The following is a 41662-nucleotide window of genomic DNA, read 5'->3' as shown; positions in this document are numbered from 1 at the left end:
TTCTACCAAAAGAAGTTTGACAGCGTCCAATCTTTTAAGGTTGAACTTAAGGAATACATCCACTACTACAACCACGATCGAATCAAAGAAAAGCTAAAGGGATTAAGTCCGGTGCAATACCGAACTCCATCCCTCGTGCTAACCTAATCAAACTGTCCAACTTTTGTGGGTCAGTTCATTTGGCGGTTTAGCTTACTAACAAAAGGCAAACGCCAGGATAGCTGGATCATCCAAGAACGCATTCGAGGTGTAGATACTTGCCCGATATAGCCAGGCATGCCCTACTTCGATGATCTCTATTACACGCATCAGCCGAGATAATCCGCTTTGCCGAGCTCAACACCGTTGTGACGCAAGATGTTGTAAGTAGTCGTGACATGGAAATAGAAGTTTGGGATGATCCAAGTCAGTACATATTGCTCACCTACAAACTCAAAACTCCACTCTTTAATCGAGAACTTGATCTCTTTTGCTTCTGTACCGTCAATCTGCTCAGGCTTAACACTGTCCATAAAGGCAATTGTTTTGGCGATGCGCTCTTTTAATTGAGCCAGCGTGCTTTCGGTATCGTCAAATTTAGGCGCCTCAACACTAGCCAAACGTGCCAATCCAAGCTTCACTTGATCGCAAGCAATTTGTACTTGCTTGGCTAAAGGAAGCATATCCGGAAATAAGCGCGCCTCTACCAAGACCTTGCCATCGATTCCTTTTGCGATTGCATGCTCTTCAGCCTTCGTCAAAATAGTAGTCAGGTTGACCAGCATTTTCTTTAACTGGGGAACCGATGCTTGGTACATGGAAATTGCCATAAATACTTTCTTATATGAATTGCTAAATTAAGAGCGAATTAAACGTCACTCATGAAATCGCCACCACCACTGTCATCCCATGAACTTACGCTGCCATCATCCCAAGAGCTGGCATCACGCACACCAAAGTTTGGATCTAAGGATGCTGGGCCACCTACTTGGTTCATGTTGGAGTTGGCATTGTGATCTGCATTGGAGTGACCGCCATCGCGCCCACCCATGAGGTTACTTGCTAATGCTTGGCCAGCGTACATGCCGGCACCCAATGCGGCACCAGTAGCTAAGCTACCCATCAAGCCACTTCCCATGCCACCGGCTGGGGCGCCAGGATATCCAGGACCACCAGGGTAACCAGCAGGGCCGCCTGGAGTTCCAGGAAAACCAGCGCTTGGCGCGTTGTAGACCTGTACTGCTTCTGCCTTACGACGCTTCATCACAATCACAACGCCGACTACCAAGATCGCGATCAAACCCCAGAAGAGTGGATTGCTGAAAATAGATGTCTGACTGGCAGCAGGTGCAATTTGAGTGCTAGCCAATTGCACTTGGAGTTTTTGCACGGACTCAGGTTGAGCAAAAGGCAAACCAGGAGCTAAGTTTTGCGCTTTGATGAAATGATTGCGCGCTGCCTCTAACTTACCTTCTTTAAGGTATAGCTCAGCAGCTACATAATGTGCCTTGGCACTATTGGGATGATTCTGAAGAACCTCTTTCATCATGGCATCGGCTTTGGCCATCTGCCCAGATTGCGCGGCTTGATATACCTCAGGCAAAGTTGCCTCAGCAAATGCTGCGTTGCTAGTTAGCAGTACCGCTGCCGCGAATACGCCAACGAATAAATTAATTAATTTACGAATTGTCATCATGACTCCTTGTAGGATGTTTCGTGCGAATTTCATTATCCCCAGTTTGGGGATTTTTGCTATTCCCTACTTATATAGGGTCTTTAGGGTGTATTTCAAGGGGGTAAAGCTTGGAATTGGCCATCCTAATCGCATGAAACGAATCATTAGACCCACTGCGGAAGAAGATGCCGCGATCACAAAAGCAGCGATGGCAGATCCAGACTGCATTCCATTCACCGATGAAGAGTGGGAAGCAGTTAAACATACTGTAGTTCGCGGTCGAAACAAGCTCTCAGATCAAAAAGTCAGCAAATTAAGCAATTTCCCGAATCTCACCCTTGGCGGAGATTAAAAAAGCCTTTGCAGACTTGTCCGGACGTATTCTGGCCAGCTCTTGTTTGTAGTTATTCAGTTGCGCACGGTATTTGTTGTGTGCTTCGCTACCCCCTTCGGGGATAGTGAGTTTGTAATCAAGAATAGCCAAGTGATCGTCAAACTCTACTAAGCGATCCAAGCGGAAGCTCTTGCCATCCAGGCTCACAATGTCAACCTCGTTCCAGGCTTGCACCCACTGATTTGTAGTGAGGTATGACTGGAGCTCCTGCGTGTTGAGAACAGTAGTTGCCTGGTCTAGCGCTTTACTTGCTGATTCATTGCTAATGCCAAGCCAGCGAGCTATTTGCTCTGCACTCATCGCCTCTGGTTTTGCTGCCCCAGTCTGTAGAGTGAGATGCTCTAGCAGTTGATGAAAGTGCACACCCTCTTCCAATATTTTGGAGTTATCTGGCGCGCCGCCATCGTCCTGGAAGGCTTCAAGAGTCACGCCACTTTCAATATCTTTAAGTTGCTGCTCGTGACTCACTTTAGCTGCACCCCAGGAAACCTCAAAGTCATCCATCATGAAATCATTTGGGTTTACCGCCTTCTGAGTTGCAGTCGATGGGCTTGTGATTTTTTGTTCTATAGCTTGATCTTCCAGAATGGCCAACTGGCCTAGCATCGCCCTGCCATACCAAGACTTCTCATCCAAGCCGATAGGATTCTTCGCGGTGGGTGCTTTTGCTACACCACTAATCCAAAGACCCTGCTTTGCTCTGGTCATTGCCACGTAGAGCAGATTCCAGTTCTCATTCTTACCAATCAGCAATTCGCGTTCACGCACTTCGCTACGAGGATTGGTTAAGGTGCCCAAGGTGTACATCGACAAATGGCTAGGACTCTCGCTCTCGGGCGGCCAATCCAATAAGACACCGCGATGATCCACATTGCCTTCGGTGTGATTAGCATCAAGCATGATTACAAATGGCGACTCCAAGCCCTTTGCTCCATGAATTGTCATCATGCGCACGCGCTTGTTTTTATCCTCCTCGGATAACTCATTCCCTTCATCCAGCTCTACGAGATCTGCTTCTACCTCAACATCGCCCTCATCTGGCGTCTCATTATCATCGCCACGTCGAATGGTGTTGATCTCCTCAATAAAGCGACCCAAACTTGGGTAACGGCCGCCATCTTGGTTGAGCGCTAACTCGAGGAAGGCATCGAGATTTGCCAAGACCTGTGCGCGGGCAATCTCTTGAGCGGCACTCGCATATTTGATACGCAAATCGCTCTCTTGATAAATGCGATCTAGCAAGTCATGTACTGGCAGGCGCTCACCCAGCATGCGCCAATGCTCTAAATAACGCGCTGCCTGCATCAAGCCTGTATCTGGACTATCTTGCAAAGCATCCCACCAAGACCGATATTGATCTAATGCCATTGCCTTGCTAAGACCCTGCATTTGGCTTTCGGTAAATGTAAAGATCGGACTTCTCAATACCTGTGCGAGCGGTAAATCGTGACGCGGCGTCACCAAGACAGTTAAGAGCGCTATCAGATCGTCAATCTCTAAAGTATTGAGTAAACCACCAAGTCTTGAGCTCTCAAATGCTAAGCCCGCCTCACGAAGTGCGCGCTCAAACTGTGGAAGATGCTTGCGGCGTTTAACCAACAATAAGAAATCGCTCTCCCTAGCCTTGCGCCAGACCTCTTTACCATTCACGCGATCAACTACAGCGCGCGTCTGAATGAGGTGCTGTATCAATGCGCTGACCTGCTGACCCTCAACGTAGCGCTGAGTGATGTCAGCAGTTTGTCGCGCATCCACAATCGCTTCCTCAAAAGCATTGCCCGCTCTTTGCTCCAACTCTTCGGCTTCGTATGTCACCAAAGGCAATAAATAGGCTTCGCCCTCGCTTGAGTGTGGTGGGTTGTCAGAATCTCCTGCTGGCGCTTGCCATAAGGTGTTTTGCTTAGTGAATGGATATGACTCAGGCAATTGCTCAATAGCAAAGATCTGATTGACTGCTTCATTGATTTTCGGTGCATTACGGCGGGTGGTGTTTTGATTTAATGAGGCCGCCCGCATCTCTTGTATTAAGAAAGCCTCTGCATCATTAAATAATCTCGGGTCAGCTCGGCGGAATCGGTAAATCGATTGCTTAGGATCCCCTACGATAAAGACGGTAGGCTTAGATTCATCCTGACCATAACCTTCTAGCCATGCCCGCAGAATTTGCCACTGCAAGGGATTGGTGTCCTGGAATTCATCCACCAAAATATGCCTGTACTTTGCATCTAGTCTTGACTGTAAGTAGGCTGCATTAGCAGAGTCCGCCATTAATTGGCTGACGCCGATCTCCAGATCATCAAAGTCACGGACACGCATGGACTCTTTAGTTGCGTTCACGCGATCCATCATTGCAGCACTCATTGCAAACCAAGCTTCATTTAGTACGAAGGCTTCTTGCTCTTTATTCCAAGCAACAAATTCTAAGAAAGCAGTTGCCCAAGCTTGCTTATAAGTCACATGCTCTTGTTCACGATCTAGCTCACCCTCTTTTTTAAGATATTTCTTGAGATCACCTGCGGCTTTGTCATTCGAGGTGCGATTGGTATCGTCTTGAGTCAAAAATACGGACTGCAATGCTGCAACGATCTCCATTACATCGCCCCCGCTAGCCTTGAGGTCGATTGCCATCTGAATGGCGGGTGCGTAGGCTATTTCAGTAGCACTACTATTACTAAAGCAGCGATGTAAAAACTCTAAATCTGCTTTGGCATTGATGGCATTCCAAACTCCATTGAGCGGATTGCCAATCTTCAGCCTCGATAAATCCGTTTTCAGTTTCTCAATAGGGGTAGTGCCATGAGCTTTACATGTTTGCGAGAAGAATGTCCAAGCCCCTCTTTGTTTAAAGAGACTGTAATTGCTCATTAAGAATTTTTGAGTCTCACTTGCGCCAAGTGTCTGTAGCAAAGTGTCGTAATGCGCCTGAATGCCTTCGGGTAAATTACTCCACCAGTCATCCAGGCACTCGTCTTGTAAACGCTTTGCGTCTTCTCGCAAGCTAAAGCCTGGCTGTATACCGGCTGAGATTGGCGCTGCACCTAAGAGTCTGCCAAACCAGCCATGGAAGGTATCAATCACAATACCTTGTGGACTTGCCAGCACTTTGGCGTAAAGAGACTTGGCAGTAGGCAGCAATGCCTTCGCCTCATCAGCACTCAGGCCACGTTCAGTTAAATGCCCAATGAGCTGCTCATCATTCGATTGAGAAAACTCCTCTAGTAAACGATAGAGGCGATCACGCATCTCTTGCGCTGCTTTGCGTGTAAATGTGAGCGCGAGGATCTCTTGCGGCTTAGCACCAGCCAAAAGCAGGCGGGCCATACGGGCGACTAATAACCAAGTTTTTCCGCTACCTGCGCATGCGGATACGATCACCGAGCGATTGGGATCACAAGCAATATTGACCGGGAAAGTAGAGATACTCACCACATCCCCTTTCTGCAAATACCCCTAGCTTCGCAATACTGGCAAACGCTATCGGGTGCAAATGCCTTGAGAGGCCTGCCAGACCAGAGTGATTGCACATCCTCAGTGATTTGCTCAGAAAATTCTTGCATGAGCTCTGGCATCTCTGCGATAACTACTGAACGCTCAGCCTCATCACTATCATTTTTCACTTCAGCCTTCAAAGCAACCCACTCAGCTGCATTGACTGCGTACCCAGGGATCTTCTTGCTCTCATTAGAGGCTCTGGCATAGATTAATAGCTGTGGGTCATCCAATACCACTTCGGAGCGCCGCTTTACCTTGGTCAAGCTCTGATTCTTATAGTCAATGACTGATGCAGTTTTGTGATCATGGATGCTGACATCAAACCGGTCTGCATAACCTTCAATACGAATATGACGCTCGCTGCCATCCACATCCGTAAACGGCAGATCAAACCCGACCTTCACTTCGGCATCGTAAAACTGCCAACCCTGGGACTCACGATCTAACTGCCACTGAATAAAACTTGGGATTTGTTTTTGCCAATCCCTTAAGACACCTAAGACTCTGGCGTCACCTTCAATTAAACGCTTAAAGACCTGCTCGGAGATCAGTGTGAGCTGATCTTGCATCCAAGCGCGGCGTAATTCTGGATCGACGGTGATTGATGCGGTGGTTTTTTGCGCCTCGCTTTTCATGGCGTGATAGAAATTACGCAAGATCTTGTGCAAAGTTTGACCGGCTAGTGAAGCATCAAAGCCCTCCTCAAAACCTTTGAGCTTACGTAGGCCCAGCAAACTACGGACGTAGTAGCGATAAGGACAGTCACGCAATGCTTTGTAAGCACTCGGACTCATCGATACCGGCATTGGTAGATCTGCGTCTAGTGTTGCGATCGCCATTTGCGATGGGGCTGCCGTGCCACTGCGAGGTGCGAACAAGGCGCTGGCATTTTCTGCCTGCCAATTGGGTAAATCAATTTGAAGGCGCTGAATCCAGGCAGATGGTCGTAGTGGCTCCCCGCTCTTGCTCTTGCTTTGCCAAAGGAGATCGACACTGGGGAATGAAATCAACAATTGAGATAAATCACGCGCCTGCTGAATAAACTGGGCCTCAATACTGGATCCACCCAAGAGTCGATTCAGGGTATCCGAGAAAAATAATGGGGGCTCAGAAAATGCAGGTAGTTGCTGTTCATCACAACCCACCATCACTATGGATTCAAATTCTCTAAAGCGGGTGGAGCTCAATGGCAAGATGCTCAGGGTAGCTGCCGCACTAATGCCCTTCTCTTGGTAAGAAGATTCTTCAATTACCGTCTTTAATAAACTCAACCATTCATTGAGGCGCATGGAGATCTTCTGATGCTCTTCATTAAAATCAAATGTTTCCAGCAGCTCAAGCAACTGCGTACCAGCGGAGTCTGTTTCTAATCCCTGAATCATTCCCATGAAAGCAAGATCATCCATGAGGTACTCATGTGCAAGAGCGCAATTAATCTTGACTCCACGCCAACGATTCAGCCGACCACGAATGGATTGCAGCAGCTCTAGCAAAAGCGGATTAGGCGCAGCGGAGCCATGCGCGACCGATCCCTCGATCGCCATATGAAACGTTTCCCAGCCGGATTTAGCTTGACTGGCAATCAACATATCTTCGAGCTGCGCCACCAATCCATTTAAGGACTCTGCATCACGAGAGCTATTGGAGTTCAGACACTTTCCAAGATCTAAGAATGGGTTTTGCAAAAACTCCAATAGGTCGGCCGCACTCGGCCCCTCTGTCGGCGCACGCAATAACTCGAGCCAGCTATTGAGCGCTGCTGCTGCTCTGGTAGTGGACAGCTTCCAACCAGTTTCATCCTGAATTTTGAGAGATGGTCCAAGACGCGCCAGTAATGCACGCGCCCTTCTGGCAACAAGACGATCTTGGGCTACCAAAGCGATATTGGTTTTTCCATCGATCAGTTGCTGCTCAATGGTTTTAGCGGTTGCCCAAGCCAACTCTTCAAATCGATTGGCGGCAATGAGATCCCAACGCTCTGGGTGCGCATTGCTGATATTAGTTTGAATGGTTTTTTGCCTTTGCTCCTCAGGCATCTGGGGGCTTAATGCTTCTGCCCAGAGTGCAACGGATTCCCAGTTCATCGTCACCTCAACTGCTGAGGCGTACTGCGCATAGTCCGCTAAATATCCTTGAATAAGCTGCTTATCAATTGGCGTTGGATCTGCCGTCTCCACCCAAATTAAAGGTCTTGCATTTAAAGACCCTCCATTTGCTTGTGCAACGTTCTTGGCAGCCTCAAGATGGGCAGCCATAGCAAATTGCTTTCTGAATGCGGGATCGCTTGGGCTGGTGATGTATCTCCAGAATGTCAGCAGCACTTGCGCTTCTTGATCCACCACTTTTCTAGCAAGTGCTGGGTATGCCTGCCCAATAGTGCGATCCAATAATGGTTCAAGTGTCTCAATCCAAGATTGCGCATTTTGATTAATAAGCTCTTCTTGATTTGATATCAGCTGATGCAGCTCTTGCTGAAGACTGGGCGCTATGGAATTAGATAAGGTGTCGCAAGCTGCAATGATGGCCTGGGCCAATCCCCACGACCCCGCCTCAGTTTCTGCTTTAAACCAGGTTTGTAATTGCTGATGTTTGCGCAGAGTCGCATAAACCGATAACCAACGCTCTAGATCGGTTTGCTTCTGGGGGAATTTCCATGCGCCTGGTGCTGCCTCTAGCCAATCGTTAAAGCTCATGACTTGGGGCAGGAAGGCAATATGGCTTGGCAGGTCTTTGGGTCGGCACTTTTCTAGGGCGGCTCTCACCCCCATTAATGGGCCTGCAGTACTCAGCACCACTAGGGGACGCTCGTTTGTTTGCTTCGCACAATTCCAAACACCCTCGGCGAGCGACTTCAGGGCGCTGGCATCAGGGGCTATTGCCCAAGCATGTGGCTGCTTTTGCTCGCTTAGGATTGGGAATGGGTGCGGCATGGACAGTTGTTCTGGGGCTGGCTTTGGGGCTAGTTTGTGAGCGATTTTTAGAATTTAGGCAGAAAGTGTGGCTTATTGCTAATATAAGCGTTGTAGCGCAATCACTATATAAAACTAAATAAGACTAATTAAGGAATTTTCATGAGTGCCGGCATCAAATATGTAACTGACGCTTCTTTCGAGCAAGACGTTCTCAAGTCCGATAAACCTGTTCTCCTGGACTTCTGGGCTGAGTGGTGCGGTCCTTGCAAGATGATTGGTCCTATTTTGGAAGAGCTTGCTGGCGAATACGGTGACAAGATCCAAATCGCTAAGATGAACGTGGATGAGAACCAAGGCGTTCCTGCCCAGTTCAATATTCGCGGCATCCCGACATTGATCCTCTTTAAGAACGGTACTGTTGCTGCTCAAAAAGTAGGCGCTTTGGCCAAATCCCAGTTGACTGCATTTATTGATAGTCATCTGTAAATAATCGTCGATCACAGGCTCACTGGGTGAGCCTGTGGTTTTCAGCTGTTTTTTAGTGTAGTATCTACTTCAACGCACTTTCAGTGCCCCGATTTCTAGTATTTTTCCCCTCCCCTTCTTTTTTAGCAAATCCCCCCAAATTCTGTTTTCCCAATCTGTCTGATGCCCATCTAGACAGCGATACCCCAAAACAAATCTATATCCTTATCTACACCCGAGAACCACATGCAATTATCTGAACTCAAAGTACTCCACGTATCCGCCCTGCTTGAAATGGCAGCCAGCCTGGAGATTGAAAATACCCAACGTATGCGCAAACAAGAGTTGATGTTTGCCATTCTCAAGAAGCGCGCCAAGGAAGGTGAATCTGTTTTCGGTGACGGTACTTTGGAAGTGCTGCCCGATGGCTTTGGTTTCTTGCGCTCCCCGGATGCCTCTTACATGGCTTCTCCGGACGATATCTATATCTCCCCTGCACAGATCCGCCGCTTTAACCTGCACACCGGTGACAGCGTTGAAGGTGAGGTTCGCACTCCTAAAGATGGTGAGCGTTACTTTGCATTGGTTAAGGTAGACAAGATCAACGGTTTGGCCCCTGAGGCCCTGAAGAACCGCATCATGTTCGAGAACTTAACGCCTTTGCATCCGAATCGCGTCATTCAGTTAGAGCGTGACATCAAAGCTGAAGAGAATTTAACTGGCCGCATCATCGACATGATCTCCCCGATTGGCTATGGCCAGCGTGGCTTGATCGTGTCTTCACCTAAATCCGGTAAGACCGTGATGATGCAGCACATCGCCCATGCGATTTCCGCAAACAATCCAGATGCAATCTTGATCGTATTGTTAGTTGATGAGCGCCCTGAAGAAGTTACTGAAATGCAGCGCTCTGTACGCGGTGAAGTAGTTGCCTCTACATTTGATGAGCCAGCTGTGCGTCACGTTCAGGTTGCCGAGATGGTGATTGAAAAGGCTAAGCGTTTAGTTGAGATGAAAAAAGACGTCATCATCTTGCTTGACTCCATTACCCGTCTTGCGCGCGCTTACAACACCGTTATCCCCTCATCCGGAAAAGTACTCTCTGGTGGTGTGGATGCCAACGCATTACAACGTCCAAAACGTTTCTTCGGTGCTGCACGTAACGTCGAAGAAGGTGGCTCACTCACCATCATCGCCACTGCCTTGATTGAGACTGGTAGCCGCATGGATGACCTCATCTACGAAGAGTTCAAAGGTACCGGCAATATGGAAGTGCACCTTGAGCGTCGTTTGGCTGAGCGTCGTGTTTACCCTTCAATTAACCTTAACAAGTCCGGCACCCGCCGTGAAGAGTTGCTGGTTAAAGCTGAAAACCTCCAGAAAATCTGGGTATTGCGTAAATTATTGGCCGATATGGACGATATTGAGGCGATGAACTTTATCGTTGATAAGCTCAAATCCACCAAAAATAACGGTGAATTCTTCGATTTAATGCGTAAGGGTGGCTAATTTAGGCTCTCAGAGTAGGTAAAAGTGCGCTTTGTTGTTGATTTCATGGCATAATTTCGCCTTTACCGCTTTAATAATTTGCATTTAACTTGGGTAAGTATTTAGGTCTTAGGACCCGAACGGCTGCCTGCTAATAGGACTTAATAATGAAACCTGGCATTCACCCCGAATATCGTGAAATCGTCTTTGTAGACGTTTCTAATAACTTCAGCTTCAAGACTCGCTCCACTATGTCTACTAAAGAGACAATCAAGTGGGAAGATGGCAATGAATATCCATTGGCCAAGATCGAGACTTCATCTGAGTCACACCCTTTCTACACTGGTACCCAGAAGATTATGGATACTGCCGGTCGTGTTGAGAAATTCCGTCAGAAGTTCGGCACCAAAGCTGTTGCTAAGGCAACTGGTGATGGCGCTGCAAAAACAGCTGAGAAAAAAGCTGCTGCTGCAGAAGCTAAAGCTGCTGAAAAGCCAGCTAAGAAGAAGTAATAGGCTTACTCTACAAAGGGGCTGGGGTTTGGATATTCACTATTCACCCCCCCTGCGAGATAATCAAGGCAGCGTTTGCTGCCTTTTTTATTGCTAGTTTTTTATGGTTAAACTCACCGCCGCCGCCACCACCTCCATCCCACGCATCATTATTTTTGCATTGACCTTGGTCTATGGTTTTGCTGGCCTCTTTGCGCGTGATCCCTGGAAGAATGAAGATGCCATCGGTTTTGGTGGCATGTGGACTTTGCAACATGGCAAAGCACTTGATTGGATTGTTCCGCATCTAGCTGGGCGCGACATCTCACTTGGCTCACCCTTTCCTTACTGGCTAGGTGCCACCCTAATGGATCTATTTGGTCCATTGATTGGAGCGGCTAATGCTGCACGCCTTTATGCAGCAGTTTGCTTCTTCGCTTCTGCATTGGCCATTTGGTATGCGACCTACCTATTAGGACGTCGTCAAGAAGTTCAACCCATGGTCTTAGCAGTTGGTGGTCAGCCAGGTCGTAAAAACTATGGCATGACTTTAGCCGATGGTGCGCTATTGATTTTCTTGGCCTGCGTCGGCCTTGCACAACGCGCGCATGAGACTACGCCCATGATGGCGCAACTCATGGGCATCAGCATTGTCTTGTACGGCACAGTGCGTGGCCTGGATAAACCATGGCAAGGTGGTTTATGGACTGGCCTGGGCATTGCGATCGCTGCGCTTTCGAGCAATCTCACACTCAGCCTCATCATCGTCAGCTCCACCATCATTGCAGTCATTGCTAGTAATGCGAAGTTACGTTTTCGCTGGACTTTGACTAGTACGGTTTTAGGCCTCATTGGTTTTGCGATTTGGCCTGCGCTTTGGTATTTGGGCAACCTCACTCCAGAGTGGCGTCATATCGCCGAAGAAGGCTGGAGCAATATGCCAGAGATGCGCGCAACGCCTTCTATTGAATCCCTCGGGTTTTTGAGCGTTAACTTCTGGGCTTATGCCTGGCCAGTTTGGCCATTGGCCATCATCTCCCTCGCCCATTGGGGTCGAGTCAAAGAAGCAGGTCAATGGCGCGCTCCTCATCTCTGCATTCCGCTTAGCTTGTTTATTGGTTGCTTAATTTATGCCCTGTTCAGACTAGAAGCCAATGAACATGACCTGATCATTTTGATTCCAAGCCTATCGATCATTGCCGCATTTAGTTTACCGATTCTCAAACGTAGTCTCATTAGCTTCATCGATTGGTTTGCGATGTTTAGCTTCACCATGATCGCTTTGGCTATTTGGATTATTTGGTTAGCTAAAGTAACCGGCTTCCCAGAATCCACTGCTGCCAATTTGGCGAGACTCTTACCAGGCTTTCAGGCGCAGTTTGACTACTTTGGTTTTGTTGTTGCCCTCATTATTACCGGCATCTGGTTAGCGATTGTGCGCTGGAGAACTTCACGCGCTCCAAAAGAAATCTGGCGTTGTCTCATCATCTCTGCTTCTGGCACTACCTTGATGTGGGTGCTGTTAATGACACTGTGGTTGCCAACCATTAATTATGCAAAGACCTATCGCTATGTTTCTGATCGTCTGGTGCAAATTATTGCCAACACACCAGGGTGTATTGATACCAGCAATCTGGGTTCTGCACAGCTAGCTTCATTTAGCTACTTCACCAAACTGCCTTTGCGTGATGATCCTAGCTGCAATCTCATGCTGACCCATAGCTCTTTAGAAGCCAAGGCATACGCTAGCCTTAATAAAAAGCAAATTGAATTGCTTTGGGAAGATCGCCGGGCATCTGACCGTGATGAGCGTCTGCGCCTCTATCAAATTACCCCCGCTGGTAAAGAATAAAACGTGTTGCACTTTAAGTTATCGCGTCTGCGCAAGGATATTCCCTCTCTATTAAAACTTGCTGGACCATTGTTGATTGGTCAGCTGGCAGTGATTACTTTTGGCGTTTTGGATACCGCCATGACAGCGCGCTACTCCGCTGATGACTTGGCTGCTCTTGCAATGGCCTCCGCCATTTTTATCAGTATCTATGTTGGTCTGACTGGCGTAATCTCTGCCCTAGCCCCAATTGCTGGACAACTCTTTGGTGCCAAGCGTTTTGGTGAGATCGGTGAAGAAGTGCGTCAGGCCACTTGGCTAGCGGTAGGCCTGACCTTATTGGGTGGCGCCATTTTGCTCAATGCTGATCAGCTACTCCAAATATCTCAAGTCACGCCTGATATTGAAGGCAAGGCTAAGTTGTATCTCAACATCTTGGCTATTGGTTTACCTGCCAGCATGGCAATGCGTGTACTGATGGCGCTGCACAATGCTGTTTCAAGGCCAGCAGTAATTACCGTAGTGCAGCTGATTGGCCTGGGTTTAAAGCTACCACTCAATCTTCTATTCATTTATGGCGGTCTTGGTATTGAAGGTATGGGTGGTCCAGGCTGTGCTGTGGCTACCGTCATCATCAATTGGTTTTGGCTCATCATCACGCTGAGCTTTGTGCTCTTTGATAGCTTCTATAGGCCATTTAAGATCTTCGCGCGTTTTAGCTGGCCAGACTGGCATCGCATCTGGACTCTACTGAAATTAGGCGCACCTATTGGTTTTAGCTACTTAATTGAAGTAACGTCCTTCACCTTTATGTCGCTCTTCATTGCACGCCTTGGCACTACTGCTTTGGCTGGCCACCAAATTGTGGCGAATATGGGAACGGTAATTTACATGGTCCCCTTATCCCTCTCCATTGCAACCATGACATTAGTCTCTCAATCGATTGGAGCTAATAAGCAAGAACGGGCCGAAGAGATTGGTTGGTCATCAGTCTTCTTCACCACCACCTTGTGCATCACTATTGGTATTGCAGTGTGGATCTTCCGAGTTCAACTTTTAGACCTCTATGACCCCCCCGCAGAAGTCAAAGTATTTTCGATTCCGCTATTTTTGTTTATCGCTTTTTATCAAGTGTTTGATGCCCTGCAGATTACTGCGGCATTTATTCTGCGCGCGTATCGCATCGCCTTCTGGCCGATGTTGATTTACGCAGGTTCACTGTGGGGTGTAGGCTTGGGTGGCGGCTACTTGATGGGGTTCAATGTCTTTGGCAATACGCCAGACTTTTTACAAGGCGCTAATGGCTTTTGGGCTGGCAACAGCATGAGCTTAGGATTAGCTGCACTGCTTTTGCTCTACCTCTTTAGAAAAACAGCGGCGCGTTTTGAGAAAACGCATCCGCCGGTTGAGGTCTAGTCGAGATTTAATTCCAGCAATCAGATTTACTGAATAGGTTTAAATCCATTGGGAGGCATTGATGGCTTGCCTTGTGGAATGTTGTATCCATTGTTTTTACTGCCACCAAAGTTTTGAGTTGGATAGCTAGGCACCTGATTGCCTTTGGAATACATGCACTGCTGATAGGCGATGTTGTATTGAACCTGCCCCTGATTTTGCTTGCCAGAGGAGTTCATGGCACCTAAAGCGGCGCCGCCAAGCAAACCAATACCTGCGCCAGTGCCAATGTTCTGGCTACTACCGCCCTGAATCACTGCACCAGCAGCCGCACCTAAAGCAGCGCCAATGGCTGCACTGGTCGCACCCTCTTTGAGGGCTGCATTACTAGCATCCTTAATCGCATTTGCAGCGAACTCACGACACTGTTGATCTTCTTGCTGGAAGACTTCAAAAGGCTTGCCCTCACGCGGCATGATCGCAACAGTTGGGCCCGTTGGCGCAGAGACGCACGCAGCTAAAGAGCTGATGAGCGCCAATGTCAGTACAGTACGTTTCATATTGATTCCTTAAATCGGATAACTATTTAATTGTGGCTACGTTGCCGTGTCGATACATTGCCAGATGGCGGCATTGCTGGCTGAGTCTGCCATCCAGATGCGCAACTTTGCACATATGGGAAATACTGCCCACTCGCTTCACAGTAATACCAAACTGGAGGCTGAGGCTGGGAAGCCAAAACCATTGGTTTCTGTGGTGCTGCATAAGTAACTACCGGTGGACTTGAGTAAACCACGGGTGGAGCATAGTAGCCAGCCCCAAAGGGATAGCCATAGCCAGCGCCGTAATATCCGCCACGCCAACCTGGACCCCAGCCACCACCCCAACCAGGACCGTAAGCTGCTGGGCGCCAACCGCCACCATAGCCGCCGCCGTAACCGCCCCCAACAGAAACAGCCCAACCCACATTACCCGCTTGAGCTGCTACCGGAGCAAGGGTAAATAGGCCTGCTGCTGCAAAGAGCGTCAGAACCGCTTTAGACACAACTGAGTTGTATTGCTTTTGGCTTGTTTTCATAATGGACCCCATTAATTGGTCGCCTCCTACTACCTTTAACGCTTCACCCAAATCCAGGCTGACAAGAATTGGGCTTTTATTGGAATATTTATTACTTTAGCTTTTAGACTGATTACTCTAATTTTGCGCCTGATTTGTAAATCACTCTACCCCATTTACTGGTCTCAGCTTGAATCAACTTGGAAAGCTCTTGTGGGCTCCCTGGAGCCGGATCTAAGCCGCTAGCCAGTAACTTTTTTCTGACATCAGACCGGTTGAGGGTTTGGCGAGTCAAATTATTTAAACGTTTTTGTAGAGCCGGAGGAAGATTTGCTGGCGCCATGAGCGAGAACCATGAGGTTGCCTCAAATCCAGGCAAACCTTGCTCTGCCATGGTCGGAATCTCCGGATCTGCTGGAGAGCGTTTTAAGGTAGTGACTGCCAAAGCCTGCACCTCTCCCGCCTTGATCAGAGGGAGTGATGATGACAGGTTATCGAAGAGCATGGAAATCCGGCCACCAATAAGATCAGGTAAAGATTGGGCTCTGCCTTTGTAGGGAATATGCCGAATCTGTACACCAGTCATTTCCTTAAACAGTTCACCAGACATGTGCAAGGAAGTGCCGACACCAGAAGATCCGAAAGTAAGTTCATTGGGTTTGGCTTTAGCCAGTTCAATCAGCTCATGCAAATTACTCACGCCTAACTTCTCATTGACTACCAATACATTAGGAGTGCTCGCCAAGAAACTAATGGGCGTGAAATCATTAATCGGATGAAAGGACATCTTGTCATAAAGTGCACCGTTGATGGCATGGATACCTACTGTGCCAATGAGGAGTGTGTAGCCATCTGGCTCGCTCTTCGCCACAAGGTCAGCCCCGATATTGCCGCCATAGCCTGGACGGTTTTCTACGAGAACCGGTACACCTAAACTTTGTTGCCAACTCTCAGCTAATACGCGCGCCAAAATATCGGGGGCTCCACCAGGAGTGAATGTCACCACAATCCGAATCGCTTGTTTAGGCCAAACGGTATTGGGTTTGCCAGTTTGAGATTGAGCAGTATTGGCGAGGCCTAAGCAAACCAGTAAAACTGCCAGGCCCTTAACCACCCTAGAGTTGACCGGCTTGAGATCACTCATGCTGACTTAAAAACCAAAACGAGTGCGCAACAAGATCCATCCGTCATATTTAATGGGATCATCAGCGCAGGGGCCAATGCCGCATTCCAAAAGCGTGGAAGCCAGGTTAGCAAAGACGAGAACAATAAATAGAATGATTAATGTATTTGCAAACACTGAGTGTGAACGCACGTCACGATTAGGCAGCATCAAAAGAATAGCAAGACCAGCCAACAAGCCAACGTAACCTAGATAGACCCAAGTATAAAAATGCAACTCGAGAAACGTTTTTCCAAATCCCTTGTCGCCCGGAAGAATATGCAAGAAAACTTGGCGTAAGGAAACCATCATCCCCGTTAAGCCGCCAATAATGCCCCAACCGTAGTGAGAAGAATGCGCACCAAAACGAATATTGAGAACTAGTGCAAAACCGATGATCACAAAACCCATGCGTTGGATTAAGCACAACGGGCAAGGTAACTCACCAAAATAGAGTTGATCAACAAAGGCATAAGACAACATGCCAATAATCGCAACTAGAGCCAGTTGATTGCCAAGGGCAGCTAATGAAGGAAAGGAATGTTTACTCACGTTCGTTACAGACTGATCTTGAGGTGGTCAGTCGCATGAATGCGAAACCAGAACATGAGGATGCCAAGGGTAATAGCAAGCATCACTAAACCAGCCAGACGCTTCTCAAACCAAACAAGGACGAGACCGATAAAGGCTGTCAGGAAAGGTAGGAACATGTACATAAATGAATTCTAGCGCAGGTCGTTCTAGAAGCGAAAAACAAGTGGTTTAAAGGGTCTTTTGTATAGAATGGAATCATGAACTCCGCCCCACCCTGCATCGACTTCCAACTCGATGGACCCATTGCCCGCATTGCCTTTAATAATCCCGCCGCACGTAATGCCTTGACCTGGCCGATGTATGAAGAACTCAAACGCATTTGCGATGGCTTGGCGAGTAAGTCAGAAATCAGGGTGGCGATATTTAGGGGTGCTGGAGATAAGGTCTTTGTATCGGGTAGCGACATCCAGCAATTTGTAGATCTTCAAGAGAATGAAGCATATGAAGTTGCGGTAGATGCGATTTTTCACTCTTTACAACACTTGCCTATTCCAACCATTGCACTAATCGAAGGCTTGGCCGTTGGCAGTGGGTTACTCATCGCCACCGCATGTGACTTCAGAATATCGACTGAAGATGCGCGCTTTGGTATTCCAGTAGCAAAGACTTTAGGCAACTGCTTATCGCCGAGCAACCTATCTTGGATTGCTAATCATTTAGGTGTGCCGATGGTGAAACGGATGTTGCTTACTGCTGAACTGATCAAGGCACCCGAATTACTGAATTCAGGCTATCTGTATCAAACTGCCACTCCTGAGGCTATTGCGGAAGCAACGGAATCCTTGGCAATCAAATTAGCATCGCTTGCCCCGATTACTCAGAAGGCAAGTAAAGTGACTTTAGCTCGCCTAATGGAAAGTAATTTACCGGATTGCACTGAACTCATGAGAGAGGCCTACAACAGCCTCGACTTCAAAGAAGGGGTTAACGCCTTCCTTGAAGGACGCTCGCCAAAATGGATTGGCAAGTAGCCATCTAAGAATATTTGTGCGCATTAAACAATCTTAATTTTGAGCGGCGTCAGACCTTCGACGCTTCCCTCAAGCACATCACCCTTTTTCACAGGACCAACACCTGCAGGTGTACCAGACATAATCAAATCACCCGGCTCGAGGGTGAATAAAGTCGATAGGCAAGCAATGGTGTCAGGAACATTCCAAATCAATTGGTTTAAGTCACCCTCTTGGCGCACTTCACCATTGACCAATAGTTTGACCGTACCTTTATTAGGATGTCCACATTTCGCTGCTGGGGTGATTGCTGCACAAGGAGCGGATTGATCAAACGCTTTACCGGTATCCCAAGGGCGCCCCATTTTCTTGGCCTCGCCCTGCAGATCACGACGAGTCATATCTAGACCCACACCATAACCATAAACATGCTCTAGGGCTTTATCCGCTGGAATATTAGCGCCACCTTTACCGATAGCAACGACCATCTCGATTTCATGATGAACATCATTCGATAGGTTTGGATATTGCATATCTTTACCATCAGCTACGATTGAGTTAGCTGGCTTCATGAAAAAGAATGGCGGCTCACGACCAGGATCATGGCCCATCTCACGCGCGTGATCAGCATAATTGCGACCAACGCAATAAATACGGTTCACAGCGAAACGATGGGTGTCACCCACTACAGGAAGTGATGGAACGATTGGCGGATCAATAACGTATGCAGTGCTCATAAATAGCCTTTCTGATGAATGTCTGATTTTTAATAATTATTGTGTGAATTAATTATGACATTACTTGAGTCAATGTCATTTATGACTGCTACTTCGGAGTTTGAGCAGCAAAATGCTGAGAGCTAAGGCGAAGGTCAAGGCATTGGCCAAGATCAAAGGCCACTTTTCAATAATGAGGCCATAGATAAGCCATAAGCCAACGCCTACAGTAAATAAGCTATACATGCCCAGCGAGATTCCAGAGAGATCTCGGGTGCGCCAGGATTGAATGGCCTGGGGCAGAAAAGAAATCGTCGTCAAAAATGCAGCGCAGTAGCCAATGATCTCAATCTGATGTGGCAGTAAATTCATGCATCTACTGTTTTGTATTTAAGCCGGCCTTACGGGATTCGATTTCTTTATTAATTGCTGCAAGGGTTTTTGCGTCAGGCGTCTTCCAGTTACCACCTGCTTTATTAGCCATGTAGGCTACGGCATCAGAAAACGTTTCAATTGTCATATTCGGATTACCCCCTTTAGCAGGCATCTGCCTTACGCCGACATAAGCATGCGCTGTGAGAGTCACTTGACCCTCGGCAATCAATGGAGCCCACTTGGTCTTGTCACCAAACTTGGGGGCATTTAAAACGCCAGAGCCATGGCATGCAGCGCAAACCTGTTTATAGGTATTTTCACCTGGCTCAGCGAATGCATTCAAGCTCAGAGCAAAAGCAGAGGAAAATAATAAGGGGCGAAGAGATAAATTCATACGGGCACCAACGGGGAGTTAATTGTTATATATGACAATTTATCTCAATTTTGTATTGAATGCCCAATTAAGTACTAGGCTAAGCCAAAGTAGCTCGCAACCCGATAAGTAATAAAGGCTGCCAAATAGGCCAAGCCAAAAAGATAGCTCAGCATGATGATTGGGATCTTCCATCCGCCCGCTTCTCTTTTGACGGCAGCTATCGTTGAGAGGCACTGGGGAGCAAAGACAAACCAAGCCAAAAGTGATAAGGCTGTAGCTAGACTCCAGCCTGAAGAGATCAGGGGTACCAAAGCATCGGCAGCATCAACACCAGAGCTAGATAACGCATACACGGTTGCCAAAGAGCTCACCACCACTTCTCGCGCTGCCATACCAGGAACTAAAGCAATGCTGATTTGCCAATTAAATCCAATCGGCGCGAAAACTACCGCTAAGGCCTGACCCATCATTCCCGCAATACTGTACTGAATAGGTGAGCCAGTCGCATTTTCCGCGGGAAGCGGGAAACTCGAGAGCGCCCATAGACAGACCGTCATGATCAGAATAATTCCACCAACGCGGCGCAAGAAAATTTCAGCACGTTGCCAAAGACCAATTGCCAAATTACCTAAGCGTGGCAAGTGATAACTCGGCAACTCCATCATCAAGGCATTGAGCTGAAACTTTTCACTGGTAAAGCGTTTGAGTATCCAGGCTACCGCCATAGCACCAGCAATACCGGCAACATAGAGCAAGAATAAAACCAGGCCTTGCAAATCCAAGCCCGCCCACAATTTGCGCTCAGGAATAAAAGCAGAAATTAATAAAGCATATACAGGCAGGCGTGCTGAGCAAGTCATCATCGGCGCAATCAAGATCGTCACCAAACGATCGCGTGCATTGGAGATGCTGCGCGTAGCCATAATTCCAGGGATGGCACAGGCAAAGCTAGATAAGAGCGGGATAAGTGATCTACCTGATAGCCCAACCCGCCCCATCAATCGATCTAATAAGTAAGCGGCCCGAGGCAGGTAGCCAGACTCTTCCAAAATCAGAATAAAGAAATACAGAATCAAAATCTGCGGCAAGAAAATCAATACTCCGCCAGCACCAGCCAAAATACCATCCAACAGTAAGCTACGCAGCCAATTATTTGGCAGCAATTGAATTAATAAAGCACCTAACCAATCTACCCCAGCTTTAATCAGCTCCATTGGCAAGGTGGCCCAACTAAATACTGCCTGGAAAATGAAGAAGGGCACTATAGCTAGGATGATCGGGCCAAAAACCGGATGCAGCAATACAGAATCCAGACGATCACTCAAGCGATCGGGAATAATTTGATCTAGACCTAGATTTTGTAAAACACGTTGAACCTGTATGTTGTCAGACTCAGTATGCGCCGTATGATCGATAGCAGTTTCAATACCCTCATCTATATTGCTCGCACTTAAAGCGGATAAGTTTTTCCAATCCAGCTCACTCAAATAGTGTTTGAGCTCATCAGCACCATTAGCATGAACGCCCACCGTTGCAACAACGGGCAAACCTAACTCTTGAGACAAGGCTGCTGCATCGACATTCAAGCCTTGACGCTGAGCAAGATCTACCATGTTGAGTACTACAACACAGGGCAAGCCTAAGCGCTTTGCAGATAAGACCAAGCGTAAATTGCGCCTGAGGTTCATGGCATTGAGAACACAAAGCACGAGGTCTGGGCGCTTTTCGCCTTGGGCCTTGCCATGAAGCACGTTACAAGTGACTCGCTCATCTAAAGAGCGCGGATAGAAACTATAGGCACCTGGAAGATCCAGAATGCGAATGACTTTTTCGGATTCAAGGGTTAAGCGCCCTTCTTTTCTCTCAACAGTAACACCAGAATAATTGGCGACCTTTTGACGACTACCAGTCAGCAAATTAAAGAGCGCAGTTTTTCCGCAATTGGGATTGCCCAACAATGCGACCAGCGGCTCGCTTGGATAGAAATGGATCTGCGTTTCAGACATGCTTAAAGAATTTCTACCTCAACCAATCGTGCTTCAGATTCTCTTAAGGCAAATGTCGATGATCCAACTCGAATCAATATAGGGCCCTGACCCAACAATCCCTTGCGCAACACTTCCACCTGCTCACCAGGAAGAAAGCCAATATCCTCTAATTGACCGCGAATATCCTCACGTTGATCGCCAGTAGTGGCGATCCTGCTAACACGGGCTCTGACGCCCGGGAGGATTTCTTCAAGGTTCACGTCTAAATTGATGGGATTGATAAATCAATTATATGCCCACATGAGAATGAATATCATTCTCTAGGAGCGTGTAGAGGCTCAATCATCGCCTAATTACTAGGCCGCCATCTTGATTTAAAACAAAAAAATTGACTTAGTCTCGTCAGGGAACGGAATATCCGTTATTACGCAGGATCTGCCTAGCAACGGATCCTTGCAGGTAGTCATAAAGCGCAATAGCAATGGGCGCTGGATCTCGCTTTAAAACCATGCGCTGTTTAATCGGAGCATATAAATTATCAGGCAAGGCAATATATTGAATTTGTTGAGACAGCTCCGAAGACTTTGCTAGAGATAAAGCGGTAATACCAACCTTGGCGGCTCCGGTGCTCACGTAGACGGCAGCAATGGAAATGTTTTCTGCAAATATCACTCCACTCTGCAGCTCATCCCATAAACCGATTACCTGAAGATATTGAACAGAAGCTCTGCCATAGGGAGCCAAATCTGGATTGGCGATCGCAATCTTCTTAGCGCTTCTCAGCAAAGATTGAATGCTATCCGGATCAGAACTTAAACGAAGACCAGTTGCTGCATTGTTTATCAAGGCCAAGTGCCCGGATGCATAAACTACTCCACGATCTCGAGTTAAGCCCGCTTCAACCAATTTCAGTGGATAGGCCTCGTCTGCAGAAATGAATAACTCATATGGGGCACCATGTCTCATCTGACTTGATAGATTGCCCGATGATCCATAAACAACGCGAATATTTTTACTTTGGGGGTTACTCTGCTGAAAGCCTTTAAAGATCTCTTCAAATGCAGGCTTAAGATTGCTTGCCACTGCGACCGTGACGGATTGCCCATAGGCAATAGAGCTCAGAAAACTCCAAGCGATAAAACCCAATACGCAAATGCTTTTGATCATGGGGTTAGTTTATAACCAACCGGCAATCCGCTTATTAAGTCCAATCGATTTATAACCAGGTGTTTCCCCGGAGAGCGTACGAATCTTCCGAATGAGTTTGGCAAGCTCTCTATTAGCGCTCAGCTCTTCACCCATGGCTAGGAAAAAGATTTCGTCTTTCAGTTGAATAAAGTCGAGGCCGTTCTCAATCGCCACACTTTTGACGCCCATGCCCGCGTCCACCTTCTTAGCCAATATCGCCATCGCAATTGCAGAGTGAGTGAACTCCTCATTCTCATAACCCTTAATACGATGCGGATCAATGCCTTCCTTAGTCAAGATGGTATCGAGTAGCAGACGCGTACCAGAACCTTTCTGACGATTAATAAAGTGAATCTTGGGGCGTAATAAGTCCTTAGGTCCATTAATATTTTGGGGGTTACCCTTAGCGACCATCAAGCCTTGAACGCGCTTCATCACCGGAAAGATTTGCATCCCCTCTTTTTTCAGGCGCTTTGCAATAATTTGTGAACTTTGCTTGTCTGATACATGGAGGCCCGCAATATCCACTTCATAGTTAAATAGGCGCTCTAGCGCCTCGCCCGATCCCGCCGTAATTAATTCAAAACCACCGATATCTAAAACCGATTTTTGAATAATGGGGTCGCTACTGCTGGCAAGCCGCCACTGTTTTTTTGCCTTCACTCTAAATTGAGCAAAGCCCTCTTCTAGATGAGACAGGCTAGTCTGACCCAGGCGCATTGTTTTTTGATCAAAATCATCGGTAAATTGAATTAGGTATCTGGCGTATTCAGAAAGCTCGGATCCATGCCCCCTCACCCGATCTATCAATTTAAAGCCTAAGGCCTCCTCAACATCGTTGAGCTTTTGCCAAACGTTTCTATAGGAGAGGCCCACCTTCTTACAGGCGGACATCAAAGTTTTGCCATGCTCAATGTCTTTTAAAAGACTGGTTAGCCAGACTAAGTCCACAACAGCCGGATCTTTGGCGTTCTTGTTACCAAAAATAAGGGTGGGTCGGATCTGAATTCTCATATGTAATTTTTTGCATATTGATGTTTTGTAATATGACAGATCTTAACTGAACCCTATTAAGGAAGCGAATTCAGATGAAATTCTCATTAACCCGAATACTGGCATCTGCCATTACTGCCCTAGCACTTTTAAGCAATACTGCTTATGCCCAAGAGAAAAGCATTGTTGTGTCATCCACAACTTCTACTGAGCAATCTGGTCTCTTTGGATTTATCTTGCCAATCTTCAAAATGAAAACCGGTATCGATGTCAAAGTGGTTGCCGTTGGAACTGGCCAAGCTTTGGATATTGGTCGTCGTGGCGACGCTGATGTGGTGTTTGTTCATGACAAACCTGCTGAAGAAAAATTTGTAGCCGAGGGCTACGCTACAAAACGCTACGAAGTGATGTACAACGACTTTGTATTAATTGGACCTAAATCAGATCCAGCGAAAATTGGTGGTGGCAAAGATATCAAAGATGCGATTCAGAAAATTGCAGCTGCACAAGCACCATTCGTATCACGTGGTGATAAGAGCGGTACGCATGCTGCCGAATTACGTTACTGGAAAGATGCGGCCATTACGGTTGCACCTAGCGCCTGGTACAAGGAAACTGGATCTGGCATGGGCCCTGCTCTCAATACCGCATCTGCAATGAATGGCTACATCTTGGCTGATCGCGCTACTTGGCTTTCTTTTAAGAACCGCGGTGATTTAGTAATCTTGGTTCAAGGCGATCCAAAGCTATTTAATCAGTATGGCGTGATGTTAGTAAACCCAGCTAAATTCCCGCATGTGAAAAAAGCTGAGGGGCAAGCATTTATTGACTGGATTACTTCCAAGAATGGGCAAGACGTCATTGCAAGCTATCAAATTGGTGGTGAGCAGCTGTTTTTCCCGAATGCAAAAAAGCAATAGGGTTGCATGAATTTCATCAATTAGGACAAAAGGCCCGCATTGCGGGCCTTTTTATTTACCGCTCCAGCATTTTTCAATGCTGAATTAGTTTTTACTTATTTCTTTGGTGTTACGAAACCAATTGCTGTGTCGTCAACGAACTCAACCATCACGTCGTCACCAGCCTTGAATTTCTCAAGACCTAAAACGCTTTGGTCTACTTTAACTTTTTGCTTCTCGCCTGATGGCAATGTAAATGTCACGATACGAGTTTTTGCATCGATTGTGCTGATCTTCACTGTTGCATAAATAGTATCAGTAGTCTCTTCAAATGGCTTAGCAGAACCCTTGCCAGCGATCACTACTGAACGAACACCTGAAGCACCTGGTTTTGCGCCCTTAGGAGCAGTAACCAAACCAACTGCAATCGCTTGAGCATGCTCAACAACAAACACATCGCCCTTTTTCACTTTATCCAAATCATTTACTTGCTTGGATACATTCATTTGAGCCAAGTTACCGTTAGCGTCCTTAAGAACAACGATGCGATTCTTTACGTCTACCGAATCAACAGTAGCTGTCAATACAACCGCTTCAGCTGCCAAAGGCAACATTTTGCTGGTGCTTGAGCAAATACTGAACCTGCAACAACTAAACCGAGTGAGGCAACTAATGTAGCCAATAAAGATTTCTTCAAGATAACTCCTAAATAAAGGTTTGTGAGGGGCGCCAACCCTCTGGCACCACCAATTCATTTTTACCATGAAGTGGCTTACTTATAAGCTTTAGGGCTAATATTTGAAGCCAAAAAAGGTGCAATTTGCTACATTTGAGGCTGAATGGCCAATGTGCCCCCACATATAGATAGCAGAGAGATAAACGCGTGATCTTGATTAAATCCTGGCTAGATGGCAAGGAAGAGGCCTACTCCGTTCGAAAACGCGTCTTTATTGATGAGCAAGGCGTTCCGGAAGAGATGGAGCTCGACGAGTACGACCTGCTCGCACAGCATGCTCTAGCCTATCTGGACTCAGAGTGCATTGGGACGGCCCGCCTTGTTACCTTACCTGGGAGCGTTGGCAGAATTGGACGCATGGCGGTATTGCCGATGCATCGAAGACGGGGAATTGGGAGAAGATTACTCAGCGCCTTGCTAAAGCTCAGCAAATCCCAGGGTATTACCCAACTGGAATTACATGCCCAACTGTCGGCCATCCCGTTTTACGAGCAATTTGGGTTTATTGCACAAGGTGATATCTACGATGAAGCCGGCATTGCACATCGCGATATGATTCTATATATCTAAAAGTAACTCATTCCTATGACCCAATTAAGCAATCCCCCTTTCCTCTTTCGTGTTTGCTACTCGGATACCGATGCAGCAGGATTTGTATATCACGCGCGGTATTTGGAGATCTTTGAAAGAAGTCGCTCTGAGTGGTTACAGAAAAGAGGCTTAAGCCCAACAAAATTGGTCAATGAATTTGGGATCGTTCTTCCCGTCCGAGAAATCACGATGAACTTTCATAGGCCGGGGCGATTAGATGACCTTTTAAGTATTGATCAAGTCATCGAGCATCGGGGTCGCACCCAAATTGCGGTGAAGCAAACTGCGAAACGTATTGTTGAAGGATTGGAGCCGGAGCTTCTTGCTACCGCATTACTGCATATTGTCTGTGTTGACACTACCACCCTAAAGCCGAAGGGTCTGCCTGAATGGCTCTTTGCATCAGATCAATAACATCACTATTTAAGAGAACTCAATGCAAGAAGGCAAGCTACTGACTTTTGTTAAGGAACTCGCAACGCTTCTCGAGAGCAAACCCAGTGAGGAAATTGTTTTCTCTAAAGGCAAAAAGCTCTTAGAAAACTTAATTCAGGTTGACGATTGGTTGCCAGAGGAGTTTTGCAAACCGCATCCTCAGCACTACCAGCAGTACTTGCTATATGCAGATCCGCTGGATCGCTTTTCAGTAGTCAGCTTTGTTTGGGGTCCCGGTCAAAAGACCCCACTACATAACCATACCGTCTGGGGCATGATTGGCCAGTTGCGAGGACAAGAACGCAGTGCTGACTATTACCAACAGGCTGATGGCAGCTATAAAGCCGATGAGTCATCCCTTTGCCAGCCAGGTCGAGTTGCCACCGTATCCCCTGATACGCATGACATCCACGTAGTTGAGAACGCTTTAAAAAACCAAACTTCAATCAGCATTCATGTTTATGGCGGAAATATTGGCCGCATCCAGCGAGCGGTGTTTGACCCTATTACAGGCGCAGAAAAATTATTTATTTCGGGATATGCCAATTCGGTAACGCCAAATCTTTGGAATACGGCCCAATAGCTTAAAATAGAGGCTCTTCCTGCAAACACTGCAAGTGTGGCAGCTCACCCCATTGGCCGGGATAGTCGTTTAATTGAATACGGGCCAATATTTATTTGGTCCCTATGTTATTTACAGATCTTGGTTTATCAGAATCCATTCTTCGCGCCATTAACGAAGAAGGCTACACCAGCCCTACCCCCATTCAAGAAAAATCTATCCCTGCCGTATTAAAGGGTGGAGATTTACTTGCCGCAGCTCAAACTGGTACCGGTAAAACTGCTGGCTTTACTTTACCGATTCTTCAGCGCCTTAGTACCACAGCTAAAGTTGGTGGCAAGCGTCAATTACGCGTATTGATTTTGACTCCTACCCGCGAGTTAGCCGCTCAAGTTCAAGAGTCCGTTGTGACCTACGGCAAATACACAGGCCTTAAATCTACTGTGATCTTTGGTGGTGTTGGCGCGAACCCCCAAATCAAAGCAATTGCTGCAGGTTTAGATATTTTGGTGGCAACACCAGGACGCCTCCTTGATTTAATGTCACAGAATTGCGTCTCACTCGCCAATATTGAAATCCTCGTCCTTGACGAAGCAGATCGCATGTTGGATATGGGCTTCTTGCGTGATATCAAAAAGATTTTGGCTGCATTGCCAAAGCAACGTCAGAACTTACTGTTTTCAGCGACCTTCTCGACCGAGATCAAAGCATTGGCTGATGGCTTACTGAATTCACCAGCATTAATTGAAGTGGCACGCAGCAACAGCACCAATGAAGCAATTGCTCAGCTGATTCATCCAGTAGACAGAACTCAAAAGCACCCTTTGTTGGCACATCTGATTAAAACCAATCAGTGGCAGCAGGTTCTCGTATTTACTCGCACTAAGCATGGTGCTAATAAATTAGTTACCCAGCTGGAAAAAGACGGCATTACTGCGATGGCGATTCATGGCAATAAAAGTCAGAGCGCGCGCACCAAGGCTTTAGCAGAATTTAAAGATGGAAAGATCACCGTACTAGTTGCGACCGATATTGCAGCGCGTGGTATCGATATCGATCAACTCCCCCATGTCGTGAACTATGACTTACCAAACGTATCCGAAGATTATGTTCACCGTATCGGCAGAACTGGTAGAGCTGGCTCAAATGGTGTTGCAGTTTCTTTGGTCTGCGTTGATGAACATCAAATGCTCCGTGACATTGAAAAGCTCATCAAGCAAAAACTGCCACAAGAAATGATTGCTGGATTTGAGCCGGATCCAAATGCCGTAGCGCAACCAATCCAATTGCGCAGCCAACAACACCAACAATCACGTAAGCCTAGGCCAGGCAATGCTGGTGGCAATGGTGGAGGCAAGCCGGCTGCTAAGCGCGGAAGCCCGCCTAAGCGCAGTTTCAATCGCTAATATTAGTAAAATTACTTCTAATACTTAGATACATTTTGCAATACTTAAGCACTTTAAAAACATGACTATTACTCGTCGCTCTGCTATTAAAACTATCGCCGGTGTATTTGCACTACCGACACTGAACCCAATTGCAGCCGCCTTTGCTCAAAGCGCACCTAATTGGACTACCTATGAAATTACTACCGAGGTAACGTTAGAGTCGCCTAATGGTGCTGCAGAGGCGTGGATCCCACTACCCCTGGTAATGGATACAGACCACTTTAGAACCATCGCTATCAAAACAGATAGCCCGGATCCTAAGGCGGTAAGCAAGATTTATGAGACTCCAGATAAACAAGCGCGCATGATGTGGACTCAGTGGGATAAGTCAGCCACAAGCCATACCGTTCAAGCCTCTATGTTGGTTAGCACGCGTAATCGTCATTTAGAGTTAGCCACCCCAAGTCCAGCTTTAAAGCTATCCAAGGAAGAACAGAAGTTCTGGACACGTGGTACGAAATACTTACCAACAGACGGTATTGTGAAAGCTACGGCACAGAAATGCATCGCCAACCTACCCGCAAATGCTACGGATGTTGAAAAAGCGAAGGCTATCTACAACTGGGTGGTAGACAACACGCATCGCAATCCTAAAACGCGTGGTTGCGGCCAGGGCGATGTGAAGCTCATGCTGGAAACAAATAATCTTGGAGGCAAGTGTGCCGATATTAATGCTGTCTTTGTTGCGCTAGCTCGTTCAGTCGGTATTGCTTCGCGCGATGTGTATGGTATTCGTATTGCAGACTCTGCACGTGGCTATAAGAGCTTAGGTAAGGCTGGCGATATCACTAAGGCGCAGCATTGCCGTGCTGAGTTCTACGCCGCAGGCTTTGGCTGGGTTCCAGTTGACCCTGCAGACGTTCGCAAAGTAATCCTTGAAGAAACTGGTGGTCTAGCTGTAAATGATCCCAAAGTATTGGCAATTCGTGACTACCTATTTGGAAACTGGGAAATGAACTGGATGGCCTACAACTATGAACATGACATCACCCTTCCCGGCTCCAAGCTTGGCAAAAATGGTGAGATTCCATTCTTGATGTATCCCCAAGCGGAAAATAAAGAAGGTCGCTTTGATTCTCTGGATCCAGATAACTTCAAATACAAAATTACTAGCCGTCGCATTAGCTAATTTGTATTGAATACATCCAAAGTGAAAAATGGCTCACTGCAAAAGACAACGAGAGGCATCGCCCTCTCGTTTCTAATTGCGTTCATCGGTCTGATTCAATCCAATTTGGCGTTCGCTGAATGGCGAGCACCCAGCTATGCAGGACTTACTCAAACACCCCCAATTGAACTCAACAATCTTTCAGGGCAAGCAGTAGATTTAAGCAAGCTCAAAGGTAAGGTTGTATTGGTTAATTTTTGGGCAAGCTGGTGTGAGCCTTGTCGAGAAGAATTTGGGGAATTGATACATCTTCAAGAAAAATATGGGCCCAAGGGTTTTAAAGTATTAGCCATTAATCTTGCCGAAATGAAGCCTCGAATCATCCAGTTTCTCAAAGGTAATAACATCCCAGATAGTTCCATTGAAATCCTATTGGATCGCAATAGCGTAAGCTACAAGAATTGGCATGCACGAGGTCTTCCTACAAGCTTTTTGATTGGCAGGACTGGTAAGGTTGAAGGTGTTTGGGTTGGATCAATTGATAATGCCGATAGCGATGAAGTCAAGGGTAAGATTGAGTCCCTGCTTCGCCAGCAATAAACTCCCGCAATAACTCGTAAATCATCATCACGACCGACACCATGACCATCCCATCACAAGAACCCCGCTTAACCTCCTTATCTCATGGCGGCGGTTGCGGTTGCAAGATTGCTCCCGGCGTTCTTTCAGAAATCCTGAAAAGTGTTCCGCAGCTACCTTTTCCAAAAGAACTTTTGATTGGTATTGAAACTTCTGATGATGCTGCCGTATATCAAATTAACGAGTCTCAGGCGATTGTTGCCACAACCGATTTCTTTATGCCTATCGTTGATGATCCTTTTGACTTTGGCAAGATTGCCGCCACCAATGCCATCAGTGATATTTATGCGATGGGCGGTACTCCGCTATTTGCCTTAGCCCTTGTCGGCATGCCGATTAAAGTACTTTCGAATGCAACGATTGCACGCATTCTTGAAGGTGGAGCAGAAGCTTGTAGATCAGCAGGTATTCCCATTGCCGGTGGACATACGATTGATTCTGTTGAGCCTATCTATGGTTTAGTTGCAATTGGTATTGTTGATCCTAAGCGCGTTAAGAGCAATGCGGCCGCTCAGGCTGGAGATGTATTAATTTTAGGTAAGCCACTGGGCGTCGGCATCTTATCGGCAGCCCTTAAAAAAGATCTTCTGGATGACGCTGGCTACCAAGAGATGATTGCTAACACGACCAAGTTAAATTCTGCAGGTCCTGATCTTGCAAACCTACCTGGCGTCCATGCACTAACTGACGTTACTGGTTTTGGCCTTGCTGGCCACACCTTGGAATTAGCACGAGGCTCTAAGCTCACCGCTCAAATTCTCTGGAATCAGGTTCCCCTGCTTTCTAATGTTCATAGCCTAGCTGATCAAGGCGTCATTACTGGCGCATCAGAGCGTAACTGGGAAAGCTATGGAGCTGAAGTTCGTTTACCGGAGGAATTTAGCCCTGCACAGCAAGCGCTTCTAACGGATCCTCAAACCAGCGGCGGCCTACTCGTCTCCTGTAGTGCAGATGCAGTGAATACTGTTTTAGAAATCTTTAAACAGCATCACTTCGCTAGCGCCTGCGTCATTGGGCAAATGACGAATAAACAAAATCAGCATCTAGAAGTTTTGCCTTAATCCGCCTTTAGATTAAAGACGCTCGAGAAATCAAGCTGGCCGTTGCCTGCCTTGCTGTGTGCTTCGTACAGCTTGCGGGATAACTCCCCCAATGGAACACTTGCCTCTAGATCACCAGCATTTTCAGTGGCCAAGCCCAAGTCTTTCAGCATCAGGTCCACACCAAAGCCCCCTGCATAGCCTTTTGAGGATGGCACGTTTTCCATCACCCCAGGACACGGGTTGTAGAGTTCTAAGGCCCAATTGCGACCAGAGCTCTTGGACATGATGTCAGAGAGTACTTTGGGATCCATGCCATTAGCAATTCCTAAGCGCAATGCCTCGCTTGTTCCCAGCATCTGAATACCGAGCAGCATGTTGTTGCAGACCTTGACGGTTTGCCCACTTCCACTTGCGCCCGCATGAAAGATATTCTTGCCCATCTTTTCTAATAATGGTCGAGCGCACTCAAGAGCGGAAGCATCGCCGCCCACCATAAAGGTTAAGGTTCCCGCCTGAGCCCCCGCAGTTCCACCAGATACCGGAGCATCGATCATGGCAAAGCCCTTGGCTTTTGCGGCAGCAGCCACAGCCTGCGATACCTTCGGGGAAATCGTAGAGCAGTCAATGAATAAAGCTTTCGGATTAGCAGTAGCAAGTAAGCCGGTATCGCCCAGATACAAAGCCTCAACATGGCGTGAGGCTGGGAGCATGCTAATGATGACATCTGCATCCTTGGCGGCCTCTGATGCACTTTGCTCAGGAATGCCACCGTCAGCCTTGAAGGCATCAAGCTGGGACTGCACCAAATCAAAGCCATGGACTTGATGCCCTGCTTTCATTAAATTCAGAGCCATTGGCAGACCCATATTACCCAAACCTAAAAATGCAACTTTCATATGCGCCTCGTATGAGATGGTGAAGTTCTAAGATCTCACTATAGCTTGCTTATAAACTTGCTGGATAAATTACCAGGAGCTGGCATGACTACTAAAGTGATTGGCCTGATTCAGTTAAATGAGCAGGAAGCATTTGAGGGGTACCGATCTCAAGTTGGAGATACCGTGGCCCTCTATCAAGGAAAAATTAGCTCTCGAGGAACATTCAATGCATTCTTCTGGAATGAATTGCATTGCGATTCGTTTAGTGCATTTGTCGAGCTGGAGTTTCCTGATTTGGAGCACTCACAGTCATGGGCTAATAGCCCTGAGTATCACAGCTTGCTAGCCATTCGGAGCAAGGCTATGAAACTCACTTTATTTTCGGTCAGCGTATAAAAATAAAGCCCGGCTCCTTTTGGGGGCCAGGCTGAATTCAATTCAGAGTAAGAAGAATTACTTCTTAGCTTCCATCGCTTCTTTAGCGGCTGTAATTTCTTTACGACGCTCTTTGCATGCACCAGCAATTTCTTGCAAAGCTTTACGAGCACGTGCAGCAGATGCCTTAACGCCTTTTTCAATAAACTTTTCGTTTTCCGCTTTGTAAGTTTCGAAAGCGGCCAACAATGTATCGTGTTGTGACATCTTGTCTCCTATATGTCTGATCAAAGTGTGAGTTTTGAGCTCGGAATCAGTATATCCCCAGAAAAACCAGAGAAATTCAAGGTAGCTATAAGGGATAACTCTTATATTTACCAAATCCTCTAAATTATGGAAAACTACTAAAAACTTGCGGAGACAAACGTGAAAATCAGAAATATCCTTGTTTTATTGGCTGGGGCATTACTTAGCCTCCAATCCTTTGCCCAAGCTAGCAATTGGCCAATCCCCAATAAGCCTATTACCTTTATTAATCCATTTCCCCCTGGTGGTGCTGTGGATGCTTTTGGGCGTCCCCTAGCAAAGCAGCTATCCACGCAAATGGGCACCTCAATCATTGTCGATAACAAAGGTGGCGCTGGTGGTACCGTTCGCTGCAAAAATGGCTCCAGATGGCTATACCTGGCTTCTTGGCGCAGTGCACCACTCGATTGCCCCAAGCATGCACACCAACCTGTCTTATGACATCACTAAAGATTTTGAGCCGGTTGCCATTATTGGCAGCGTGCCCCATGTCATCGTGGTCAACCCAACTAAGTTTCCGAAGATTGATCTGAAGTCGAATATTGAAGAAATTCGTAAGCATCCAGGTAAATACAATTACGCATCAACCGGTAATGGCACATCACAGCATTTGACTGGTGAATTATTTAAGATGCAAAACAAGCTGTACATCACGCACATCCCTTATCGCGGTACTGGCCCAGCTCTGCAGGATTTGGTAGCAGGTCAAGTGGATATGATGTTTGACACTCTGGCTGGTGCAGCCCCCTTCATCAAAAATGGTCAGTTTATTGCTGTTGCCGTAGCAACACGAAAACGTGTGGATGCCTTCCCTAATGTACCAACCGCGCAAGAACTTGGCATCAAAGACTTTGTGGTGTACATCTGGTATGCAAGGTGGGCGATCAAGGGAACACCAAAAGAGATCATCGACAAGATGAGTGCGGAAGTACAGACTGCCCTCGCCTCACCTGATATCAAAGAGCGTTGGGCAGCTATGGGTGCTACAGCCCCGAAAATGAGCAGCCCTGAATTAGCCCACTACATCAACCAAGAGATTGTTCGCTGGGCTGAAGTGGTAAAAAAATCCAACGCTAAATTAGATTAATACATAGATCAATAAGAAAAATAAAGAAGAGAATTTATGTCGATCAAAAAACGAGATTACGCATTTGTTAGAAACAAGCTCCTCAAAAAAGAAGAGATTGCATTATTGGATGTTCGCGAGGAAGACCCGCATGCACAGGAGCATCCTTTATTTGCAGCCAATTTTCCACTCTCTCGTATTGAAGTCGATGCACTGAGCAAGCTTCCCAGAAAAGATGTACCGATTGTCACCTTAGATGATGGTCAAGGAGATGCACAGCTCGCAGCCGAAAGACTTTCTGAGCTCGGCTATGTTGACGTTTCTGTATTTGAGGGTGGCATTAAAGCCTGGATAGCCTCTGGTGGCGAGGTATTTAAAGATGTCAACGTTCCCAGTAAATCTTTTGGTGAGTTTGTGGAATCCAAAAGACATACACCGTCCCTATCTGCGCAAGAAGTAAAGAAGTTAATTGATGAAAAGGAAGATGTGGTGGTAGTGGATGTCCGTCGCTTTGATGAATATCAAACCATGAGCATCCCTACCGGTATTAGCGTCCCCGGTGCTGAGTTGGTCTTACGCGTTCCTGAACTGGCACCAAACCCAAAAACCAAAATTATTGTGAACTGCGCAGGACGGACACGAAGCATCATCGGAACCCAATCTCTAATTAATGCAGGTATTCCAAATGAAGTGAATGCCTTGCGCAACGGCACCATTGGCTGGACCCTAGCTGGTCAAGAGTTGGATAAGGGGCAAAGTCGTAAATTCAAAGAAGTTAGCGAAGACACTGCCGAAGTTGCAGCTGACCGTGCGCGTAGTGTTGCTGATCAAGCTGGAGTTAAACGAGTAAAGCTTGCCGATATTGCGAAGTGGAAATTCCAAACTGAGCGAACGACGTATTTCTTTGATACCAGAACGCCTGAAGAATACGAAGCTGGACACCTTCCTGGATTTCGCTCCACTCCAGGCGGCCAGTTAGTACAAGAAACAGAAATGGTCGCCCCTGTTCGTGGCGCGCGTATTGTTTTGTCAGATCCTAGTGGAGTTAGGGCCAATATGCCAGCCTCCTGGCTTGCTCAGATGGCTTGGGATGTATACGTCATCGATGGCATCACAGCTTCAGATCTTACTGAAAAAGGCGCTTGGATTGCCCCTCTTCCAGCAGCACCGAAGATTCAAACCGTTGATGTCAAGACAGCTGCAGAATGGTTACAGGGTGAAAAGGACACCACCTGCATAGACCTCAGCACGCATGCGAATTATGTGAAGGGTCATATTCCGGGTAGCTGGTTTGCACTTCGCTCGCAATTCTCGAAGGCCTTAGAGCAATTGCCAAAGGCTAATCGTTATGTACTCACTAGCACTACAGGTGAGCTTGCTTTTTTTGCTGCCCCAGAAATTCAGGCACTAACAAAAGCAGAGATATGTGTATTGTCTGGTGGCAATAAGTCTTGGATTGATGCTGGCCTAGATATTGAAAAAGGTCCGACTCATTTAGCATCCCCGCCATTAGATCGTTACAAACGACCATACGAAGGAACTAGCGTAGATCCAGCAGCAATGCAGGCCTACCTAGATTGGGAATTTGGTTTGGTAGAGCAACTTGGCAAAGATGGTACCCATCACTTCTGGGTACTTTGATCCAAAATGGTGGTGCCGGTTTTGGCACCACCCTCTTATGAAATTTATGTACAAACCAATTACTCTGTTGATCCTATCTTTAGCGCTCGCTGCGTGCGGGAGAGAAACCTACACGACCTGGTCCTGCCTGGATAGCTCTGGCTCAAAGTCTGCCATGGTTCTCAAAAAGGCTCAGATGCAGTTTCAGGATCGGCAATACGATTACTGTGGAAGTCTAGGCCCCGTGAGTTACTTTGATTTACAGTGCCCCGCCCAGACCAAAGACTCGAGCTACAACTTTACCCCTGACACAGGAAAACTCATCAGCGGTACAAATGAATTTCAGTGTAATGCCCTCTAAAGAACAAAACCCACTCAATCCCAAGAAACTGCTTCTCACCAAATGGACGGCAGTCAAACCCATTCAGAAGCGAAAGCATTTTCTCGTAAGCAAAGTCATCCAACCAGAGCTTCCGGAGGGTGCAATTGAATTTATCGAGATCGAAGCGGTATTTGATAAAAAGATAAAGTTGATTCCCTGGCGTGAGCTTAAGGATTCCAGCATCTGGCTTCAGGGCTGGGTATAAAAAAGCCACCCTTCTCTCGGGTGGCTTTTTACTCCTTACCTTGCGTGAAGCTTGATTACTTAGATTTCTTCTTTGAATCCGAAGTTTTTCTATAGTCCTCGATATTTTTCTCGGCAGCATCTGCTACCTGATTCACAATTTTTCGACCCTCTTTAAACATCTTTTGCCCTGCTGTCGACATATCGTGAACCACCTTAGATAATTTATCTGCATGGCCAGGCAATTTATCCTCAACACCTTCGAGCCAGCCAACCAAAGAAGTGCGCACTTTTTCTAAATGCTTTTCAGTTCCATCAGCCGCATCATCGCCGATATCCCTGAGCACAGACTTCACTTTCTTTTGATATAAAGTCGCACGTTTTGCAGCTTCTTTCGTTGCGGATTCTTGTAACTCCTTGAGTCTAGCAAGATCGTTTTTAGCTGCAGACTTGGCGCTCTCCATCGCATTTTTCATACCCCACTGCATCTCTTCGAGATGGTGTGCGCTGAGTTCTTTAGCAGCATCCAGCAACTTATGGGAGTACTCAAATAATTCCTTCGCCTTTTCTTGTTGCCACGCTTGCATATCTTTCTTATCCATTACATCTCTCCCTTAGTTAAATTAGAGTGTTGACCCATTAAACCTATAGTTCAACTCTATACCCAAATCACGAACTTGCCAATTCCCTGCTTTATTGGCATTAAAATTAGCGCATGAGCGAACGAAAAAACCCTTACGAGATTATTGGTGGCGCAGGAAAGGTTGAAGAATTGGTTGACCGTTTCTACGATTTGATGGCGCTAGAAGAGCCCTTCGCAGAATTGCGAGCCATGCATTCAGAAGATCTCACGAGCTCAAGGGATAAGCTCAAGCTCTTTTTATCGGGATGGTTGGGAGGCCCAGACGTCTACTCCCCCAAATATGGTCACCCAATGCTGCGAGCTAGACATCTACCTTTCAAGATTGGCCTTAAGGAACGCAATCAATGGTTAGCCTGCATGTATCGTGCGATGGAAGATTGCGGTATTGATGGCCAGATCGGCGCTCAGCTAGAGGAATCTTTTTTCAATACCGCCGACTGGATGAGAAATCAGCCAAACTAAAATACTGATTAATTTATTCTGAGCTCTCTAGATTGATTGAGCGCATGCAAAGCCGCTAGCCCAGGCCCACTGGAAATTATGGCCACCAAGGTGCCCAGTGACATCAACACACTCCCCAATGAAATACAAGCCAGGCTGATTGCGAGCCATCATCGTTTGCCCGTCTAGGTCTTTGGTATCGACCCCACCCAACATCACTTCGGCCTTTTTCCAGCCCAGTGTTCCTGCGGGTTTTACTGACCAATTGGTGATGAGCTCTTTGAGCGCCTGACGGTCTTTTTTAGAAACTTCAGCCCACTTTTTACCCAAGAGATTTTTCTGCTCAGCAAATGCTTTTGCTAGGCGCAGTGGCATCACTGAGGCTAAGATATTTTCCGTGAGTTTGAGACGATTATCTTCGCTATCAAATAACTCGTCACAGGTAAATCGCCCATTGGCTTCGACTGCACCCAACCAGTCAATATGTATTGCCTCGCCCTCGGCCCAATAGCTACTCGCCTGCAAGACTGCGGGACCTGAAAGACCTTTGTGCGTTAAGAGTAGATCTTCATTAAAGCGGCAAGCGCCATAGCGATGACCCTTTGATCCAGAAGCAATCCGAACCGGCAAACTCAGGCCCGACAACTCAATCAAATTATCGAACTCACCTGAAGTAAATGACAGTGGCACCAATGCAGGACGTGGATCAACTACTTTCAATCCAAATTGCTTAGCAATATCTAAGGAATAAGCTGTTGCGCCAATTGCAGGAACCGGCAAGCCACCTGTTGCCATCACGATAGACTTGGATCTTTCTGTACCGGCATTGGTCTTCACAATCCATGTACCAGCTTCATTGGATATCGACTCCACCGAAACCGGGTGACGAATATCAACACGTCCCTTAGCGCACTCCCCTAGCAACATCTCGATGATCTGTTTGGCAGAGTCATCACAAAATAGTTGCCCCTGATGCTTCTCGTGATAGGCAATACGATAAGACTGTACTAGCTTAATGAATTCTTTTGCGGGGTAGCGAGCTAAAGCACTTTTTACAAAGTTCGGATTTAAAGAAAGGAAATTGGCTGGGCTACTATGCAGATTAGTGAAGTTGCACCGACCTCCACCACTGATGCGAATTTTTTCACACAAGACATCGGCATGGTCTAGTACTAATACTTTTTTACCGAGCTGACCAGCAACACCCGCACAAAATAATCCAGCTGCACCACCACCGATAATGATGGTATCCCAAGATTTAGTCATGGCTTACTTAAAGCGCTCAATGACTTCGGACGGAAGCTTGAGTTTTTGCATATGCAATCGGGTATAGGCTTGACGGAAATTCTTGGTCATGGAGATCATGACAGATGCTGTCCAAGCAAAAGCAAACATTCCTGAGAAGGCAATAATGACCGCCAACATTTTCCAGCCATTTGGCAGGAGGTCATCCATAAAGCCCATCGCCGTATAGGTGCTGCCACTAAACAAAATGCTCTCACCTAAGTTCGGCAGGAGATTAAATGCTCTCAGTGAAACCCCCCAAAGAATAATCTCAAAGATATGAATCAAAAATAAACACAGTACGCTGACATAAAACACGAAAGCCACCGAAGAGTACTTATGCTCTGAAGGATATAAAAAGGACTTTACCTCGTAGCGCTTTGCAATTTGAAGCAAGGCCACTCCATGTACCAGCATTACGACGAGAAGCATAGCAATGCCGAACAAATAGGCCGGCAAATCCAGTTGGGAGGTCAGGTGTACGGTATTAGAGATAGTCATAGTGTCTGAGTGCCCATTTTACAGTTCTCATGCGCATTTAGGCCAACTGATACCAGTCGCGAATCACTGCCCAAGCTTCTGGGGCAGTCTCTACAAAGTGGATTAAATCCACATCCACCTGGTCTATCACCCCATACTCCAGCATCCGCTTGAAGTTAACAACCTCTTGCCAAAATGTCTTTCCAACCAAAATAATTGGGAAGCACTCTACCTTTTTGGTTTGCATCAAGGTTAGAACCTCAAATAACTCATCAAAAGAACCAAAGCCTCCTGGATAGGCAACAATCGCTCTCGCCCTGAGCATGAAATGCATTTTACGAATGGCGAAATAGTGGAAACGAAAACTCAAACCAGGCGTGAGATAGGGGTTGGGATACTGCTCCCTGGGTAAGCTGATATTGAAACCAATACTCTGATCCCCAGCTTCAAAAGCACCACGATTTGCAGCCTCCATAATTCCGGGGCCACCACCGGTAGCAATATGTAATTTATTGCGATCTTCCGATTGGGTGGCGTTATAGCCAGCAACAATCGCTCCGAATTCTCTTGCAGAATCGTAGTACTTGCAGTGAAGCAATGCTTGTTTAGCCTCAGCTATGGCTTCCGGTGTTTTTGCATTTTTCTCTAACTCTTGCGCTTTTTCAGAGCTCACAAAGCGAGTGGACCCAAAGACTGTAATCGTGTGCTCTATGCCACGCTCATGCAGAAGTATTTCTGGCTTCAATAACTCCAATTGAAAGCGCAGACCTAAAGTTTCACGGCGAGCTAAAAAGGCTTGATCATCAAAAGCAAATCGATAGGAGTCTTCAGAAGTATCTTCCGCCAGTTGGCTTTTCTGGAGATTCAGAAAATCAGTAATCGTTTGGGAGTTATTTACAGGGAGTCTTGGACTCATATTTGGACCTTTATTCCAAGCTTTCATAATGGTGCATCTTAGATTCCAAGCATCATCAGCAAGCCGATTGCCTCCAGAGATACACCATCTAAATTAGTATTACTACCTAGAATATTGCATTAATTTGGCATCTAGGGCTTATTCGGATTTACCGCCAGCGCTTCAGGAGTTAATATTAGAAGATATTAACCAAACCGAAGGAAAAGCAATGAGCAACCGTTCAATCATCATCATGGTACTAGTATTAGTTGGTGCCACAGCCTATTTACTCCTCAAAGGCGACGGCGACATTGATATGGGTGGCGAGAAGCATGGTGCTGAAGCAGCACACATGGAAGAAGCTAAGAAAGATGCTCCTGCAGCTCCAGTTGCACCTGCAGCAGCTCCAGCAGCTGACGCTAAGAAATAATCTCTTCTAGAGAAAAATAAGCCGCGGTTCGCCGCGGTTTTTTTATAACTATTTTTATTCACCCTCCTCTCTCAATGAATAAACTCGACCCTTCATTACTCAGCTCTTTTGTCCCAACAGGCAGCTTGCGAGTTGGCATCAATTTAGGTAATCCGCTGTTGGCCAGCTTAGATGGAGATGTCCCCAAAGGCATTACTGTCGACATAGCAAATCACATTGCAAGCAAGCTACAGCTTCCCATTACTTTTACCTGCTATCAAATGGCGGGTGCTACGGTTGACGCTGTTAAAGCAGGAGATGTGGATTTGGTATTTGTGGCAATTGACCCCGTTCGTGGAGCCGACATCAGCTACACCCCTGCATACATCCAGATTGAAGGCGCCTATATGGTCAAGGAGTCCTCGCCATTGACGAAGAATGAAGATGTTGATGTGTCTGGCAATGAGATTGTTGTGGGCAAAGGCAGTGCTTACGATCTTTACCTTACCCGTGAAATCAAACAAGCCGCCCTGCTACGTTCCGCCAATTCTCAAGCAGTGGTGGATAACTTTATGTCCGGATCCGGGAATGTTGCCGCCGGAGTGAAGCAGCAACTAGAGAGTGATGCACAACGTTATGAAGGATTGCGCATGCTGCCCGGTAGATTTATGGTGATCAATCAAGCTATTGGCACACCTAAAGCGCGAGTCGATTTTGAAAAGGTCACTGCTTACCTCAGTAGTGTGATTCAAGAACTAAAAACTTCTGGGTTTATTGCTGAGGCAATGCTTCGTCACAAGGTTCAAGGCGCAAAAGTGGCTGATTAAGTATCAGCAAGTGTAGGTATGTAAGCGCTCTGGAATAATGACATTCTTCCACTCTAACTCTTCCCGGATTGATTGAGCCAAGACGGCAGAAGCCTCGGGCTCTCCATGAACTACAAATACGGATTGCGGTGCTGATTTAAAACCTCGCAACCAATCCAATAGTCCAGCCTGATCCGCATGGGCGGATAAGCCACCAATCGTATGAATCGAAGCGCGAACCGCAACTTCTTCACCGAAGAGGCGTACCTTAGCAGCCTTATCCACCAAGCGACGACCTAAGCTGCCATAAGCCTGAAATCCAGTAATGACAATTGCATTTTGTGCGCGCGGCAAATTATTCTGCAGATGATGAACAATTCGCCCCGCATCACACATGCCGCTCGCTGAAATAATAATCGCCCCGCCCTTGATTTTATTTAGCGCCTTAGATTCTTCTACGTCCGCTATAAATCTCAAATCCACCGCACCTGGGTTCTTTTTGAACCACTCAAAAGTTGACTGTGACTCTTTGTCCAACTGCGAAAAAAAATGCTGAGTCAAATGCGTAGCGGCAGTTGCCATTGGAGAATCAACCCAAATACTGAGATGAGGCAACACATTGCGCTTCACCAAATCAATCAATAGAAACAAAATCTCTTGAGTACGACCCACAGCAAACGCAGGGATCACAATATTGCCATGCGCACTCAAGGTGCTGGTTACGACATCAATTAGTTCAGACTCGGTATCCGCCAATGTTTTATGTAGTCGATCACCATAGGTTGACAGAACTGGCTCAGCAAATCTGAACACCCCGATAAGTGAATTCTCTGCTATTTTGATAGGCCTCATAGGCCAGAAAGTAGAGAGAGTAAATGGCAAGACGACCAAGACGTACCCACTCACCCAAGT

48 protein-coding genes are annotated in these 41662 nt (G+C 46.8%); 24 read left to right on the top strand and 24 right to left on the bottom strand.

Features of this window, described 5'->3' with window-relative positions; translation table 11 throughout:
• Positions 1-147 (top strand): IS3 family transposase (locus ACIQZ3_RS07320; RefSeq protein WP_397391763.1); only part of this gene is annotated, 147 nt, incomplete at its 5' end.
• Between the two features lie 161 nt (positions 148-308).
• Here the strand turns inward: ACIQZ3_RS07320 and ACIQZ3_RS07315 are convergent.
• On the bottom strand, positions 309-809 hold the full coding sequence (locus ACIQZ3_RS07315; RefSeq protein WP_397391758.1) for a DUF1993 family protein: 501 nt from the start codon (positions 807-809) through the stop codon (positions 309-311).
• A gap of 38 nt (positions 810-847) precedes the next feature.
• Positions 848-1672 carry a tetratricopeptide repeat protein gene (locus ACIQZ3_RS07310; RefSeq protein ID WP_397391756.1) on the bottom strand — a complete coding sequence of 275 codons (825 nt, stop codon included), beginning with the start codon at positions 1670-1672 and terminating at the stop codon, positions 848-850.
• A gap of 133 nt (positions 1673-1805) precedes the next feature.
• Here ACIQZ3_RS07310 and ACIQZ3_RS07305 point away from each other — a divergent pair, with 133 nt between their 5' ends.
• The gene (locus tag ACIQZ3_RS07305) at positions 1806-2006 is read left to right on the top strand and encodes a hypothetical protein (RefSeq protein WP_397391754.1); all 201 of its coding nucleotides are present in this window, start codon (positions 1806-1808) and stop codon (positions 2004-2006) included.
• Here ACIQZ3_RS07305 and ACIQZ3_RS07300 read toward each other — a convergent pair.
• Entirely contained in the window at positions 1968-5474 is a 3507-nt protein-coding gene (locus ACIQZ3_RS07300; protein WP_397391752.1) for a UvrD-helicase domain-containing protein, read from the bottom strand. The genes ACIQZ3_RS07305 and ACIQZ3_RS07300 overlap by 39 nt on opposite strands.
• The gene (locus ACIQZ3_RS07295; protein ID WP_397391750.1) at positions 5471-8470 is read right to left on the bottom strand and encodes a PD-(D/E)XK nuclease family protein; all 3000 of its coding nucleotides are present in this window, start codon (positions 8468-8470) and stop codon (positions 5471-5473) included. The genes ACIQZ3_RS07300 and ACIQZ3_RS07295 overlap by 4 nt, the downstream gene beginning before the upstream one ends.
• Positions 8471-8611: 141 nt before the next feature.
• Here ACIQZ3_RS07295 and trxA point away from each other — a divergent pair, with 141 nt between their 5' ends.
• The 5 genes from trxA (at position 8612) to ACIQZ3_RS07270 (ending at position 14143) form a co-directional block, all read left to right on the top strand.
• The gene (gene trxA / locus ACIQZ3_RS07290) at positions 8612-8938 is read left to right on the top strand and encodes a thioredoxin TrxA (protein ID WP_062309025.1); all 327 of its coding nucleotides are present in this window, start codon (positions 8612-8614) and stop codon (positions 8936-8938) included.
• Positions 8939-9163: 225 nt separating this feature from the next.
• Complete coding sequence (gene rho / locus ACIQZ3_RS07285; protein WP_046330324.1) at positions 9164-10426, top strand: transcription termination factor Rho; 1263 nt, start codon at positions 9164-9166, stop codon at positions 10424-10426.
• Between the two features lie 146 nt (positions 10427-10572).
• A complete protein-coding gene (locus ACIQZ3_RS07280; RefSeq protein WP_015421284.1) occupies positions 10573-10917 on the top strand; it encodes a type B 50S ribosomal protein L31 in 345 nt (114 codons plus the stop codon).
• Between the two features lie 103 nt (positions 10918-11020).
• On the top strand, positions 11021-12748 hold the full coding sequence (locus ACIQZ3_RS07275; RefSeq protein ID WP_397391748.1) for an ArnT family glycosyltransferase: 1728 nt from the start codon (positions 11021-11023) through the stop codon (positions 12746-12748).
• 3 nt (positions 12749-12751) lie between these two features.
• Complete coding sequence (locus ACIQZ3_RS07270; RefSeq protein ID WP_397391746.1) at positions 12752-14143, top strand: MATE family efflux transporter; 1392 nt, start codon at positions 12752-12754, stop codon at positions 14141-14143.
• Positions 14144-14169: 26 nt separating this feature from the next.
• Here the strand turns inward: ACIQZ3_RS07270 and ACIQZ3_RS07265 are convergent, their stop codons facing one another.
• From ACIQZ3_RS07265 to ACIQZ3_RS07245, 5 genes are all read right to left on the bottom strand, one after another.
• Entirely contained in the window at positions 14170-14682 is a 513-nt protein-coding gene (locus ACIQZ3_RS07265) for a hypothetical protein (protein WP_397391743.1), read from the bottom strand.
• Positions 14683-14708: 26 nt separating this feature from the next.
• Positions 14709-15200: a hypothetical protein gene (locus ACIQZ3_RS07260; protein WP_397391740.1), complete on the bottom strand. Its 492-nt coding sequence runs from the start codon at positions 15198-15200 to the stop codon at positions 14709-14711.
• Positions 15201-15312: 112 nt separating this feature from the next.
• A complete protein-coding gene (locus tag ACIQZ3_RS07255; RefSeq protein WP_397391738.1) occupies positions 15313-16323 on the bottom strand; it encodes a Bug family tripartite tricarboxylate transporter substrate binding protein in 1011 nt (336 codons plus the stop codon).
• A gap of 6 nt (positions 16324-16329) precedes the next feature.
• Positions 16330-16893 (bottom strand): disulfide bond formation protein B, encoded by a 564-nt coding sequence (locus tag ACIQZ3_RS07250; protein ID WP_397391736.1) that lies wholly within the window; start codon positions 16891-16893, stop codon positions 16330-16332.
• A 5-nt stretch (positions 16894-16898) separates the two neighbouring features.
• Entirely contained in the window at positions 16899-17057 is a 159-nt protein-coding gene (locus ACIQZ3_RS07245; RefSeq protein WP_397391733.1) for a DUF5993 family protein, read from the bottom strand.
• 75 nt (positions 17058-17132) lie between these two features.
• Here ACIQZ3_RS07245 and ACIQZ3_RS07240 point away from each other — a divergent pair, with 75 nt between their 5' ends.
• Positions 17133-17906: an enoyl-CoA hydratase/isomerase family protein gene (locus ACIQZ3_RS07240; protein WP_397391731.1), complete on the top strand. Its 774-nt coding sequence runs from the start codon at positions 17133-17135 to the stop codon at positions 17904-17906.
• Positions 17907-17929: 23 nt separating this feature from the next.
• Here the strand turns inward: ACIQZ3_RS07240 and ACIQZ3_RS07235 are convergent, their stop codons facing one another.
• The 7 genes from ACIQZ3_RS07235 to ACIQZ3_RS07205 all read right to left on the bottom strand — a co-directional run bounded on the left by ACIQZ3_RS07235 (position 17930) and on the right by ACIQZ3_RS07205 (position 23542).
• Complete coding sequence (locus ACIQZ3_RS07235) at positions 17930-18622, bottom strand: fumarylacetoacetate hydrolase family protein (protein WP_397391729.1); 693 nt, start codon at positions 18620-18622, stop codon at positions 17930-17932.
• Between the two features lie 75 nt (positions 18623-18697).
• Positions 18698-18973, bottom strand: coding sequence for a SemiSWEET transporter (locus ACIQZ3_RS07230; protein WP_397391727.1), 276 nt, complete (start codon positions 18971-18973; stop codon positions 18698-18700).
• A gap of 4 nt (positions 18974-18977) precedes the next feature.
• Positions 18978-19370, bottom strand: coding sequence for a c-type cytochrome (locus tag ACIQZ3_RS07225; RefSeq protein WP_397391725.1), 393 nt, complete (start codon positions 19368-19370; stop codon positions 18978-18980).
• Between the two features lie 74 nt (positions 19371-19444).
• Positions 19445-21358: a ferrous iron transporter B gene (locus ACIQZ3_RS07220; RefSeq protein ID WP_397391721.1), complete on the bottom strand. Its 1914-nt coding sequence runs from the start codon at positions 21356-21358 to the stop codon at positions 19445-19447.
• Between the two features lie 2 nt (positions 21359-21360).
• Positions 21361-21600, bottom strand: coding sequence for a ferrous iron transport protein A (locus tag ACIQZ3_RS07215; RefSeq protein WP_397391719.1), 240 nt, complete (start codon positions 21598-21600; stop codon positions 21361-21363).
• Between the two features lie 142 nt (positions 21601-21742).
• Positions 21743-22507 carry a molybdate ABC transporter substrate-binding protein gene (gene modA / locus ACIQZ3_RS07210; RefSeq protein WP_397391717.1) on the bottom strand — a complete coding sequence of 255 codons (765 nt, stop codon included), beginning with the start codon at positions 22505-22507 and terminating at the stop codon, positions 21743-21745.
• Between the two features lie 9 nt (positions 22508-22516).
• On the bottom strand, positions 22517-23542 hold the full coding sequence (locus tag ACIQZ3_RS07205) for a substrate-binding domain-containing protein (protein ID WP_397391714.1): 1026 nt from the start codon (positions 23540-23542) through the stop codon (positions 22517-22519).
• A 74-nt stretch (positions 23543-23616) separates the two neighbouring features.
• Between ACIQZ3_RS07205 and ACIQZ3_RS07200 the strand changes: the two genes are divergently transcribed.
• Positions 23617-24441: a substrate-binding domain-containing protein gene (locus tag ACIQZ3_RS07200; RefSeq protein WP_397391711.1), complete on the top strand. Its 825-nt coding sequence runs from the start codon at positions 23617-23619 to the stop codon at positions 24439-24441.
• 95 nt (positions 24442-24536) lie between these two features.
• Here ACIQZ3_RS07200 and ACIQZ3_RS07195 read toward each other — a convergent pair whose 3' ends face one another.
• A complete protein-coding gene (locus tag ACIQZ3_RS07195; protein WP_397391708.1) occupies positions 24537-25034 on the bottom strand; it encodes a hypothetical protein in 498 nt (165 codons plus the stop codon).
• Between the two features lie 269 nt (positions 25035-25303).
• On the opposite strand from ACIQZ3_RS07195, the gene ACIQZ3_RS07190 reads away from it, so the two are divergent.
• The 7 genes from ACIQZ3_RS07190 (at position 25304) to selD (ending at position 31000) form a co-directional block, all read left to right on the top strand.
• Positions 25304-25726, top strand: coding sequence for a GNAT family N-acetyltransferase (locus ACIQZ3_RS07190; RefSeq protein WP_397391705.1), 423 nt, complete (start codon positions 25304-25306; stop codon positions 25724-25726).
• A gap of 15 nt (positions 25727-25741) precedes the next feature.
• A complete protein-coding gene (locus ACIQZ3_RS07185; protein ID WP_397391703.1) occupies positions 25742-26161 on the top strand; it encodes a YbgC/FadM family acyl-CoA thioesterase in 420 nt (139 codons plus the stop codon).
• A gap of 22 nt (positions 26162-26183) precedes the next feature.
• On the top strand, positions 26184-26765 hold the full coding sequence (locus ACIQZ3_RS07180; protein WP_397391701.1) for a hypothetical protein: 582 nt from the start codon (positions 26184-26186) through the stop codon (positions 26763-26765).
• Positions 26766-26869: 104 nt separating this feature from the next.
• A complete protein-coding gene (locus tag ACIQZ3_RS07175) occupies positions 26870-28150 on the top strand; it encodes a DEAD/DEAH box helicase (RefSeq protein ID WP_397391698.1) in 1281 nt (426 codons plus the stop codon).
• Between the two features lie 61 nt (positions 28151-28211).
• Positions 28212-29321 (top strand): transglutaminase family protein, encoded by a 1110-nt coding sequence (locus ACIQZ3_RS07170; RefSeq protein WP_397391696.1) that lies wholly within the window; start codon positions 28212-28214, stop codon positions 29319-29321.
• Between the two features lie 6 nt (positions 29322-29327).
• Positions 29328-29900, top strand: a complete 573-nt coding sequence (locus tag ACIQZ3_RS07165; protein ID WP_397391694.1) for a TlpA family protein disulfide reductase — start codon at positions 29328-29330, stop codon at positions 29898-29900.
• A 41-nt stretch (positions 29901-29941) separates the two neighbouring features.
• Complete coding sequence (gene selD / locus ACIQZ3_RS07160) at positions 29942-31000, top strand: selenide, water dikinase SelD (RefSeq protein WP_397391691.1); 1059 nt, start codon at positions 29942-29944, stop codon at positions 30998-31000.
• Here the strand turns inward: selD and mmsB are convergent.
• Complete coding sequence (gene mmsB / locus ACIQZ3_RS07155) at positions 30997-31878, bottom strand: 3-hydroxyisobutyrate dehydrogenase (RefSeq protein WP_397391689.1); 882 nt, start codon at positions 31876-31878, stop codon at positions 30997-30999. The genes selD and mmsB overlap by 4 nt on opposite strands.
• An 84-nt stretch (positions 31879-31962) precedes the next feature.
• Here mmsB and ACIQZ3_RS07150 point away from each other — a divergent pair, with 84 nt between their 5' ends.
• On the top strand, positions 31963-32256 hold the full coding sequence (locus ACIQZ3_RS07150) for a DUF1330 domain-containing protein (protein ID WP_397391686.1): 294 nt from the start codon (positions 31963-31965) through the stop codon (positions 32254-32256).
• A gap of 57 nt (positions 32257-32313) precedes the next feature.
• Here ACIQZ3_RS07150 and ACIQZ3_RS07145 read toward each other — a convergent pair whose 3' ends face one another.
• Positions 32314-32502, bottom strand: coding sequence for a hypothetical protein (locus ACIQZ3_RS07145; RefSeq protein WP_173942993.1), 189 nt, complete (start codon positions 32500-32502; stop codon positions 32314-32316).
• A gap of 159 nt (positions 32503-32661) precedes the next feature.
• Here ACIQZ3_RS07145 and ACIQZ3_RS07140 point away from each other — a divergent pair, with 159 nt between their 5' ends.
• From ACIQZ3_RS07140 to ACIQZ3_RS07125, 4 genes are all read left to right on the top strand, one after another.
• Positions 32662-32982 (top strand): hypothetical protein, encoded by a 321-nt coding sequence (locus tag ACIQZ3_RS07140; protein WP_397391765.1) that lies wholly within the window; start codon positions 32662-32664, stop codon positions 32980-32982.
• Positions 32900-33628, top strand: a complete 729-nt coding sequence (locus ACIQZ3_RS07135; protein WP_397391760.1) for a tripartite tricarboxylate transporter substrate-binding protein — start codon at positions 32900-32902, stop codon at positions 33626-33628. The genes ACIQZ3_RS07140 and ACIQZ3_RS07135 overlap by 83 nt, the downstream gene beginning before the upstream one ends.
• Positions 33629-33664: 36 nt before the next feature.
• Positions 33665-35248, top strand: coding sequence for a rhodanese homology domain-containing protein (locus tag ACIQZ3_RS07130; RefSeq protein WP_397391684.1), 1584 nt, complete (start codon positions 33665-33667; stop codon positions 35246-35248).
• A gap of 314 nt (positions 35249-35562) precedes the next feature.
• The gene (locus ACIQZ3_RS07125; RefSeq protein WP_397391682.1) at positions 35563-35814 is read left to right on the top strand and encodes a TIGR02450 family Trp-rich protein; all 252 of its coding nucleotides are present in this window, start codon (positions 35563-35565) and stop codon (positions 35812-35814) included.
• A 55-nt stretch (positions 35815-35869) separates the two neighbouring features.
• Here ACIQZ3_RS07125 and ACIQZ3_RS07120 read toward each other — a convergent pair whose 3' ends face one another.
• Positions 35870-36394, bottom strand: a complete 525-nt coding sequence (locus ACIQZ3_RS07120) for a phasin family protein (RefSeq protein WP_397391680.1) — start codon at positions 36392-36394, stop codon at positions 35870-35872.
• A gap of 113 nt (positions 36395-36507) precedes the next feature.
• Here ACIQZ3_RS07120 and ACIQZ3_RS07115 point away from each other — a divergent pair, with 113 nt between their 5' ends.
• On the top strand, positions 36508-36897 hold the full coding sequence (locus ACIQZ3_RS07115) for a group II truncated hemoglobin (protein ID WP_397391678.1): 390 nt from the start codon (positions 36508-36510) through the stop codon (positions 36895-36897).
• 27 nt (positions 36898-36924) lie between these two features.
• Here the strand turns inward: ACIQZ3_RS07115 and ACIQZ3_RS07110 are convergent, their stop codons facing one another.
• The 3 genes from ACIQZ3_RS07110 to ACIQZ3_RS07100 are packed head-to-tail and all read right to left on the bottom strand — an operon-like array spanning position 36925 to position 39556.
• Entirely contained in the window at positions 36925-38142 is a 1218-nt protein-coding gene (locus tag ACIQZ3_RS07110) for an NAD(P)/FAD-dependent oxidoreductase (protein WP_397391675.1), read from the bottom strand.
• 3 nt (positions 38143-38145) lie between these two features.
• Positions 38146-38661, bottom strand: a complete 516-nt coding sequence (locus tag ACIQZ3_RS07105; protein WP_397391672.1) for a hypothetical protein — start codon at positions 38659-38661, stop codon at positions 38146-38148.
• 37 nt (positions 38662-38698) lie between these two features.
• The gene (locus ACIQZ3_RS07100) at positions 38699-39556 is read right to left on the bottom strand and encodes an LOG family protein (RefSeq protein WP_397391669.1); all 858 of its coding nucleotides are present in this window, start codon (positions 39554-39556) and stop codon (positions 38699-38701) included.
• A 208-nt stretch (positions 39557-39764) separates the two neighbouring features.
• Between ACIQZ3_RS07100 and ACIQZ3_RS07095 the strand changes: the two genes are divergently transcribed.
• Together ACIQZ3_RS07095 and ACIQZ3_RS07090 are read left to right on the top strand one after the other, a co-directional pair.
• Positions 39765-39965 carry a hypothetical protein gene (locus ACIQZ3_RS07095; protein WP_216180804.1) on the top strand — a complete coding sequence of 67 codons (201 nt, stop codon included), beginning with the start codon at positions 39765-39767 and terminating at the stop codon, positions 39963-39965.
• Between the two features lie 74 nt (positions 39966-40039).
• Positions 40040-40771 (top strand): ABC transporter substrate-binding protein, encoded by a 732-nt coding sequence (locus ACIQZ3_RS07090; protein ID WP_397391666.1) that lies wholly within the window; start codon positions 40040-40042, stop codon positions 40769-40771.
• A 3-nt stretch (positions 40772-40774) separates the two neighbouring features.
• Here the strand turns inward: ACIQZ3_RS07090 and ACIQZ3_RS07085 are convergent, their stop codons facing one another.
• A complete protein-coding gene (locus ACIQZ3_RS07085; RefSeq protein WP_397391664.1) occupies positions 40775-41563 on the bottom strand; it encodes an MBL fold metallo-hydrolase RNA specificity domain-containing protein in 789 nt (262 codons plus the stop codon).
• Positions 41564-41662: the final 99 nt, after the last annotated feature.

It is taken from the genome of Polynucleobacter sp., assembly GCF_044342855.1.
Taxonomy (GTDB): Bacteria; Pseudomonadota; Gammaproteobacteria; order Burkholderiales; family Burkholderiaceae; genus Polynucleobacter.
This window is presented reverse-complemented; position numbering and strand designations above follow the sequence as displayed.

Coding starts and splice junctions, on each gene's coding strand:
- ACIQZ3_RS07255 (WP_397391738.1), bottom strand. CDS start 16,323: ATGAGTGATCTCAAGCCGGTCAACTCTAGGGTGGTTAAGGGCCTGGCA.
- ACIQZ3_RS07185 (WP_397391703.1), top strand. CDS start 25,742: ATGACCCAATTAAGCAATCCCCCTTTCCTCTTTCGTGTTTGCTACTCG.
- ACIQZ3_RS07240 (WP_397391731.1), top strand. CDS start 17,133: ATGAACTCCGCCCCACCCTGCATCGACTTCCAACTCGATGGACCCATT.
- ACIQZ3_RS07225 (WP_397391725.1), bottom strand. CDS start 19,370: ATGAATTTATCTCTTCGCCCCTTATTATTTTCCTCTGCTTTTGCTCTG.
- ACIQZ3_RS07095 (WP_216180804.1), top strand. CDS start 39,765: ATGAGCAACCGTTCAATCATCATCATGGTACTAGTATTAGTTGGTGCC.
- selD (WP_397391691.1), top strand. CDS start 29,942: ATGACCATCCCATCACAAGAACCCCGCTTAACCTCCTTATCTCATGGC.
- ACIQZ3_RS07150 (WP_397391686.1), top strand. CDS start 31,963: ATGACTACTAAAGTGATTGGCCTGATTCAGTTAAATGAGCAGGAAGCA.
- ACIQZ3_RS07175 (WP_397391698.1), top strand. CDS start 26,870: ATGTTATTTACAGATCTTGGTTTATCAGAATCCATTCTTCGCGCCATT.
- ACIQZ3_RS07315 (WP_397391758.1), bottom strand. CDS start 809: ATGGCAATTTCCATGTACCAAGCATCGGTTCCCCAGTTAAAGAAAATG.
- ACIQZ3_RS07105 (WP_397391672.1), bottom strand. CDS start 38,661: ATGACTATCTCTAATACCGTACACCTGACCTCCCAACTGGATTTGCCG.
- ACIQZ3_RS07245 (WP_397391733.1), bottom strand. CDS start 17,057: ATGTACATGTTCCTACCTTTCCTGACAGCCTTTATCGGTCTCGTCCTT.
- ACIQZ3_RS07200 (WP_397391711.1), top strand. CDS start 23,617: ATGAAATTCTCATTAACCCGAATACTGGCATCTGCCATTACTGCCCTA.
- ACIQZ3_RS07180 (WP_397391701.1), top strand. CDS start 26,184: ATGCAAGAAGGCAAGCTACTGACTTTTGTTAAGGAACTCGCAACGCTT.
- ACIQZ3_RS07130 (WP_397391684.1), top strand. CDS start 33,665: ATGTCGATCAAAAAACGAGATTACGCATTTGTTAGAAACAAGCTCCTC.
- mmsB (WP_397391689.1), bottom strand. CDS start 31,878: ATGAAAGTTGCATTTTTAGGTTTGGGTAATATGGGTCTGCCAATGGCT.
- modA (WP_397391717.1), bottom strand. CDS start 22,507: ATGATCAAAAGCATTTGCGTATTGGGTTTTATCGCTTGGAGTTTTCTG.
- ACIQZ3_RS07195 (WP_397391708.1), bottom strand. CDS start 25,034: ATGTTGCCTTTGGCAGCTGAAGCGGTTGTATTGACAGCTACTGTTGAT.
- ACIQZ3_RS07280 (WP_015421284.1), top strand. CDS start 10,573: ATGAAACCTGGCATTCACCCCGAATATCGTGAAATCGTCTTTGTAGAC.
- ACIQZ3_RS07275 (WP_397391748.1), top strand. CDS start 11,021: ATGGTTAAACTCACCGCCGCCGCCACCACCTCCATCCCACGCATCATT.
- ACIQZ3_RS07170 (WP_397391696.1), top strand. CDS start 28,212: ATGACTATTACTCGTCGCTCTGCTATTAAAACTATCGCCGGTGTATTT.
- ACIQZ3_RS07100 (WP_397391669.1), bottom strand. CDS start 39,556: ATGAGTCCAAGACTCCCTGTAAATAACTCCCAAACGATTACTGATTTT.
- ACIQZ3_RS07310 (WP_397391756.1), bottom strand. CDS start 1,672: ATGACAATTCGTAAATTAATTAATTTATTCGTTGGCGTATTCGCGGCA.
- ACIQZ3_RS07135 (WP_397391760.1), top strand. CDS start 32,900: ATGGCTCCAGATGGCTATACCTGGCTTCTTGGCGCAGTGCACCACTCG.
- ACIQZ3_RS07110 (WP_397391675.1), bottom strand. CDS start 38,142: ATGACTAAATCTTGGGATACCATCATTATCGGTGGTGGTGCAGCTGGA.
- ACIQZ3_RS07235 (WP_397391729.1), bottom strand. CDS start 18,622: ATGAGCACTGCATACGTTATTGATCCGCCAATCGTTCCATCACTTCCT.
- ACIQZ3_RS07205 (WP_397391714.1), bottom strand. CDS start 23,542: ATGAGAATTCAGATCCGACCCACCCTTATTTTTGGTAACAAGAACGCC.
- ACIQZ3_RS07230 (WP_397391727.1), bottom strand. CDS start 18,973: ATGAATTTACTGCCACATCAGATTGAGATCATTGGCTACTGCGCTGCA.
- rho (WP_046330324.1), top strand. CDS start 9,164: ATGCAATTATCTGAACTCAAAGTACTCCACGTATCCGCCCTGCTTGAA.
- ACIQZ3_RS07125 (WP_397391682.1), top strand. CDS start 35,563: ATGAATTTCAGTGTAATGCCCTCTAAAGAACAAAACCCACTCAATCCC.
- trxA (WP_062309025.1), top strand. CDS start 8,612: ATGAGTGCCGGCATCAAATATGTAACTGACGCTTCTTTCGAGCAAGAC.
- ACIQZ3_RS07295 (WP_397391750.1), bottom strand. CDS start 8,470: ATGCCGCACCCATTCCCAATCCTAAGCGAGCAAAAGCAGCCACATGCT.
- ACIQZ3_RS07260 (WP_397391740.1), bottom strand. CDS start 15,200: ATGAAAACAAGCCAAAAGCAATACAACTCAGTTGTGTCTAAAGCGGTT.
- ACIQZ3_RS07115 (WP_397391678.1), top strand. CDS start 36,508: ATGAGCGAACGAAAAAACCCTTACGAGATTATTGGTGGCGCAGGAAAG.
- ACIQZ3_RS07265 (WP_397391743.1), bottom strand. CDS start 14,682: ATGAAACGTACTGTACTGACATTGGCGCTCATCAGCTCTTTAGCTGCG.
- ACIQZ3_RS07305 (WP_397391754.1), top strand. CDS start 1,806: ATGAAACGAATCATTAGACCCACTGCGGAAGAAGATGCCGCGATCACA.
- ACIQZ3_RS07090 (WP_397391666.1), top strand. CDS start 40,040: ATGAATAAACTCGACCCTTCATTACTCAGCTCTTTTGTCCCAACAGGC.
- ACIQZ3_RS07120 (WP_397391680.1), bottom strand. CDS start 36,394: ATGGATAAGAAAGATATGCAAGCGTGGCAACAAGAAAAGGCGAAGGAA.
- ACIQZ3_RS07220 (WP_397391721.1), bottom strand. CDS start 21,358: ATGTCTGAAACGCAGATCCATTTCTATCCAAGCGAGCCGCTGGTCGCA.
- ACIQZ3_RS07145 (WP_173942993.1), bottom strand. CDS start 32,502: ATGTCACAACACGATACATTGTTGGCCGCTTTCGAAACTTACAAAGCG.